Below are 57671 nucleotides of genomic sequence, written 5' to 3'. Positions count from 1 at the left end.
TCCACCCCGTGCACCACGGACAGGTGCCGCTCGGCCCGGCCGAACGCCGTGTACACCCAGTCCCGCGACAGGGCCTCCGCCGCGTCACCCGGCAGCACGACGACCACCGCCGGCCAGCGCGCGCCGACGGCCTGGTGCGCCGTGAGGGCCCAGCCGTGCCGCACCCGGGACTCCACCCGCTCCCGCGGTACGACGACCCGCCCGCCCGCGGCGTCCAGGTGCAGCCCCTGCGCGTCGGCCGTCACCACCCGCGCCGGGAGCGCCCGCCCGGGCGACGGCACGTGGACCACGCGGTCGCCGGGGTCGAATCCGCCGAACCGGCCCGGGCCGGGGTTGAGCCGCTCCTTGAGGGCCGCGTTCAGCGCGCGGGTCCCCGCCGAGCCGCCGTGGCCCGGGGTGATGACCTGTACGTCCTGCGCCTGGATCCCGAAGGCGCGCGGCACCGACTCGCAGACCAGCTGCACGGTGCGGTGCACGGCTTCCCCGGCGTCGCGCACCGGGACGATGACGATCTCCTTGCCGGGGGCGTCGACCTGGTGCAGCTCCCCGATCCCCACCCCCGACACCAGCTCGCCGAGCGGGCCGGGATCCGGCGTCCGGGACACGATCCGGGGACAGGCGGCGGCCGCCAGCACGTCGGCGAACACCCGCCCGGGCCCCGCCGATCCGAGCACCCCGGGGTCACCGGAGAGCACCAGACGGGCTCCGTCGGGCACCGACTCGACGAGGGCCGCGGCCGTCTCCACGTCCAGCTGCGGGGCGTCCAGCACGACGAGCAGGTCGAGCTCGAAGCGGCCGTCGGCGTCCCGCCCGGGGCCCTGGGCGCCCGCGAGCAGCTCCGCGACGCCCACGGCGTCCCCGGCGTCCCGGGCTTCCCCGGCCGGGCCGTGCGCGGCCAGCAGGGCCCGCAGGCCCAGCTCCCCGGCGGCCGCCAGCAGGGCCGCCGGCTCGGCGCGGGCCGCCTCGCCGCCGGTGTGGACGACCAGGCCGTGCCCGGCGACGGCCCGGATCAGCTCGGCGCCGGGGCCCCGCTCCGCCCGCGACCAGTCGGCCGCCGGGCCGAAGGTGGCGGACAGCCGGGCCAGGCCGTCGGCGAGGCTCTCCTCGGCCAGGGCGTACTCCTCCAGGCCCACGAGGACCCGTACGGGCCGCTCGTCCTCGCCGTCCTCGTCGCCCGCGTCGTCCCCGTCACCCTCGTTCCGTCCGGGCTCGCCGAGCGGTTCGTGGAACACCAGCACCGCGCCGTCCCCGATGGCCGCCTCCAGGGCTTCGGCCGGGGCCGGTACGCCGTACTGGGCCAGGGCCTTCTCCAGCACTGGCGCCTCCAGCGCGGTGTGCCCCTTGAGCGCGGCCCGGGCGAGCAGCCAGCCCAGCAGGGCCGTTCCGCGGCGCGGGTCGGCGGGGCCGGCCTGCGGACCCAGCAGGGCCTGCGCGAAACCGTCCGCCTGCGCCGGGCGGACGCCGGCGACCGAGAGCAGCAGCCAGGGGTCCTCGGCGAGGCGCTGCGCGGCGCCCTCACCGAGGGCCTCGGCGGCCGGTCCCGCCAGCGCCTCGGGGGCGCCGCCACGGGCGAGCAGGGCCCGTACGGCCCCGGTGTCCTCGGCGGTGGGCGCGGCGGGCGCGGGCACCGCGGCGGGCCGGGGGGCCGGGGGAGCGGGGGCCGCCCGGCGGGGGGCGGGAGCCTCGTCGAAGAACACGGCGGAGGGCGGCTTGCCGCCACCCTCCACGGCCCGTACGGCGGCCAGCAGGTCGGCGGCCCGGCCGCTGAGCTTGGCTCCGGCGTCGACGGGGCCCTCGCGCTCGGCCTTGCGCCGCGCGATGCGCTCCCGCTCCACCTTCTGCGCCGCCAGCTCGGCCTGCGCCTCGCTCACCCCCGGCGCAGCCTCCACCCCGCCCGCACCCGGCTCGGCCCCGGCCCCCGCCCCGTCGGCCGCCGCCTCGGAGCCGCCCGGCTCCGAGCCATCGGCAGGGGCTGAGGCGTCCGGCATCGGGTCCACCCCGTCCGCCGCCGCGTCGGCCCGGGCCTCCGCCTCGGAGCCCTCGGCCGCCGGCTCCGACCCGGTGGCAGCCGCGTCAGCCCCGGCCTCCGGCTGCGCCCCGTCGGCCTCCGCGTCGGACCCGTCCGGCACCGGCTCCGACCCGTCCGGCGCCGCGTCGGCTTCCGCCTCCGCCGCGTCCGGCGCCCCGTCGGCCCGCGGCTCCGGCGGGCCGTCCCCGGCGGCGGCCGGCCCCGTCTCCTCGGCTCCGCCGGGCGCGGGCGGCTCCGGCGCGGAGTCCGGCGCGGAGTCCGGCGCGGAGTCCGGCGCGTCCTCCGGCGCGGGCGCCCCCGCGTCGGCGGTGGGGGCGGGGGCCTCGGGGTCCGTGCTCACAGCGTGCTCCAGTCCTGATCGGGATAGCGGTGCACGGGCGCCGACACGTCGTCCAGCGCCCGGCAGATCTCCTCCGGAAGACTAAGGGCCTCCACCGACAGCGCCGCCCCCAGCTGCGCCGCCGTCCGCGCGCCGACGATGGGGGCGACCACCCCCGGCCGGTCCCGGATCCAGGCGAGCGCCACCTGGAGCGGGGTCACCGCGAGGCCCTGCGCGGCCGTCACCACCGCGTCCACGATCCGCCCGGCCGGCTCGTCCAGGTACGGGTCCACGAAGGCGGACAGGGACGGCGACGCGCCCCGCGAACCGGGCGGGGTGCCGTCCCGGTACTTGCCCGTCAGCACCCCCCGCCCCAGCGGCGAGGACGGCAGCAGGCCGACGCCCAGGTCCAGCGCGGCGGGCAGCACCTCGCGCTCCACGCCCCGCTGGAGCAGCGAGTACTCCATCTGCGTCGACGCCAGGCGGCTGCGCACCCCCGGCGCGGCCAGCTGCCAGGTCGCCGCCTTCGCCAGCTGCCAGCCGCTGAAGTTGGAGACCCCCGCGTACCGGGCCCGGCCGCTGCTGACGGCCAGGTCCAGCGCCTGGAGGGTCTCCTCCAGCGGGGTCGCCGGGTCGAAGGCGTGCACCTGCCAGAGGTCCACGTGATCGGTGCCGAGGCGGTCCAGCGAATCGTCCAGGGCGGCGAGCAGGTGACCGCGCGAGCCGTCGAAGCGCCGGTCCGGATCCGGCACGCTGCCCGCCTTGGTCGCGATGACCAGGTCCCGGCGCGGCACGAGGGAGCCCACCAGCTTTCCGAGGAGGTACTCCGCCTCACCGCCGCCGTACACGTCGGCGGTGTCGACGAGCGTGCCGCCCGCCTCCCAGAACGTCCTCAACTGCTCGGCGGCGGCTTCCTCGCCGGTGTCACGGCCCCAGGTCAGGGTGCCGAGGCCGAGCCGGGAGACGCGCAGTCCGGTGCGGCCGAGATGCCTCTGCTCCATGAGCGCTGAGACTACTGCGGCACTGACGCCGGACGGCCGGGCGCGCTACAGTCCCCCGCAGACCCACGTTACTGATCGGTAGACAGCACTTCGTAAGGGGACGACACATGCGGCTGGGCATCAATCTCGGGTACTGGGGTGCGGGCATGGACGCCGACAACCTCGCCGTCGCCCAGGAGGCCGACCGCCTCGGCTACGACGTCTGCTGGGCGGCCGAGGCCTACGGTTCCGACGCGGCCACCGTGCTCGCCTGGGTCGCCGCCCAGACGGAGCGGATCGACGTCGGCTCGGCGATCTTCCAGATCCCGGCCCGGCAGCCCGCCATGACGGCGATGACGGCCGCCACCCTCGACTCCCTCACCAAGGGCCGCTTCCGGCTCGGCCTCGGCGTCTCCGGCCCGCAGGTCTCCGAGGGCTGGTACGGCGTGAAGTTCGACAAGCCCCTCGCGCGGACCCGCGAGTACGTGGAGATCGTCCGCCGGGCGATGAGCCGCGAGCGCCTCTCCTTCGACGGCGACCACTGGACCCTCCCGCTGCCCGGCGGCCCCGGCAAGCCGCTCAAGCTGACCGTCCACCCCGAGCGCGAGCACATCCCGCTCTACATCGCCGCGATCGGCCCCAAGAACCTCGAACAGACCGGCGAGATCGCCGACGGCGCCCTGCTGATCTTCCCGGCCGCCGAGCACCTGGAGGAGACGGCCCTGCGCCACATCCGCGCCGGCCGCGAGAAGGCAGGGCTGACCATGGACGGGTTCGACGTCTGCCCGACCGTGCCGCTGGCCGTCGGCGAGGACGTGAGCGCCCTCGCGGACATGTTCCGCCCGTACACCGCCCTGTACGTCGGCGGCATGGGCAGCCCGAAGCAGAACTTCTACAACCAGCTCGCCCAGCGCATGGGCTACGAGAAGGAGGCCGCCGAGATCCAGGCCAAGTACCTGGGCGGCGACAAGGAGGGGGCGGCCGCTGCGGTGCCGCACTCGCTCATCGACTCGACCACCCTGCTGGGTTCCGTCGAGCGGATCGCGGACGGGATGCGGGCCTACGCCGACGCCGGGGTCACCACCCTCACCCTGGCCCCGGCCGGTTTCACCCGGGAGGAGCGCCTCGCCGCCCTCCGCGCCGGCACCGAGGCCCTCGCCCTGGCCGGCCTGGCCTGACGGCGGCCCGGCCGCGGCCGGAGGGGGGCCGGGAAGCCTGCGGCCGTGGTGGGGGCTCGGGGGTCTTCCCCGCCACGGCCGACACAGCCAACAACGCGCGGCCCGGCCCCGGGGTTACGCCCCCGGCCGCCCCGGTCCGGATCGTGGTCCGGACCGCCGTCCGGACCGCCGTCCGGACCGCCGTCCGGATCGTTCATTCGGCCGAAGGGGGGCGGTCCCTCGGTTGCCCGCCCGCCGGATCCGACTTTGACTCGTTGCATGCTCTCTGCCCGCAGCCTGTTCCGGGAGATCGTCGACCACGACGACTCCTTCCAGCTGTTCTGCTCCATCGCCGCCAGCGGGGAGTCCCAGGGCGGCTGGGAGAACGCCAGGATCGCCGCCCTCGTCCCCGACGGCATGCGCGACCTCGCGCCCAAGATCACCCGGCACGGCGCCGACGAGGACAAGCACGGCCGGATCTTCCGCGCCCTGCTGCGCAACCGGGGCCTGGCCCCCGTACCCGTCCCGCCCGAGACGGACTACACGATGCTGCTGGAACGCCGCGGCATCGGCCTCGCCCACGACAAGCTGCGCCGCGAGGAGCCCCTCACCGAACGGGACATCGTCGTCTACCTCGCCCACAGCCGCGTCACCGAACAGCGGGCCTCCGAGCAGATGGTCATGCTGGTGCGCCACTTCGGCGACCACCCCGAGCTCGGCAAGGCCGTCCGCATGATCAGCAACGACGAGGACAACCACCTCGCCTACTGCCACGAGGAGCTGCTGCGCCTCGCCCGCGAGGGCCACGGCCGGACCATCCAGCGCGTCCTGCGCGAGAGCGCGCTCGCCGAGATCGCCGTCTACCGGGAGGTGAGCCTCGCCGTCATGGACCACATGGGCCGCCTGCTGGGCTGGCCCGCCCCCAAGGCCGCCGCCCTGGCCACCGGGATCCGCGGCGCGTACGCGTACGAGCGCTTCAGCGGCTGGCACCGGATGGTGCGCCTGCGGCCGCCGCAGCGCACCGGCGCGCTGGGCGGCGTACCCGCCGCCGCGCCCGGGTACGCGTAGCCCCCGGGCGGGGACCTACAGCCAGCCGCGCCGCTTGAACAGCCGGTGCAGGCCCGCGCACACGACCGCCATCAGCACCAGCACCGCCGGATAGCCCCAGCCCTGCCGCAGCTCCGGCATGTGCTCGAAGTTCATCCCGTAGATCCCCGCCACCATCGTCGGGACCGCCGCCATGGCCGCCCATGCGGAGATCTTGCGCATGTCGTCGTTCTGCCGGACCCCCATCTGCGCCAGGTGCGCCGCCAGCGCGTCCGACAGCAGCCGGTCCAGGCCCTCGATGTACTCGTTGGCCTTCGTCAGGTGGTCGGCGACGTCCCGGAAGAACGGCTGGGCGTGCTCGTGCACGAAGGGCACCTGCCCGAACGCCAGCCGGTCCATCGGCTGGAGCAGCGGGCTGGTCGCCCGGCGGAACTCCAGCACCTGCCGCTTGAAGCCGTAGATCCGGGCGGCCGTGTTCTTGGAGTCCGAGGCGTTCGGCGCGAACACCTCCGCCTCCAGCTCCTCCAGGTCCGCCTGGAGCTCCGCCGCCACCTCGATGTAGTGGTCCACCACCGCGTCCGACACCGCGTACAGCACCGCCGTCGGGCCGTGCCGCAGCACGTCCGGCTCCTGCTCCAGCCGGTGCCGTACGGCGGCCAGCGCGGCCCCCTCGCCGTGCCGGACGGTGACCACGAAGGAATCGCCGATGAAGACCATCAGCTCGCCGGTGGTCACGGTGTCCGTGTCGTCGTCGTACCGCACCGGCTTGAGGACGACGAACAGCGAATCGTCGTACACCTCCAGCTTCGGCCGCTGGTGCGCCGTCAGCGCGTCCTCCACCGCCAGCTTGTGCAGCCCGAACTCCCGGCTGACGTGATCGAACTCCGGCTCCGTCGGCTCGTGCATGCCCACCCACACGAAGGCGTCGCCCGCGGCCCGCGCCTCGTCGAGGGCGTCAGAGAAGTCCTCGGGCGCCTCGGAGCGGCGGCCGTTCCGGTACATCGCGCAGTCCACAATCACGCGGGGCATTCTTCCCTGACCTCGGCCCGCCCGCACACCCGCGCCACCGCATAGGCTGCCCCCATGGCCATGCTGATCCTCGTACGACACGGGCGGTCCACCGCCAACACCGCGGGCGTGCTCGCCGGATGGACCCCGGGAGTGGGCCTGGACGAGCACGGCGCGGCCCAGGCCGCCGCCCTGCCCGCCCGGCTCGACGGGATGCCCCTCGCGGCCGCCGTCACCAGCCCGCTCCAGCGCTGCCGCGAGACCCTCGCCCCGCTGCTCGCCGCCCGCCCGGAACTGCCGCTGCACACCGACGAGCGCATCGGCGAGTGCCACTACGGGGACTGGTCGGGCCGCAAGCTCTCCGAGCTCGCCGACGAACCCCTCATGAAGATCGTCCAGCAGCACCCCTCGGCCGCCGCGTTCCCCGGCGGCGAGTCCATGCGCGCCATGCAGGCCCGCGCCGTGGACGCCGTACGCGAATGGAACGCGCGGATCGAGGAGGAGCACGGCGCGGACGCCGTCTTCCTGATGTGCTCCCACGGCGACATCATCAAGTCGCTCGTCGCCGACGCCCTCGGCATGCACCTCGACCTCTTCCAGCGGGTTCACGCCGACCCCTGCTCGGTCACCGCCATCCGCTACACCCCCACCCGCCCCTTCCTGCTGCGCCTCGGCGACACCGGGGACCTCGCGCCGCTGATCCCCCGGGCGGCCCCGTCCCCCGACACCGCCACCGAGGGCGGCGGGAACGCCGTGGTGGGGGGCGGCGCGGGCGCGGCCTGATCGAACGGCGCAGTAGGGTGGCAGGGCGCCCCACCCGCGCGCTGCCCTGCCCTGCCTCAGACTTGGAGACCGGTCGTGCCCCGTCAGGTGTTCCTTTACGACCCGCCGGACCGCTTCGTGGCCGGCACGGTCGGTCTGCCTGGACGCCGTACGTTCTTCCTGCAGGCCTCCTCGGGCCCCCGCGTCACCAGCGTGTCGCTGGAGAAGACCCAGGTCGCCGCGCTCGCCGAGCGGATGGACGAACTGCTGGACGAGGTCGTGCGGCGCACCGGCGGAAACGCCCCCGTCCCGGCCATGGCCTCCACCGAGGCCGCGGACACCGCCCCCCTGGACGTCCCCGTCGACGAGGAGTTCCGCGTCGGCACGATGGCGCTCGCCTGGGACGGCGAGGAGCAGCGGATGATCGTCGAGGCGCAGGCCCTCGTCGAGGTCGAGGCAGACTCCGACGAGGACCTCGCCGAAGCCGAGGAGCGGCTGCTGCAGGACGAGGAGAACGGGCCGCCCATGCTGCGGGTCCGGCTCTCCGGCGCCCAGGCCCGCGCCTTCGCCAAGCGGGCCCTGGACGTGGTCAACGCGGGGCGTCCGCCGTGCCCGCTGTGCAGCCTGCCGCTGGATCCCGAGGGGCACGTCTGCCCCCGCCAGAACGGGTACCGGCGCCAGCCGTGAGCGAGGGGACCGGGATCGAGGAGCTGCTCACCCGCGGTGAGCTGACCGTCCGCGGCCGCATCGCCGAAGCCTCGAACGCCGTCCTGCTGTGCACGGTGACCTACGAGGGCGCCAGCGCGGACTGCGTCTACAAGCCGGTGCGGGGCGAGCGCCCGCTGTGGGACTTCCCCGACGGCAACCTCGCCCGCCGCGAGCGCGCCGCCTACCTGGTCTCGCAGGCCACGGGCTGGGGCCTGGTCCCGGCGACGGTGCTGCGCGAGGGCCCGTACGGCGAGGGCATGGTCCAGCACTGGATCGACGCCGGAGAAACGCCGGAGTCCGGGCTGCTCGCGCTCGTCGAGGCCGAGGAGCCCGGGGAGGGCTGGAAGGCGGTCGCCTTCGCCGAGGTGGGGGAGGGCCGCACCGCCCTGCTCGTACACGCCGACGACCCCCGGCTGCGGCGCCTCGCCGTCCTGGACGCCGTGATCAACAACGGCGACCGCAAGGGCGGCCACCTGCTGCCCGCGCCCGACGGCAGGCTCTACGGCATCGACCACGGAGTGACCTTCCACACCGAGGACAAGCTGCGCACCCTGCTGTGGGGCTGGTCGGGGGAGCCGCTGACCGAGGAGGCCCGGCGGGTGCTGGACTCCCTCGCGGCGGAGCTGGCCGACGGAGCCCCGCTCGCCACCCGGCTGGCCGAACTGATCACCCCGGCCGAGCTGGCCGCCGTACGGGGCCGCGTGGCCCAGTTGCTGCGCGAGGGGACGCACCCCGAGCCGTCCGGACAGTGGCCCTCGATCCCCTGGCCACCGGTCTGACCGGCGACGACGGCGAACGCACAGTTCCGGCCAGACCGCAAGAGCGCTGATCAGGCCAAGAGTGCTCCTCCGGTTCGTTTCCGGAACACTCGTCCGGTTAGGCTCGTGACATGCATGCCTGGCCCGCTTCTGAGGTCCCCGCCCTGCCCGGCAAGGGCCGCGACCTCCAGATCCACGACACCGCGACCCAGGGGACGATCACACTCGCCCCCGGTCCCGTCGCCCGTATCTACGTCTGCGGGATCACCCCGTACGACGCGACGCACATCGGTCACGCGGCGACCTACAACGCGTTCGACCTCGTGCAGCGCGTGTGGCTCGACAACAAGCGGCAGGTCCACTACGTCCAGAACGTCACGGACGTGGACGACCCGCTCCTGGAGCGGGCGCTGCGCGACGGACATGACTGGACCGAGCTGGCGGAGCGCGAGACGGCTCTGTTCCGCGAGGACATGACCGCCCTGCGCATGCTGCCGCCGAAGCAGTACGTGGGCGCCGTCGAGGCCATACCCGGCATCGTCCCGCTGGTCGAGCGGCTGCGCGACGCCGGCGCCGCGTACGAGCTCGACGGCGACGTCTACTTCTCCGTGGAGTCCGACCCGAACTTCGGCGGGGTCTCGCACCTCGACGCCGAGGCGATGCGGATGCTCTCCGCGGAGCGCGGCGGCGACCCGGACCGCCCGGGCAAGAAGAACCCCCTCGACCCGATGCTGTGGATGGCCGCGCGTCCGGGCGATCCGAGCTGGGACGGCGCCACCCTGGGCCGCGGCCGGCCCGGCTGGCACATCGAGTGCGTGGCCATCGCCCTGGAACACCTGGGCATGGGCTTCGACATCCAGGGCGGCGGCTCCGACCTGGTCTTCCCGCACCACGAGATGGGCGCCTCGCACGCGCAGGTCCTGACGGGCGAGTTCCCGATGGCCAAGGCGTACGTCCACGCGGGCATGGTCGCCCTGAACGGCGAGAAGATGTCCAAGTCCAAGGGCAACCTGGTCTTCGTCTCCGCGCTGCGCCGGTCCGGCGTCGACCCGGCGGCGATCCGGCTGGCCCTGCTGGCCCACCACTACCGGGCCGACTGGGAGTGGACGGACGCCGTCCTCTCCGAGGCCGTGGCCCGGCTGGAGCGCTGGCGGGCGGCCGTCTCCCGGCCGGACGGCGTACCGGCGGAGGCCCTGGTCGAGGAGGTCCGCGAGGCGCTCTCCCGCGACCTGGACGCCCCCGCCGCGCTGGCGGCCGTCGACCGCTGGGCCGAGCTCCAACTGGCCTCCGACGAGACCGACGAATCGGCCCCGGGCCTGGTCTCCCGTACGGTCGACGCCCTGCTGGGCGTGGCCCTGTAACCCCGCCGCTCCGGCGGCCGGTGCCCCTGCCCTCCCGGGTGGGGGCACCGCCCTTTTGCCGGCGCGGGCCACGGCTACGCCTCCGGGGTGTCGTCCTCCCCCGGGGACGGGGGCTCCGCCTCCGCCTCCGGTTCGGGGTCCGGCTTGCGCCTGGGGGGACGGTTCAGCCCGCCGGAGGTGTCGCGGAGGTAGGAGCCGTCGCCCGGCTCGGCCGACGCCGGCCCCGCCGAAGGATCCCGCCGCCGCAGGTAGCGCTCGAACTCCCGCGCGATCGCGTCTCCCGACGCCTCCGGCAGGTCCGCGGTGTCCCGCGCCTCCTCCAGCGTCTGCACGTACTCCGCCACCTCGCTGTCCTCGGCGGCCAGTTGGTCCACCCCCAGCTGCCAGGCCCGCGCGTCCTCGGGCAGCTCGCCCAGCGGGATCCGCAGGTCGATCAGGTCCTCCAGCCGGTTGAGCAGCGCCAGCGTCGCCTTCGGGTTCGGCGGCTGCGACACGTAGTGCGGCACCGCCGCCCACAGCGACACGGCCGGCATCCCGGCATGCGTACAGGCCTCCTGGAGGACGCCCACGATCCCGGTCGGGCCCTCGTACTTCGTCTCCTCCAGGTCCATCGTCCGGGCCAGGTCCGCGTCCGAGGTCACCCCGCTCACCGGCACCGGCCGGGTGTGCGGGGTGTCCCCGAGCAGCGCGCCCAGGATGACCACCATCTCCACGCCCAGCTCGACCGCGAAGCCGAGGATCTCCTCGCAGAACGAACGCCACCGCATGGACGGTTCGATGCCCCGCACCAGTACCAGGTCGCGCGGCTTCGCGCCGCCGATCCGGACCACCGACAGCCGGGTCGTGGGCCAGGTGATCTTCCTTACCCCGTTGTCCAGCCACACCGTCGGCCGGTTGACCTGGAAGTCGTAGTAGTCCTCGGCGTCCAGTGCCGCGAAGACCTCGCCCTTCCACTCCCGGTCCAGGTGCGCCACCGCACCGGAGGCGGCGTCACCCGCGTCGTTCCAGCCCTCGAACGCGGCCACCATGACCGGGTCGATCAGCTCGGGCACGCCCTCAAGCTCGATCACCCAGGTCTCCTTCCGAAGTTCCCTTGCGTACGTGGGTCAGCCTAAGCCTTGATGAGGCACCGGCCACAGCCCACGACAGAGGGGCGGTTCCCCTCGGAACCGCCCCTCTTCCCCTCCCGCGGGCGAGCTATGCCTTGCGGCCCAGCATCTCCTCGACGCGGGCCCGTACGGCCTCGTCGTCCAGGCCGCGGACCGTCACCGTGGTACGGCGGCGCAGCACGTCGTCGGCCGTCTGGGCCCACTCGTTGTCACGGGCGTAGGCGACCTGCGCCCAGATCTCGGGACCGTCCGGGTGGATCCGCTCCGCGAGCGCCGGGTCCTCGTTCGCCAGGCGGGCGATGTCGAAGGCCAGCGAGCCGTAGTGCGAGGCCAGGTGGCGGGCCGTCAGCGGGTCCATGCGCGTACCGGGCTCGTGGTCCACCAGCAGGCGGTGGGCGACGGCGTTGGGGTTGGCGACACCGGGCAGCGGGACCCGGCGCACCAGCGACTTCACCGGCTCCATGTCCTCGGTGAGGGGGCTGCCGGGCAGCTTGGCGAGCTTCTCCATGACCACGCGGCCGATGTGCCGGTAGGTGGTCCACTTGCCGCCGGCCACCGACAGCATGCCGCCCGCGCCCTCGGAGACCACCGTCTCGCGCTTGGCCTTCTCGACGCCGCCGGGGCCGCCGGGCAGCACCCGCAGGCCGGCGAAGGCGTACGTCATCAGGGAGCGGTCCAGATCGGCGTCCTTCACCGAGAAGGCCGCCTCGTCCAGGATCTGCTGGATGTCGGACTCGGTGGCGCGCACGTCCGCCGGGTCGCCCTCGTAGACCTCGTCGGTCGTACCGAGGAGGAGCTGGTCCTCCCACGGCAGGGCGAAGGTGATGCGGTACTTGTCGATCGGAGTGGCCATGGCGGCCTTCCAGGGCGACTTGCGCTTCATGACGATGTGCGCGCCCTTGGAAAGGCGGATCGACGGCATCGAGTGCTTGTCTTCCATGCGCCGCAGGTGGTCCACCCACGGGCCGGTGGCGTTGAGCACGACGCGCGCGTCGACCCCGAACTCGGTGCCGTCGAGACGGTCCTTGAGCTCGGCACCGCTGACCCGGCCGCGCGTCGTGCGCAGTCCGGTGACCTCGGCGTGGTTCAGGACGACCGCGCCTGACTCGACGGCCGCGCGGACCGTCATGACGGCGACGCGGGAGTCGTTCATCTGGTGGTCGTAGTAGACCGCGACGGCCTTCAGGTTGTCCGTCTTCAGACCCGGATTGTCGGCGACGGCGCGGGCCGGCGAGATGACCTTGCCTATGCCGTCGCCGAAGGCCGAGAGCGCCGAGTACGCGAACACGCCCGCGCCCAGCTTCGCCGCGCCGACCGGACCGCCCTTGTAGACGGGCAGGTAGAAGGTCAGCGGGTTGACCAGGTGCGGGGCGACGTCCTTGGCCAGCACCCGGCGCTCGTGGTGGTTCTCGGCGACCAGCTTGACCGCACCGGTCTGCAGGTAGCGCAAGCCGCCGTGGACCAGCTTCGAGGAGGCGGAGGAGGTGGCGCCGGCGAAGTCGCCGGCGTCCACCATGGCGACCCGCAGGCCCGACTGCGCGGCGTGCCAGGCCACCGAGGTGCCCAGGATGCCACCGCCGATGACGAGCAGGTCGTAGGTGGCCTTCGACAGCTGCTCACGGGTCTCGGCGCGGCTCGGGTTCGAACCGGCGGTCGGGTGCGTACCCAGGGCGGGGACGCTCTGCAGGGTGCTCATATCTCTTTCAGCTCCTCGTCGATTGACTCAGCTGGTGCGGTCAGCTGGCGTCTTCGTCGTCGACCCAGCCCATGGACCGCTCCACGGCCTTGAGCCAGCTCTTGTACTCGCGGTCCCGCTGCTCGGCGGGCATCCGCGGGGTCCATTCCGCCGCGCGGCGCCAGTTGGCGCGCAGGGCGTCGGTGTCGGGCCAGAAGCCGACGGCCAGGCCGGCGGCGTAGGCGGCGCCGAGACAGGTGGTCTCGGCGACCATCGGGCGCACCACGGGGGCGTCCAGGAAGTCCGAGAGCGTCTGCATCAGCAGGTTGTTGGAGGTCATGCCGCCGTCGACCTTGAGGGCGGCGAGCTCGACGCCCGAGTCCTTGGTCATGGCGTCGGTGATCTCGCGGGTCTGCCAGGCGGTGGCCTCCAGGACGGCACGGGCGATGTGCGCCTTGGTGACGTACCGGGTCAGGCCGGCGATCACGCCGCGGGCGTCGGAGCGCCAGTACGGGGCGAACAGGCCGGAGAAGGCGGGTACGAAGTAGGCGCCGCCGTTGTCCTCGACGGAGGAGGCCAGCGTCTCGATCTCGGCCGCGGACTTGATCAGGCCCATCTGGTCGCGCATCCACTGGACGAGCGAGCCGGTGACGGCGATGGAGCCTTCCAGCGCGTAGACCGGCTTCTGGTCGCCGATCTTGTAGCCGACCGTGGTCAGCAGGCCGCTGTACGAGTTGATGATCTTGTCGCCGGTGTTCATCAGCATGAAGGTGCCGGTGCCGTACGTGGACTTCGCCTCGCCCTCGGCGAAACAGGTCTGGCCGAACAAGGCGGCCTGCTGGTCGCCGAGCGCCGAGGCGACCGGCACGCCGGCGAGGACGCCGTCCTTGACGTGGCCGTAGACCTCGGCGGAGGACTTGATCTCCGGGAGGATGTCGAGCGGCACCTCCATGGACTCGGCGATCTTGTCGTCCCAGGCCAGGGTGTGCAGGTTCATCAGCATGGTGCGCGAGGCGTTGGTGACGTCGGTGACGTGCACACCGCCCTGGGCGCCGCCCGTGAGGTTCCAGATGACCCAGGAGTCCATGGTGCCGAAGAGGATGTCGCCGGCCGCGGCGCGCTCGCGCAGGCCCTCGACGTTGTCGAGCAGCCAGCGGGCCTTCGGGCCGGCGAAGTAGCTCGCCAGCGGGAGGCCGGTCTCGCGGCGGAAGCGGTCCTGGCCGACGTTGCGGCCGAGCTCCTTGCACAGGGCGTCGGTGCGGGTGTCCTGCCAGACCAGCGCGTTGTGCACCGGCTCGCCGGTGTTCTTGTCCCACAGGACGGTGGTCTCGCGCTGGTTGGTGATGCCGACCGCCTTGACGTCGGCGGCGGTGAAGCCCGGAATGTCCTGGGCGGCCTTGGCGATGGCCCCGGCGACGACCTCCTGGACGTTGGTCCAGATCTCGGTGGCGTCGTGCTCGACCCAGCCCGGCTTCGGGAAGATCTGCTCGTGCTCCTTCTGGTCGACGGCGACGATGCGGCCGTCGCGGTCGAAGACGATGCAGCGGGAGGAGGTGGTGCCCTGGTCGATCGCGGCGATGAAGGGGCCGGTGCTGGTGGTCATGGTGTCTGCTCCTGGCAGGTCTTGTGAGTTGGCGGAATCAGGAGGGCGGTGCGGATCTTTCGATCGTTCCGGTGCTGATCAGGCGAACGCGATGTTGTACAGACCACCGGCGAGGGCGGCACCGACGAGCGGGCCGACGACCGGGATCCAGGAGTACCCCCAGTCCGAGCCGCCCTTGTTGGGCAGCGGGAGCAGGGCGTGCACGATGCGCGGACCGAGGTCGCGCACCGGGTTGATGGCGTAGCCGGTCGGACCGCCCAGCGAGAGGCCGATGCCGACGACCACGAACGAGGTGATCAGGACGCCTATGACACCGAGCCCCTTGCCGTCGTCCTGGAGGCCCTGGGTCAGGATGGCCAGGACCAGGACGGCGGTGCCGATGATCTCGGTCGCGAGGTTCTGCACGACATTACGGATCTCGGGGCCCGTGGAGAAGATCCCGAGCACGGGGCCGGCCGTGTCGTGCGGGTGCGGGTCCTCGGGGCCGAGCTTGGCGTCGCGGATGTGCTCCGGGTCCGACAGGTGCGCGAGGAACTGGCCGTAGTACGTGACCCACATCAGGACGGCGCCCAGCATGGCGCCGAGCAGCTGGCCCGCGAGGTAGACGGGCACGTCGCCCCATTCGCCGGTCTTCACGGCGATGCCGACGGTGACCGCCGGGTTGAGGTGCGCGCCGGACAGCGGTGCGGAGACGTAGGCGGCGATCATGACGGCGAAACCCCAGCCGAAGGTGATCGCGAGCCAGCCCGCGTTGCGGGCCTTGGAGCTCTTGAGCGTGACGGCGGCGCAGACGCCACCACCGAGCAGTGTGAGCAGGGCGGTACCGATGGTCTCGCCGATGAAGATGTCGGAGCTGGACACCCGCGACTCCTTTGTCTTACGTCCAGGGGGTGGGCGGACAACCGGGTCCCTCCGGTGTCCACCGCACTCGGTGAGTGCTGCACCGGTCCTTGGCCTCGCCATAGCCTAACGCGTATTGCCGGTAGGTGTTCGACAATGCCGACCGATGAACGGCAGTTTTCCGCCTGGGTGAAGAACGCGTCAAGGGCTGGCCAGGTCAAAGAACCGGATCGTTACCACTAGGTACGATCGGCCAAATCAAGCCATTGGGTGATCGATAAAAGACAAAATCCACCCAAATGGCGCGCGTGGCGGCCACTGGGTGGATCGGATCGATCAGGTCAAGCTCAGAACCGGCCCGCCCCGAGGTCGCGCGAAACCGACCGCGCGCAGTCCCGTACGGAGGCCACCAGGGCCGCGTGCGGCTCGCCGGAGGCCCCGCAGACCCGCTCCACGGCCCCCGCCAGCGCCACGGCCCCCACCGGCATCCTGCGCCGGTCGTGGATCGGCGCCGCCACCGAGGCGATGCCCTCCCAGGTCTCCTCGACGTCCGCCGCCCAGCCGCGCGCCCGGGTCAGCTCCAGGACCTCCTCGAAGCCCGCCGCGTCCGTGACCGTACGGGCCGTGAACGCCTCCCGCTCCACCTCGACCGCCTGCGTGTGCGCCACCGGGTCGTACGCCGACAGCACCTTGCCCAGCGCCGTGGAGTGCAGCGGCTGCATGGCCCCCACCTCCAGCACTTGACGGCTGTCGTCCGGGCGGAAGACGTGGTGCATGATCAGCACCCCGCTCTTGTGCAGGACGCCGACGTAGACGCTCTCGCCGCTCGCCCGCGCCAGGTCGTCCGTCCAGACCAGCGCCCGCGCGCGCAGCTCGTGCACGTCCAGGTAGCTGTTGCCCAGGCGCAGCAGCTCGGCGCCCAGCTGGTAGCGGCCCGAGGCCGGGTCCTGTTCCACGAAGCCCTCGGCTTGCAGGGTGCGCAGGATCCCGTGCGCCGTGCCCTTGGCCAGACCCAGGGACGACGCGACGTCCGAGAGGCCCAGCCGGCGTTCCCCGCCCGCCAGGAGCCGCAGCATCGCAGCGGCTCGTTCGAGCGACTGGATGTTCCGTGCCATCGCGCAGCCTCCTGCTGACGTAGTTCGACAATGCTGAACAGTATCGGTCGATGTCGACCTTGTGCAGGGACGGGCGGTTCCCGGTGCCCCGTCCGCCGCACGGCTCACCCGTACGGGCCCCGCGCACAGAATGCAGTCCGCCACGTGGGACGACCTCACCGGGGGCAGTGCCACGCGGTTACCCTGACCGCGTGCACCCTTGACACAGAGGGGGTGCAAAGCCGACAGCCGTCGCATCCCAGGGAGCTCAACCATGGCCTCGTTGCCGAACCCGCCCGCTGACACCCAGACCAGGGCCGATGCCCTCCGAGAGGCGCTCGCGACCCGCGTGGTCGTCGCCGACGGGGCGATGGGGACCATGCTCCAGGCGCAGGACCCCTCGATGGAAGACTTCCAGCAGCTCGAAGGCTGCAACGAGGTCCTGAACGTCACCCGCCCGGACATCGTGCGCTCGGTCCACGAGGCGTACTACTCGGTGGGCGTGGACTGCGTCGAGACCAACACCTTCGGCGCGAACTTCGCGGCACTGGCCGAGTACGACATCGCAGAGCGCAACTTCGAGCTGTCCGAGGCCGGCGCCCGGATCGCCCGCGAGGTCGCGGACGAGTTCACCGCCTCGACGGGACAGCAGCGCTGGGTGCTCGGCTCGATCGGCCCGGGCACCAAGCTCCCCACCCTCGGCCACATCACGTACGCGCAGATCCGCGACGCCTACCAGATCAACGCCGAGGGCCTGATCTCCGGCGGCGCCGACGCGCTCCTCGTCGAGACGACCCAGGACCTCCTCCAGACGAAGTCCTCGATCATCGGCGCCCGCCGCGCCATGGAAGCCCTCGGCGTCAGCGTCCCCCTGATCTGCTCCGTGACCGTCGAGACCACCGGCACGATGCTGCTGGGTTCCGAGATCGGGGCGGCGCTGACCGCGCTGGAGCCGCTCGGCATCGACATGATCGGCCTGAACTGCGCCACGGGCCCGGCCGAGATGAGCGAGCACCTGCGCTACCTGGCGCGCAACGCCCGCATCCCGATCTCCTGCATGCCGAACGCCGGTCTGCCCGTCCTGACCAAGCAGGGCGCGCACTACCCGCTCAGCGCCCCCGAGCTGGCGGACGCGCAGGAGACCTTCGTCCGTGAGTACGGGCTCTCCCTGGTCGGCGGCTGCTGCGGCACCACCCCCGAGCACCTGCGGCAGGTCGTCGAGCGGGTGCGCGGCACGGCCGTCACCGGGCGCACCCCCCAGCCCGAGCCCGGCGCCGCCTCCCTCTACCAGACGGTGCCGTTCCGGCAGGACACCTCCTACATGGCGATCGGTGAGCGGACGAACGCGAACGGGTCGAAGAAGTTCCGTGAGGCCATGCTGGAGGCGCGTTGGGACGACTGTGTGGAGATGGCCCGGGACCAGATCCGTGAGGGCGCGCACATGCTGGACCTGTGTGTGGATTATGTGGGGCGTGACGGTGTCGCGGACATGGAGGAGCTGGCGGGGCGGTTCGCGACGGCTTCCACGTTGCCGATCGTGCTGGACTCGACCGAGGTTCCGGTGATCCGGGCGGGTCTGGAGAAGCTGGGTGGCCGGGCGGTCATCAACTCGGTGAACTACGAGGACGGTGACGGTCCGGATTCGCGTTTCGCGAAGGTCACACGGCTGGCTCAGGAGCACGGTGCCGCGCTGATCGCGCTGACCATCGACGAGGAGGGGCAGGCCCGCACGGTCGAGCACAAGGTGGCCATCGCGGAGCGGCTCATCGACGATCTGACGGGCAACTGGGGGATCCTCGAGTCGGACGTCCTCATCGACACGCTGACCTTCACGATCTGTACCGGTCAGGAGGAGTCCCGCAGGGACGGGATCGCCACGATCGAGGCGATCCGCGAGCTCAAGCGGCGTCACCCGGACGTGCAGACCACCCTGGGCCTGTCGAACATCTCCTTCGGTCTCAATCCGGCCGCCCGGGTCCTGCTCAACTCGGTGTTCCTCGACGAGTGCGTGAAGGCCGGCCTGGACTCGGCGATCGTCCACGCCTCCAAGATCCTGCCGATCGCCCGGTTCGACGAGGAGCAGGTCACCACCGCCCTGGACCTGATCTATGACCGGCGCGAGGGCGACTACGACCCGCTGCAGAAGCTGATGGCCCTCTTCGAGGGCGTCAACACCAAGTCCCTGAAGGCCGGCCGCGCCGAGGAACTCCTCGCCCTGCCGCTGGACGAGCGGCTGCAGCGCCGCATCATCGACGGCGAGAAGAACGGCCTGGAGCGTGATCTGGACGAGGCGTTGCAGACCCGTCCCGCCCTCGACATCGTCAACGACACCCTGCTGGAGGGCATGAAGGTCGTCGGCGAGCTGTTCGGCTCCGGGCAGATGCAGCTGCCGTTCGTGCTGCAGTCCGCCGAGGTGATGAAGACGGCCGTGGCGCATCTCGAACCGCACATGGAGAAGACCGACGACGAGGGCAAGGGCACGATCGTGCTGGCCACCGTCCGCGGTGACGTCCATGACATCGGCAAGAACCTCGTCGACATCATCCTCACCAACAACGGGTACAACGTCGTCAACATCGGCATCAAGCAGCCGGTCTCCGCGATCCTCGAAGCCGCGCAGGAGCACAAGGCCGACGTGATCGGCATGTCCGGCCTGCTCGTGAAGTCGACGGTGATCATGAAGGAGAACCTGGAGGAGCTCAACCAGCGCAAGCTGGCCGCCGACTACCCCGTCATCCTCGGCGGCGCCGCCCTCACCCGCGCCTACGTCGAACAGGACCTCCACGAAATCTACGAAGGCGAAGTCCGCTACGCCCGCGACGCCTTCGAAGGCCTGCGCCTCATGGACGCCCTCATCGCGGTCAAGCGTGGCGTCCCCGGCGCCACGCTGCCCGAGCTGAAGCAGCGCCGCGTCGCCAAGCGCGACGCCCCCGCCGCCGCGGCGGAGGAGCCGCAGGAGCCGGGCGGCCGCTCCGACGTGTCCGTGGACAACCCCGTCCCCACGCCGCCGTTCTGGGGCACCCGCGTCGTCAAGGGCATCCCGCTCAAGGACTACGCCTCCTGGCTGGACGAGGGCGCCCTCTTCAAGGGCCAGTGGGGGCTCAAGCAGGCCCGCGCGGGCGGGGCGACGTACGAGGAGCTCGTCGAGAGCGAGGGCCGTCCGCGCCTGCGCGGCCTCCTGGAGAAGCTCCACACGGAGAACCTGCTCGAAGCGGCCGTCGTCTACGGCTACTTCCCCTGTGTCTCCAAGGGCGACGACCTGATCATCCTCGACGAGGCCGGCCACGAGCGGACCCGCTTCACCTTCCCGCGCCAGCGCCGCGGCCGCCGCCTGTGCCTCGCGGACTTCTTCCGCCCGGAGGAGTCCGGCGAGACCGACGTCGTCGGCCTCCAGGTGGTCACCGTCGGCTCGAAGATCGGCGAGGCCACCGCCAAGCTGTTCGAGTCCGACTCGTACCGCGAGTACCTGGAACTGCACGGGCTCTCCGTCCAGCTCGCCGAGGCCATGGCCGAGTACTGGCACGCCCGCGTCCGCGCCGAGCTCGGCTTCGGCGGCGAGGACCCGGCGGCCGTGCAGGACATGTTCGACCTCAAGTACCGCGGCGCCCGCTTCTCCCTCGGCTACGGCGCCTGCCCCGACCTGGAGGACCGCGCCAAGATCGCCGACCTCCTCCAGCCGGAGCGGATCGGCGTCCACCTCTCGGAGGAGTTCCAGCTCCACCCCGAGCAGTCCACCGACGCGATCGTGATTCACCACCCCGAAGCGAAGTATTTCAACGCACGCTGACACCGACCGGCGTACACTGGTCGGTCCCATACAGGCCGGTCACCTGTTCCGAGGGGTTGCTCCCCACGGGCCGAGGTGACCGGCCTTGTCGTCCCCTGCGAGAGGCGTACGCATGACCAGCACCGTTCCCGCACCCGTCGCCCGTACGGCCGACGGACACGCCCTGCAGGCGGTGCTCCTCGACATGGACGGCACCCTCGTCGACACCGAGGGCTTCTGGTGGGAGATCGAAGCCGACATCTTCCGCGAGCTCGGCCACCTGCTCGACGACTCCTGGCGCGACATCGTCGTCGGCGGCCCCATGAGCCGCAGCGCGGCCTTCCTCATCGAAGCCACCGGCGCCGCCATCGAGATCGCCGAACTGAGCGTCCTGCTCAACGAGCGCTTCGAGGCCCGCATCGCCGACCAGGTCCCGCTCATGCCCGGCGCCGAACGGCTCCTCGGCGAGCTCGCCCGGCACAACGTGCCCACCGCCCTGGTCTCCGCCTCCCACCGCAGGGTCATCGACCAGGTGCTGCTCACCCTCGGCCGCGACCGCTTCACCACGACCGTCGCGGGGGACGAGGTGCCCCGCACCAAGCCCCACCCCGACCCCTACCTGCTCGCCGCGAGCACCCTCGGCGCGCACCCCTCCCGGTGCGCCGTCATCGAGGACACCGCCACCGGCGTCGCCGCCGCCGAGGCCGCCGGCTGCCGCGTCGTCGCCGTGCCCTCCGTAGGCCTGATCGCACCCGCCCCGGGCCGGACCATCGTCCGCTCCCTGGAAGAAGTCGACCTGCCGTTCCTGCGGTCCCTCATCACTCCGCTGAACTGAGCGCGCACGCTCCGTACCGAACGGAACAGGGGTGAGGCCGCGCTCCCGCGGGAGGATCTTCCGCGCCTCCCCCCGGAGGCCGAAATTCCATCCTGCGCCGGTTCCCCGCCGCGGGTGAGCTTGGTCACCCGCCGCCCCCCGCACCGCCCCGCCGGAGTGCCCCGCACCCTTCCCATGTGTCCGGATTGATCATCTCCTGACCCCATCTGCGAAGACGACGGCATAAGCGGTCAGTCCGCTCCCATCACGGTGCGATTACGCCCCAACTCCTGCCAGTTCCAGCCAGACCGTCCCGGCCCACTAATGTCGACGCGGGCACTACGCACGCACCTCTGCGGTCCCGGACGCACACCCCTGCTCCGGTTCCGCGTGGACCGATCGTCAAACACCGGCCCGATCGTTCCGCCCTGAACGGGCGACCGCCGCGAAGTGCCCTCTGAACCGCTTTTTGCAAGTGCCGGGTGAGGGAGTACTTCCAGCATGAACCGCAAGACCATGGTGCTGACGGCCGCGATCGGCCTGCTCACCCCCGCGCTGTCCGCATGCGGCAGCGCGAGCGGCGGAGGAGCAGCGTCCGGAGCGATCGTCGTCGGGACCACCGACCGGTTCGAGGCAGCCGACTACGCCCCCGCCCCCTTCGACCCCGCCTACGCCTACGACGCCGGCGCCTGGAACGTCCTGCGCCAGACCGTCCAGACGCTGATGCACACCCCGCGCGGCGGCGGCCAGCCCGTCCCCGAAGCGGCCTCCGACTGCCGCTTCACCGACACCGGCAACGAGAGCTACCGCTGCACCCTGCGCCCGGGCCTGAAGTTCGCGAGCGGCGACCCCCTCACGGCCAAGGACGTCAAGTTCTCCATCGACCGCGTCCTCGCGATCAAGGACGAGAACGGCCCGTCCTCCCTGCTCTCCACCCTCGACACCGTCGAGGTCAAGGGCGCCGACACCGTCGTCTTCCACCTGAAGACCGCCGACGCGACCTTCCCGTACAAGCTCTCCACCCCCGCCGCCGGCATCGTCAGCGAGAAGAACTACGAGGCCAAGAAGCTCCGCCCCGGCTTCGCCGTCGACGGCTCCGGCCCCTACACGATGAAGGCCGAGGTCAAGGACAACCACCTCGTCCGGGCCGTCTTCACCAAGAACCCGAACTACAAGGGCGACATCAAGCTGCAGAACGACAAGGTCGAACTGCGCTCCTTCGCGGACTCCGCCACCATGGGCAAGGCACTGACCGACGGCTCCGTCCAGATGGTCTCGCGCACCCTGTCGCCCGCCCAGATAGCCGACTTCTCCGCCAAGCCCCCCAAGGGCGTCAAGCTCGTCCCCATGCCCGGCCTGGAGATCCGCTACCTCGGCTTCAACACCGAGGCCCCCGTCGTCAAGGACAAGGCCGTACGCCAGGCGCTCGCCGCCGCCGTCGACCGGGGCAACGTCATCTCCAAGGTCTACGGGAAGTCCGCCCAGCCCCTGTACTCGCTGGTCCCCGCCGCCGTCACCGGCCACGTCAACTCGTTCTTCAACAAGTACGGCGAGGCCAACACCGCCAAGGCCGCGACCCTGCTCAAGGACGCCGGGATCAAGACCCCCGTCAAGCTCACCCTGAACTACACCAAGGACCACTACGGCGACGGCACCGCCGCCGAGTTCGAGGCCCTCAAGACCCAGCTGAACTCCACCCAGCTGTTCGACATCACCGTCCAGGGCAACGACTGGGCCGACTTCCGCCCCGCCCAGAAGAAGGGCGACTACGCCGCCTACGGGCTCGGCTGGTTCCCCGACTACCCGGACGCCGACAACTTCCTCGCCCCCTTCCTGGAGCAGGACAACTTCCTGGGCACCCCGTACGCCAACGCCGCGGTGCGCACCAGGCTCATCCCCGACTCCCGGCGCGCGGCCGACCGCAACACCGCCGCGCCCGCGATCGCGGAAATGCAGGACATCGTCGCCGAGGACGTACCCGTCCTGCCCCTGTGGCAGGGCAAGCAGTACGTCGCCGCACGCGACGGGATCACCGGGGTGGAGTGGTCGGTCAACGCCATCTCCGACCTCCAGCTGTGGGAACTCGGCCGCGGCAAGAGCGCCTGAGACCGGCAGCAACCGGCGGCGGACGTCGCAGGCCGGCGCAACGACCAGACGACACTGTGAAGGACATTCGCGTGATGAGACGTAACCAGTGGTTGGCGGCCCCGCTCGGCGCGGCCACCGCCGCCGCGCTGCTCAGCGGTTGCGGTTCGACCGATGGCGGCAATGCCGGCAGCGGCAAGGGCGTGGTCATGGGGATATCCGACAAGGTGAAGTCGACCGACCCGGCAGCCGGCTACGACCCGGGCTCCTGGCTCCTGTTCAACAACGTCTTCCAGTCGCTCCTCAGCTTCCCCAAGGGCGGCACCACCCCCGAGCCCGACGCCGCGCAGACCTGCGCCTTCGAAGGACCCGACAGCAAGCAGTACAAGTGCGTGCTGCGCTCCGGCCTCAAGTTCAGCAACGGCCACAGCCTCACCTCGAAGGACGTCAAGTTCTCCTTCGAGCGCACGCTGAAGATCAACGACGAGGCCGGCCCCGCCGTCATGCTCTCGTCGATCGCCGGCATCGACACCCCCGACGACAAGACCGTCGTCTTCCGCCTCAAGACCTCCGACGCGACCTTCCCGAGCAAGATCGCCTCGGGTGCGGGCTCCATCGTCGACCACGCCGAATACCCGGCCGACAAGCTCCGCACCGACGGCAAGGCCATCGGCTCCGGCGTCTACAAGCTCGACTCCATCAACGACAAGAGCGCCACCTTCTCGGTGAACGACTCCTACACCGGCAAGGCCAAGGCCAAGAACACCGGCGTCACCCTGAAGTTCTTCAACGGGGACCAGGCCGCCCTGAAGTCGGTCCTGGAGAAGGGCGACGTCGACTTCGCCTTCCGCGGCCTCGCCGCCAAGGACATCGCCGCCCTCGCCTCCAGCAAGACCGGCGACCAGAAGGTCGACGTCGTCCAGGGCACCGGCGCCGAAGTCGAGCACATGGTCTTCAACGTCAACGACCCCGTCGTCGGCAAGCTCCCCGTCCGCAAGGCCATCGCCTACCTCGTGGACCGCGAAGCGCTCGTCAAGGACGTGTACGCGGGCACCGCGTCCCCGCTCTACTCGATCGTCCCCGCGGGCATCGCCGGACACACCACCCCCTTCTTCGACCGCTACGGCGGCAGCCCCCAGCCCGAGAAGGCCAGGGCCGTCCTGAAGGCCGGCGGCATCAACGGCAAGGTCAAGCTGACCCTGTACTCCACCCCCTCCCGCTACGGCCCCTCCACCGACCAGCAGTTCCAGGTCATCGCCAAGCAGCTCAACGACAGCGGGCTGTTCGAGGCCGACGTGAAGTCCGTCGAGTACGAGCAGTACGAGAAGGACATCCAGGACGGCAAGTACGGCATCTACGTCAAGGGCTGGGTCCCCGACTACCCCGACGCCGACAACTTCACGCAGCCGTTCTTCGGACCGGACAACGTCCTCCACAACAACTACGACAACAAGGAGATCACCGGGACGATCATCCCGGCCACCTCCGCGAAGTCCGACCGCACCGCCGCGAACACCGACTACGTCCGCCTCCAGGACATCGTCGCCGACGAGGTACCCATCCTCCCGCTCTGGCAGGGCAAGCAGTACGCCGTCACCCGCCCGAACGTGACCGGCCTCCAGTGGTCCCTCGACGCCTCCACCGTCTTCCGCTTCTGGGAGATCAGCAAGGGCTGAGACCCCCCCGCACGAAGAAGGGCCGGCGCTCGCACCCGCGACCGCCGGCCCTTCGCCGTACCCGCCCCTACTGGGCGCCCGGCCGCACCAGACCGCTCTCGTACGCGTACACCGCCGCCTGCACCCGGTCCCGCAGACCCAGCTTCGTCAGCACGTGCCCCACGTGCGTCTTCACCGTCGTCTCGCTCACGAACAGATCCGCCGCGATCTCCGCGTTCGACAGCCCCCGGGCCACCAGCTTGAGCACCTCCACCTCGCGCTCCGTCAGCGTCCCCAGCGTGTCCGGCAGACTCTCCTCACCCGACGGCAGGTGCCCCGCGTACTTGTCCAGCAGCCGCCGCGTGATGCTCGGAGCCAGCAACGCCTCACCCGCCGCCACCACCCGGATCGCCGCCACCAGCTCGTTCGCCGGCGCGTCCTTCAGCAGGAACCCGCTCGCCCCCGCCCGCAACGCCTCCACCACGTACTCGTCCAGATCGAACGTCGTCAGCACCAGCACCTTCGCCGGCCCGTTCCGCTCCGGACCCGTGATCTGCCGCGTCGCCTCCACCCCGTCCATCCGCGGCATCCGGATGTCCATCAGCACCACGTCCGGCTGCAACGCCCGCACCTGGTCCAGCGCCTGCAGACCGTCCCCGGCCTCACCCACCACCACCAGGTCCTGCTCCGCCTCCAGGATCATCCGGAAGCCGGTGCGCAGCAGAGGCTGGTCGTCGACCAGCAGGACGCGGATCGCCACGGGGAGTACCTCGAATTCCATCGGACAGCATCGGCGGGACCCCGCCCATTGTGCCCTGACCCGAAGATCAGGACCGGTCAGGGCCGTCCGCGCCCGCACCCGGCCGCTCCACGATCACCAGCGGATAGACCGGGGGAGTACCCCCGAACTCCGGACACACCGACCGGTGATCACACCAGCCGCACAGCTTCGTCGGCCGCGGCCGCCACTCACCCGTCTCCGTCGCCTCCCGGATCGCCTCCCACAGCGCGTGCAGCTTGCGCTCCACCCGCTCCAGATCCGCCACCACCGGGTCGTACGTCAGCACGTCCCCGCTCCCCAGGTACACCAGCTGCAACCGCCGGGGCACCACGCCCTTCAGCCGCCACACCACCAGCGCGTAGAACTTCATCTGGAACAGCGCGTCCTGCGCGTACTCCGGCCGCGGCGCCTTCCCCGTCTTGTAGTCGACGATCCGCACCTCACCCGACGGCGCCACGTCCACCCGGTCGATGATCCCCCGCAGGCGCAGCCCCGACTCCAGCTCCGTCTCCACGAAGAACTCCCGCTCCACCGGCTCCAGCCGCGTCGGGTCCTCCAGCGTGAACCACCGCTCCACCAGCGCCTCGGCCTCCGTCAGCCACTGCGCCAGCCCCGCCCCGCCGTCCTGCGCCGGGAACAGCTCCGCCAGCTCCGGCTTCGCCTCCAGCAACCGCTCCCACTGCCCCGGCACCAACGACTTCGCCCGCGGCGCCGTCCGCTCCTCCGCCGGATGATCGAACAACCGCTCCAGCACCGCGTGCACCAGCGTCCCCCGCGTCGCCGCCGCACTCGGCTTCTCCGGCAGCCTGTCGATCACCCGGAACCGGTACAGCAGCGGGCACCGCATGAAATCGCCCGCCCGCGAAGGCGACAGGGAAGCGGGCCGGGCAGCACCCGAAGAAGCATCGGCACCAGCTGCGCCTGGCACAGCACCGGGGATCGTCGTCATGCCCGAAACCCTACGACCCGCCGCCGACAGCACGCGCATACCATCGACTCGGAGCCCCCTCGCACTGCATGATCGAGGGATCACACCGCGCTACCCACCGCGCCCGACCCACGACGTGGACCACACTGGAAACCCGGCACCGAACGAAGGACAACCGTGGCAGACACCGACGAAACCGGCGAGCGCACGGCCAAGCGCTCCGATCCGGGCGGCGGGATCCTCATGGGCCGCCCCTTCGGCGTCCCCGTCTACGTCTCGCCCAGCTGGTTCCTCGTCGCCGCCCTCATCACCTGGGTCTTCGGCGACCAGCTCGACCAGATCCTGCCCGACCTCGGCCCGGCCCGCTACCTCGTCTCCCTCTTCTTCGCCGTGGCCTTCTACGCCTCCGTACTCGTCCACGAACTCGCCCACACCCTCGCCGCGCTCCGCTTCAAACTCCCCGTGCGCCGCATCCAGCTCCAGTTCTTCGGCGGCGTCTCCGAAATCGAGAAGGAATCCGAGACCCCCGGCCGCGAATTCGTCCTCGCCTTCGTCGGCCCCCTCCTCTCCCTGGCCCTCGCCGGGATCTTCTACCTCGGCATGAACGCCGTCGACCCCGCCACCGTCCCCGGCGTCCTCCTCGGCGGCCTCATGATCTCCAACCTCCTCGTCGCCGCCTTCAACCTCCTTCCCGGCCTCCCCCTCGACGGCGGCCGCATGCTCCGCGCCGTCATCTGGGGCATCACCGGCAAACCCATGGCCGGCACCGTCGCCGCCGCCTGGGTCGGCCGCGGCCTCGCCGTCGCCGTCCTTCTCGGCCTCCCCCTGCTCACCCACACCGGACTCCTCGGCAACCGCAGCCAGGAGATCGGCGGCATGAACACCGTCATGGACGCCCTGCTCGCCGCGATCCTCGCCGCCATCATCTGGACCGGCGCCGGCAACAGCCTCCGCCTCGCCCGGCTGCGCGAACACCTTCCCGAACTCCGCGCCCGCGCCCTCACCCGCCGCGCCATCCCCGTCGAGAACGCCACCCCCCTCTCCGAAGCCCTGCGCCGCGCCAACGAAGCCGGCGCCCGCGCCCTCGTCGTCGTCGACGGACTCGGAGACCCCACCGCCATCGTCCGCGAAACCGCCATCGCCTCCGTCCCCGAACACCGCAGGCCCTGGGTCGCCGTCAGCACCCTCGCCCAGGACCTCAACGACGGCATGAAGGTTTCCGCGGAACTCACCGGCGAAGAACTCCTCGAACACCTGCGCACCCACCCCGCCAGCGAATACCTCGTCCTCGAAGGCACCGGCGCGATCTACGGCGTCCTGTCCACCCTCGACGTCGAAAAGGCCTTCGTGAAGGCCATGGCGCGGCCCCAGTCCTGAAGCCAATACACTGGTCACATGTCCGAACCGACCGGTGCCGCCCGCCGACGCGGGCCCTTCGAGGTCGGGGACCAGGTTCAGCTCACCGACCCCAAGGGCCGCCACTACACGTTCACGCTCGAAGCCGGGAAGAATTTCCACACCCACAAGGGTTCCTTCCCGCACGACGAGCTGATCGGTGCTCCCGAGGGCAGTGTTGTCCGCACCACGGGCAACGTCGCGTACCTCGCGCTGCGCCCCCTGCTCCCCGACTATGTCCTGTCCATGCCCCGCGGCGCCGCCGTGGTCTACCCCAAGGACGCGGGCCAGATCCTGGCCTTCGCCGACATCTTCCCCGGCGCCCGCGTCGTGGAAGCAGGTGTGGGCTCCGGCTCCCTGAGCAGCTTCCTGCTGCGCGCCATCGGCGACCAGGGCATGCTCCACAGCTACGAACGCCGCGCGGACTTCGCCGAGATCGCCACGGCCAACGTCGAGCGCTACTTCGGCGGCCCCCACCCCGCGTGGCAGCTGACCGTGGGCGACCTCCAGGACAACCTGTCCGACACCGACGTCGACCGCGTCATCCTCGACATGCTCGCCCCCTGGGAATGCCTGGAGGCCGTCTCCAAGGCCCTCGTCCCCGGCGGCATCCTGTGCTGCTACGTGGCCACCACCACCCAGCTCTCGCGCACCGTCGAGTCCATCCGTGAGTTCGGCTGCTACGCCGAGCCGCAGCCCTGGGAATCGATGATCCGCAACTGGCACGTCGAGGGTCTGGCCGTCCGCCCCGACCACCGCATGATCGGCCACACCGGCTTCCTCGTCACCGCCCGCCGCCTCGCGGACGGCGTCGAGCCCCCCATGCGCCGCCGCCGCCCCTCCAAGGGCGCCTACGGCGAGGACTACGACGGCCCCGGCAGCGACCGCTCCGCGTAGCCCGCTCCCGGCCACCCGGCCCCCAACGCGAAAGCGCTGCGGCGCAGTTCCCCGGCCCCGCCGGGAACTGCGCCGCAGCGCCTTTTCGTTGTACGGGAGGACCGGCGCGGACCCGGCCGTTCCTCCCCGGTGTGAGGTGTGGCACGATGCTGGCTCCCCGTCACCCTTCGCACAGGAGACACCCCGCGTGCTGCACAGCCCCACGGAGCCGGACCCGGCACCGGAACACCTGGCTCACCGACGCGCCAGGCCCCTCCACTGGGTCGCCACGGCCTCCGCCGTGGCCGCCGTGATCGCCGGCGCGGGCCTGCTCCAGCCGGACCGGGCCACCGGGGCCACCGGCACCACCGCGGCGACCGGCGTCACCTCCGGGCCCGCGGCCGCGAGCGGCCCGCCGGCCACCGCCCCCGACGCCCGCGCGGCCACCTACCCCCTGGACTGCAAGGGGACCCCCCAGACCGTCACGGACACCGCCGAGGGCGACCTCGACGGCGACGGCCGCCCCGAAACCGTGGCGGCCGTGCGCTGCGACGCCGGCTCGGGCACCCCGCCCCACGCGATCTACGTACTGACCCGCGGCGAGGGCCCCGGCGCCGCCCCCCGGGTCGTCGCCACCCTGCTCGACGCCGCCCGACGGCAGACCGCCACCGACCTCACGGTGAGCGACGGGACGGTCACCGCGCGCCTCCTCGGCTACTCCTCGCCCTCGGTCCCGCGCTACAGCCCCGACGTCAAGCAGCTCGCCAAGTGGCGCTGGACCGGCGGGAAATTCCGCCAGGAGCTGACGGACTCGACCGCCGCACGTGTTTGAAACGTCACTCCGCGTCGGGGCCGTACACCTCGACGCTGTCCGAAACGCGCCTTACGTGGATGCAGTCACCCGGACATTCCTTCGCCGAATCGACCACGTCCTGGAGCAGCGTCAGCGGAACCGGAGTGGTCGCCCCCGCGTCCTGGAGCAGCTCGTCCTCCGGGCTCTTCACGTACGCCAGACCGTCGATGTCCAGCTCGAACACCTCCGGGGCGTACTGCACGCAGATGCCGTCGCCGGTGCAGAGGTCCTGGTCGATCCAGACCTCGAGCGGCTCTCCGGCCCCACCGGCGCCCCCCGTCGGGGCCTCCTGCTGCACGGTCATATCTCCTGCCGTTTCCTGCGCTGAGTGATCCGTCCCGGACACAACTCGCGGCAAGTCGCGCGAGCTCTGACGGGTGTTGAACACTTCGACCTTACAACCGGCTGCTTTCCGATGTTGAAGGGTGGGTATTTCCTTGGCGTGAGGGAGTACGCAAGGGTGAAGATCGGACACACCTCTACCGTCTTTGTGATCTAGGGGTTTCAATCACCACCAGCCCAGGTAGGGTCAGGAAGCGTCCAGCTCCCCTTGGAGGAGGTGAGGACCGTGGCAGCCCACGACGACGACATCAACCGCGGCATCCGGCCCGGGCGAGGGTCTGAAGACCCCGCTGGCCAGGTTGCCTATCTCGAGCAGGAAATCGCCGTCCTGCGCCGCAAGCTCGCCGACTCTCCGCGTCACACGAGGATTCTCGAAGAGCGGATCGTCGAGCTCCAGACGAATCTGGCAGGCGTCTCCGCGCAGAACGAACGACTGGCGAACACCCTCCGTGAGGCCCGCGACCAGATCGTGGCCCTCAAGGAGGAGGTCGACCGGCTCGCACAGCCGCCGGCCGGCTTCGGTGTCTTCCTTCAGGCGAACGAGGACGGCACCGTCGACATCTTCACCGGCGGCCGCAAGCTCCGCGTGAACGTGAGCCCCAGCGTCGACCCGGAAGACCTCCGGCGCGGCCAGGAGGTCATGCTCAACGAAGCGCTCAACGTGGTCGAGGCCATGGAGTACGAGCGGGCCGGGGACATCGTCACCCTCAAGGAGATCCTCGAGGACGGCGAGCGCGCCCTGGTGGTCGGGCACACCGACGAGGAAAGGGTGGTGAGGCTCGCCGAGCCGCTCCTGGACATCACCATCCGCCCCGGCGACGCCCTGCTGCTCGAACCCCGCTCCGGCTACGTCTACGAGGTGGTCCCCAAGAGCGAGGTCGAGGAACTCGTCCTCGAAGAGGTCCCCGACATCGACTACGACAAGATCGGCGGCCTGGGCGACCAGATCGAGCTGATCCGCGACGCGGTCGAGCTCCCGTACCTCTACCCCGACCTCTTCAAGGAACACGAACTGCGGCCCCCGAAGGGCATCCTGCTGTACGGCCCCCCCGGCTGCGGCAAGACGCTCATCGCCAAGGCCGTGGCCAACTCCCTTGCCAAGAAGGTCGCCGAGGTGACCGGCCAGCCCGCAGGAAAGTCCTACTTCCTGAACATCAAGGGCCCCGAGCTCCTCAACAAGTACGTCGGCGAGACCGAGCGGCACATCCGCCTCGTCTTCCAGCGTGCCCGGGAGAAGGCGAGCGAGGGCACCCCCGTCATCGTCTTCTTCGACGAGATGGAATCCCTCTTCCGCACCCGCGGATCCGGCGTCAGCTCGGACGTGGAGAACACCATCGTCCCCCAGCTCCTCGCCGAGATCGACGGCGTGGAAGGCCTGGAGAACGTCATCGTCATCGGCGCCTCCAACCGCGAGGACATGATCGACCCGGCCATCCTGCGCCCCGGCCGGCTCGACGTGAAGATCAAGATCGAGCGCCCCGGCGCCGAGGCGGCGAGGGACATCTTCGCCAAGTACCTCAAGGCCTCCCTGCCCCTGCACACGGACGACCTGTCCGAACACCAGGGCTCGACGGCCGAAACCGTCCACAGCATGATCCAGACCGTCGTCGAGCAGATGTACGCCGAAACCGAGGAGAACCGCTTCCTCGAGGTCACGTACGCCAACGGCGACAAGGAAGTCCTCTACTTCAAGGACTTCAACTCGGGCGCGATGATCCAGAACATCGTGGACCGTGCGAAGAAGATGGCGATCAAGGCCTTCCTCGAGCACAACCAGAAGGGTCTGCGGGTCTCCCACCTCCTCCAGGCGTGCGTGGACGAGTTCAAGGAGAACGAGGACCTCCCGAACACCACCAACCCGGACGACTGGGCCCGGATCTCCGGAAAGAAGGGCGAGCGGATCGTATTCATCCGCACGCTCGTCACCGGAAAGCAGGGAGCGGACACCGGTCGGTCCATCGACACGGTGGCGAATACCGGTCAGTACCTCTGACGAAGCGGGGCGGCTGCGGGTGCCCTCACCGGGCACCCGCAGCCGACTGCTTTACCGCCCGCCCTTTTCAGCCGGTGACGGGCAAAGCCAATGACTGAAATGATCTCCCCACCAGCGCGGAGTGGTTCTAGGCTCTTCCGTACCGCCTCCTCCGCAGTGCGGGGACGGACACCGCACATGACCCAACGGAGAACAAGCGGTACTTGAGCGCCGCTCCCGAACGGGAGCGCCGCCGGGCAAGGAGGGCCGCATGACCGTACGGCGAGTAATGGGGATCGAAACGGAGTACGGGATCTCCGTTCCGGGGCACCCGAACGCCAATGCCATGCTCACCTCGTCCCAGATCGTCAACGCCTACGCGGCGGCGATGCACCGGGCGCGACGCGCCCGCTGGGACTTCGAGGAGGAGAATCCGCTGCGGGACGCCCGCGGCTTCGACCTCGCCCGCGAGGCCGCCGACAACAGCCAGCTCACCGACGAGGACATCGGCCTCGCCAACGTCATCCTCACCAACGGCGCACGGCTCTACGTGGACCACGCCCACCCCGAGTACAGCTCGCCGGAGATCACCAACCCGCTCGACGCCGTCCTCTGGGACAAGGCCGGCGAACGGATCATGGCCGAGGCCGCCGAACGGGCGGCCCAGCTGCCCGGCGCCCAGCCGATCCACCTCTACAAGAACAACACCGACAACAAGGGCGCCTCCTACGGCACGCACGAGAACTACCTGATGAAGCGGGAAACCCCCTTCTCGGAGATCGTGCGCCACCTGACCCCCTTCTTCGTCTCCCGCCAGGTCGTCACCGGCGCCGGCCGCGTCGGCATCGGCCAGGACGGGCGCGAACACGGCTTCCAGATCAGTCAGCGCGCGGACTACTTCGAGGTCGAGGTGGGACTGGAGACCACCCTCAAGCGGCCCATCATCAACACCCGGGACGAGCCGCACTCCGACGCCGAGAAGTACCGCCGGCTGCACGTGATCATCGGCGACGCCAACCTCTCCGAGATCTCCACGTACCTCAAGCTCGGCACCACCGCGCTGGTCCTGTCCATGATCGAGGACGGGTTCATCAACGTGGACCTGGCCGTGGACCAGCCCGTGCGCGCCCTGCACCAGGTCTCCCACGACCCGGACCTCCAGCACCTGATCACGCTGCGCAGCGGGCGCACCCTGACCGCCGTGCAGCTCCAGATGGAGTACTTCGAGCTGGCCAGGAAGTACGTGGAGGAGCGTTTCGGGTCGGACGCGGACGAGCAGACCAAGGATGTCCTCACTCGGTGGGAGGACGTGCTGGGGCGGCTGGAGACCGACCCGATGAGCCTGTCGGGGGAGCTCGACTGGATCGCCAAGCGGGAGATCCTGGAGGGCTACCGCAGGCGCGACGGACTGGGCTGGGACGCGGCGCGGCTGCACCTGGTGGACCTCCAGTACGCGGACGTGCGGCCCGAGAAGGGGCTGTACAACCGGCTGGTCGCCCGCGGGAAGATCAAGCGGCTCCTGGAGGAGCCGGCGGTCGAGCGGGCCGAGAGCAAGCCCCCGGAGGACACTCGTGCGTACTTCCGCGGGCGCTGCCTGGAGCAGTACGCGGACGACGTGGCGGCGGCCTCCTGGGACTCGGTGATCTTCGACCTCCCGGGCCGGGACTCCCTCCAGCGGGTCCCGACCCTCGAACCCCTCCGGGGGACCCGCAACCACGTCAAGGAGCTCCTGGACCGCTGTCGTACGGCCGAGGACCTGGTGCGGGTGCTTTCGGGACAGTGAGGGGCGCCGTGGGGGCCTGAAAGGGCCCCGGTCCGGGAATCATGAGATCAGCCGGACGTTATGAAAGTGCGGGGACGAATACCGGGCCCTCCTTGTAGGGTCCGACGTAGGGTCTGATCTTGAGAGGTCCCGAAATCCCGGGGTCTCTCCGTGTGAGCGTGCGAACCGAGCGGGGTGAGGTAGACATGGCGACCAAGGACACCGGCGGCGGACAGCAGAAGGCGACGCGCTCGACCGAGGAGGTCGAGGAGGCGGCGGTCGAGGAATCGACGGACCTCAAGGAGCGGCAGGAGAAGCTCTCCGACGACGTCGACTCCGTGCTCGACGAAATCGATGATGTGCTCGAAGAGAACGCCGAGGATTTCGTTCGGAGTTTCGTACAAAAGGGCGGCGAATAGCCTTCGAATCCAAGGCGAGACCGCCAACATTGGGCCATGCCCAAGGAGCGAAGCGATGTCGCGGCCGTTGCCGGGATGCGCCGCCGAGCGGATTCGCCTTGGACCGGAAGCGTGGTGACGGTCTGCGACCGAGGTGCCGGGAGTGCGTGGCGCGGTACGGCGCCCTGCACTGTCGGCGCCGACGGGAGGCGAGGGGTAGGGCCGTCACGGGGAGGCCGGCGTTCCACCCGAAGCGTTCGTACGGCACCGCCGAGGCCGGGCGGGACGTGATGATCGGGGCTCGGGGCGGGGTCCGCGCGATCTGCCGGACTGGTCCGGCCGAGCACGTTGATCACGATCATCAGACGGGTAAGGTCCGAGGCGTACTGTGCTTCAGCTGTAACGCAGCCTTGGGGCAGTTCAAGGATCGGCCGGACGTCATACGGCGTGCAGCCGCTTACGTGGAAGGAAACCTGTGGAACCCAACACTCGTAGCACAGGGCGTCTACCGGCAGCCTTCCTGACGCCGGGGTCGTCGTCCTTCATGGACTTCCTGGGCGCACACTCGCCCGAGATGCTCCCCGGCAACCGCAGGCTGCCGGAGGGTGTCGTCGAGGCGCCGCACGGGACGACCATCGTGGCCGCCACCTTCCCCGGCGGGGTCGTGCTCGCCGGTGACCGGCGGGCGACCATGGGGAACATGATCGCGCAGCGGGACATCGAGAAGGTGTTCCCGGCCGACGAGTACTCCGCGGTGGGCATCGCCGGCACGGCCGGTCTGGCCGTGGAGATGGTCAAGCTGTTCCAGCTGGAGCTGGAGCACTTCGAGAAGGTCGAGGGCACCACCCTCTCCCTGGAGGGCAAGGCCAACCGGCTGTCGACCATGATCCGGAGCAATCTGGGCATGGCGATGCAGGGGCTCGCCGTGGTCCCGCTGTTCGCGGGGTACGACGAGGCCAAGGAGAAGGGCCGGATCTTCTCCTACGACGTCACCGGCGGCCGCTCGGAGGAGCACGGCTACGCCGCCACCGGTTCCGGTTCGATCTTCGCCCGGGGCTCGATGAAGAAGCTGTTCCGTCCCGATCTGACGGAGGAGCAGGCCACCACCCTGGTCGTGCAGGCGCTGTACGACGCGGCCGACGACGACTCGGCGACCGGTGGGCCGGACCTGTACCGGCACATCTATCCGATCGTCACCGTCATCACGGACGAGGGCTTCCGCAGGCTGACCGACGAGGAGTCGCAGGAACTCGCCCGTACGGTCACCAACCGTCGTCTCGAGCAGCCCGACGGCCCGCGCGCCGCCCTGCTCTGACCATCCGCCGCCCCGTAGGAGCCCAGAAGAAAGGGACGGACAGCCGGTGTCGACTCCGTTCTATGTGTCACCCCAGCAGGCCATGGCCGACCGGGCGGAATACGCCCGGAAGGGCATCGCCCGCGGTCGCAGCCTTGTCGTGCTGCAGTACGCCGACGGCATCGTGTTCGTCGGGGAGAACCCCTCCCGCGCGCTGCACAAGTTCAGCGAGATCTACGACCGGATCGGCTTCGCGGCCGCCGGCAAGTACAACGAGTACGAGAACCTGCGGATCGGCGGTGTGCGCTACGCCGATCTGCGCGGATACACCTACGACCGGGACGACGTGACGGCCCGTGGGCTGGCGAACGTGTACGCGCAGACGCTCGGCACGATCTTCTCGTCGGCCGGTGAGAAGCCGTACGAGGTGGAGCTGGTCGTCGCGGAGGTCGGGACGACGGCCGCCGGGGACCAGATCTACCGGCTGCCGCACGACGGGTCGATCGTGGACGAGCACGGTTCGGTCGCGGTCGGTGGCAACGCCGAGCAGATCAGTACGTTCCTGGACCAGCGGCACCAGGACGGGATGACCCTGTCCGAGGCGCTGAAGCTGGCGGTGCAGGCGCTGTCCAGCCAGGCGAACGGTGCCGACAAGGCGATTCCGGCGGAGCGGCTGGAGGTGGCGGTGCTGGACCGGACGCGGGCGCAGCAGCGCAAGTTCAAGCGGATCCGTGGGCGTCAGTTGGCGCGGCTGCTGGAGGCGGACGTTCCGGCGGCGGCCCAGGCGGACGCGGTGTCGAACGACGAGGCGCCGGAGGACGACGCCGAGTAGACGCCGAGTAGGCGTGTGAGGTGTGGGGCCCCGGTCTGCCGTGCGCGGTGGGCCGGGGTTTCCGTGCGTTCGGGGCCAGGGGTCAGGGGGCGGGGGCGGGGCCGGTGGAGTCGCGGACGACGAGTTCGACGGGGATGTCGTCGGCGGTGTAGGGGGTGCCGTCGAGGACGGAGAGGAGGGCGGTCATGCCCTGTTCGCCGACGCGTTCGGCGGGGAGCCGGACGGTGGTGAGTTCGGGTTCGACGGCGGTGGCGAGGGCGAGGTCGTCGAAGCCGGTGACGGAGAGGTCCTCGGGGACGCGCAGGCCGAGGCGGCGGGCGGCTTTGCAGGCGCCGGCGGCGAGGATGTCGTCGTCGCAGACGATGGCGGTGGGCCGGTCGTGGGGGGCGGCGAGGGCGGTGGCCATGGCGGTGCGGGCGGCGTCGACGCTGAGGGCGGCGCGGACGGTGCGCAGTGCGGTGTGGGGGCCGAGGCGGGCGCGGAGGGCGTGGGCGCGGACGGTGAAGGTCCAGGAGTCGACGTCGGAGGCGAGGTGGAGGAAGCGGCGGTGGCCGAGGCCGAGGAGGTGGGTGCAGAGCTGGTGGACGCCGTCGGTCATGGCGAGGTTGACGTGGGCGGCGGCGTTGCCGGTGGTGGGGTCGCTGTCGAGCATGACGAGGGGGAGGCCGTCGCCGCCGATGGCGTCGAGGGCGTCGGCGGCCATGGAGGAGGCGATGACGCCGTCGAGGGCGGCGCGGGCGGAGGCGAAGGGGTCGCGGGCGGGGCCGGTGCCGTCGGGGGAGGGGTAGAGGACGACGCCGAAGCCGTGTGCGGAGGCGATGCGGGCGGCGCCGGTGTAGACGCGGGCGAAGAATTCGTTGGTGAGGGCGGGGACGACGAGGAGGGCGGTGCGGGTGCTGCCGAGGCGGAGGTTGCGGGCGGCGAGGTTGGGGCGGTAGCCGAGGTCGGTGGCGGCCTGGCGGACGAGGTGGGCGGTGCGTTCGGAGACGCGGCCGCGCCATTTGTCGCCGAGGACGAGGGAGACGGTGGCCTGGGAGACTCCGGCCGCGGTGGCGACGTCACGGCTGGTGGGTCTCGTCACAGGGGGCTCCTGAAGTGCCTGGTGGGGTGGGGTGCGGGGGGTGTGCGGGGTGGACCCGGGGTCTGCGGACATGGTACGTATGACCGGTCTAGTTATACGTATTACTTGGTGACTCCCGGCTGGATTCCGGGCAGAAGGGGGCGGACATGGCCGCGGGATACGCGGAGCTGCTCAGGACCCGGCATGCCGCGAGGCTGTTGGCGGGCACGCTCGTGGGGCGGCTCCCGAACGGGGTCGCGTCGATCGCGATCGTGATGTTCGTCCGGGGCGAGGGTGGCAGTTACAGCCTGGCGGGTGCGCTGGCGGCCGCGTACGGGGTGGCCAACGCGGTGGGCCAGCCGCTGCTGGGCCGGGCGGTGGACCTGTTCGGGCAGCCGCGGGTGCAGTTGCCGGCGGCGGTGGTGTCGGCACTGGGGATGGTCTGGCTGGCCTTCGCGGGGATCGGGTCGGCCGCGGCCGCCTACGGGGCGGTGGTGGTGGCGGGGCTGTTCACGCCGCCGCTGGAGGGTGGTCTGCGGGCGCTGTGGCCGAGCGTGCTCGGTGGCAGGGAGGAGCGGGTGCACGCCGCGTACGCCATGGACGCGGTGGCGCAGGAGGTCATGTTCACGGTCGGGCCGCTGCTGGTGACGCTGTTCGTGTCGCTGTGGTCGCCGGCGGCGGCGCTGGTGGCGCTGAACGCGATCGGCGTGCTGGGGGCGCTGTCGGTGGTCGTTTCGGAGCCCTCGCGCAGGTGGCGTTCCGAGCCGCGGGAGGCGCACTGGCTGGGGGCGCTGCGGTCGCGCGGGCTGCTGGCGCTGCTGGGGGCGTTCTTCTTCGTGGGGATGGCGCTGGGGTCCATCACGGTGGCGGCGATCGCGTACTCGGACGTCCACGGCGGTGCGGCGGTGTACGGCTGGATGATGGCGGCGCTGGGTCTGGGCGCGCTGGTCGGCGGTGTGACGTACGGGGCGCGGCAGTGGCCGGGTGCGCCGGAGCGGCGGCTGCGGCTGCTGGTGGCGCTGTTGGCGGTGGGGTATCTGCCGCTGATGCTGTCGGTGGGTCCGGTGGGGATGTCGGCGCTGTCGGCGCTGGCGGGGGTGTTCCTGGCGCCGAGCCTGGCCTGTGCGTTCATCGTGGTGGACCGGCACGCTCCGGCGGGGACGGTGACGGAGGCCTTCTCGTGGCTGGTGACCTTCTTCGGGGTGGGTGCCGCCATCGGTACGGCGGCGGCGGGTCCGGCGGTGGAGGCGGGCGCCTCCAGGGCGGGTTTCGCGGTGGCCGCGGGCGCGGGTGTGGCGGCGCTGCTGGTGCTGACGGCCACTCAGCGGGCGCTGGCCGGTGCGGGTCGCAGCCGGTCCGTGGCGGGCCCGTCGGGGGCCGTGGCGGAGCCGTTCGTCAAAAACTGATCGGAACGCCGCTCTCGAACCCGGTTTCAGAAGAGGGCAGAAGGCGTAATGTTCAGTCATGGACCGCCGCATTTTCGGGCTGGAGAACGAGTACGGCGTCACGTGCACGTTCAGGGGACAGCGCCGACTGTCTCCTGACGAAGTGGCGCGCTACCTCTTCCGCCGTGTTGTGTCATGGGGCCGCAGCAGCAATGTCTTCCTGCGGAACGGCGCCCGCCTGTACCTCGACGTGGGATCGCATCCGGAATATGCAACACCCGAATGCGACAACCTGATCGAACTGGTCACCCACGACAAGGCCGGCGAGCGCATTCTCGAGGGCCTGCTCGTCGACGCAGAACGACGCCTGCACGAGGAGGGAATCGCGGGCGACGTCTACCTCTTCAAGAACAACACCGACTCGGCGGGCAATTCGTACGGCTGCCACGAGAACTACCTCGTGGCCCGGCACGGAGAATTCTCCCGCCTGGCGGACATCCTGATTCCCTTCCTCGTCACGCGCCAGCTGATCTGTGGTGCGGGCAAGGTGCTCCAGACCCCGCGGGGCGCGGTCTACTGCGTCAGTCAGCGGGCGGAGCACATCTGGGAGGGTGTCAGTTCCGCGACCACCCGGTCCCGGCCGATCATCAACACCCGCGACGAGCCGCACGCGGACGCGGAGCGCTACCGGCGCCTGCACGTGATCGTCGGGGACTCGAACATGTCCGAGACGACCATGCTGCTCAAGGTCGGTGCCACCGATCTGGTGCTGCGCATGATCGAGGCGGGCACGGTGATGCGGGACCTGACCCTGGAGAACCCGATCCGGGCGATCCGCGAGGTCAGTCACGACATCACCGGTCAGCGCAAGGTGCGCCTGGCCAGTGGCCGTGAGGCCTCCGCCCTGGAGATCCAGCGCGAGTACTACGAGAAGGCGCTGGACTTCGCCGAGCGCCGGGGCATCCGCACCGGGGTGGTGGAGCAGGTCCTGGAGCTGTGGGGCCGGACGCTGGACGCGGTCGAGGCGGAGGACCTGGACCGGATCGGGACCGAGATCGACTGGGTCATGAAGTACCAGCTGATCGAGCGGTACCGGGCCAAGCACAACATGACGATGTCGAACCCGCGGGTCGCCCAGATAGACCTCGCGTACCACGACATCCACCGCCGGCGGGGGCTGTACTACCTGCTGGAGCGCAAGGGGCAGGCGGCGCGCATCTGCAACGACCTGAAGATCTTCGAGGGCAAGTCGGTGCCCCCGCAGACGACCAGGGCGAGGCTGCGCGGTGACTTCATCCGCCGGGCGCAGGAGCAGCGGCGGGACTTCACCGTCGACTGGGTGCACCTGAAGCTCAACGACCAGGCGCAGCGGACCGTGCTGTGCAAGGACCCCTTCCGGTCGGTGGACGACCGGGTGGAGAAGCTCATCGCCGGTATGTGAGACGGGCCGGTGGGGGACCCCGTGCGCGGTCGCGCACGGGGTCTTCGCACGCCACCGCCTTGTCGCGCAGGGGTCAGCCCGTAGAGTGGCCGCGAGGACGGACCATTCCAGCGACCCTGAGGACCATTGTGCGACGCCGACTTGCTGCCGCGCTCATCGTGCCGGCTCTGATGCTCACCGCGGCCTGCGGAGGGGGCGACGACTCCGGGAAGAAGAAGGACTCGGCGTCCCCGTCGGCCGACGCCTCGAAGCCCGCGGACGTCCCGAAGCCGGTGGACGCGGCGAACCCGATGCCCACGGTCGCGGGTGAGGCGGGGAAGAAGGCGGAGATCACCGTCCCCAAGGGCGAGCCGAGCGGCAAGTTCGTGGTGCACACGGTCACCGAGGGCAGCGGCCCGGAGATCAAGAAGGACGACCTCGTCCTGACGAAGTACACGGGCAAGGTCTGGAAGAGCGGCAAGGACCTCCAGGGTTCCTACGACAAGGACGGCCAGCCGCTGGTCGTGCCGGCCGGTTCGCAGGCGATCCTGCCGCTGTTCAGCGACTCGGTCGTGGGCAAGAAGGTCGGCAGCCGCGTGCTGGTCGTCGCTCCGCCGGCGGCGGCGTTCGGTGCGCAGGGCCAGCCGCAGCTGGGTGTCGGCCCGACCGACAACCTGGTGTTCGTGCTGGACCTGGATTCGGTGATGCCGAAGAAGGCCGAGGGCACGCAGGCGCCGATCCCCTCGGAGCTGCCGCAGGTCAAGGCCGACAAGGACGAGGCCGCGACGATCACGATCCCGAAGAGCGACCCTCCGAAGGAGCTGGTCGACAAGGTCCTGATCGAGGGCAAGGGCCCGGAGGTCAAGTCCGGCCAGACCGTGTACATGCAGTACAGCGGTGCGGCGTGGGCGCCGAACCAGGGCAAGGACGCCGCGAAGCTGTTCGACACGTCGTGGAAGACCGGTGCGCCGTTCTCGACCGTGATCGGTCAGGGGCAGGTCATCGAGGGCTGGGACAAGGGCCTGGTGGGCAAGAAGGTCGGCAGCCGCGTGCTGCTGGTGATCCCGCCGGAGCAGGCGTACAAGGATCAGGCCAAGGGTGAGGACCTGCCGGCCAACTCGACGCTGGTCTTCGTCGTGGACATCGTCGGAGCAGTGTAAGACTGTTCCGGTTGACCGGTTCGTACGTATGAGGAGCAGTTCCGTGAGCCAGAAGCTCGAGAAGCCCGAGATCGACTTCCCCGAGGGCCCGGTGCCGACCGACCTCGTCATCGAGGACATCTGGGAGGGCGACGGCGCCGAGGCCAAGGCCGGTGCCATGGTCTCCGTCCACTACGTGGGCGTCGCCTTCTCCACCGGCGAGGAGTTCGACGCTTCGTGGAACCGCGGCTCCGCGCTGCAGTTCCCGCTGGGTGCCGGCCGCGTCATCGCGGGCTGGGACCTGGGCATCGCGGGCATGAAGGTCGGCGGCCGCCGCAAGCTGACGATCCCGGCCCACCTCGCCTACGGCGACCGTGGCGCGGGCGGCGCGATCGCCCCGGGCGAGACGCTGATCTTCGTCTGTGACCTGATGGGCGCCTGACACACCGGCAGTCTCCGTGAGGGCCCCCGCCGCAAGGCGGGGGCCCTCGCTTTTGTCCGTGGCGGCCGGGGCGGTACGGTCAACGGTCACGGGTGTGTGTCGAGGAGCGGGGGAACGGCGTCGATGGCGATTGCCAAGGCCGAGCGGCTGATGAATCTGGCGCTGTGTCTGCTGGGGACCCGGCGTCCGCTCAGCAAGCGCGAGCTGCGCGGTTCCATCGAGGCGTACCTGGAAGCCGGCAACGACGAATCCTTCAACCGGATGTTCGAGCGCGACAAGGACGACCTGCGCGAACTCGGTCTGGTGATCGAGACGGTGGAGAACCTGGAGGGGGACACCGGTTACCTGGCCCGCCGGGACAGCAACCGGCTGCCGCCCGTCTCCCTGGACGCCGAGGAGGCCGCGGCCCTGGGGCTGGCGGCGAAGGTGTGGCAGCAGGCGCGGCTGGCGGGGGCGGCCAGCGGGGCCCTGCAGAAGCTGCGGGCCGGCGGGATGCCGGAGGCCGGTGACCCGTACGAGGGGCAGCACAGTGCCATCGAGCCGCGCATTCCGGTGCACGAGGCGGCGTTCGAGCCGCTGATGCTGGCCTGCCGGGACCGGCGGCCGGTGGTCTTCGAGTACCGCAAGTCCAACGCGGCCCGTCCCGAGCCCCGTCAGGTCGAGCCGTGGGCGCTGGAGTGCTGGCGCGGCCACTGGTACCTGGCCGGCTACGACCGGGACCGCGGGGCGGAGCGGGTGTTCCGGCTGTCCCGGATCACCGGGAAGGTCCGCTCGCGGGCCGGGAAGTACACCGCCGAGGTGCCCGACGTGGTGACCGTACGGGAGACCGTGGCGAGCTGGGCCGGGGAGGGCGCCGAGCGGTCCGCGCTGATCCGGCTGCGGGCCGGCGCCGGGTACCCGCTGCGGGCCAAGGCCACCGCGGTGCGGGAGGGCTCCGACGGGTGGGACGAGCTGGAGATCCCGTACGGGCACGGGCTGGACGCCTGGCTCGTGGAGTTCGGCCCGGACGTGGTCGTGGTGGAGCCCGCCGATCTGCGGGCCGACGTGGTGGACCGGCTGCGCGCCGTCGCCCGGGGCTGAGGCTCCCCCCGGCGGACCGCACCGTCCGTCACCATCCGTAGCAACGCCCTGAGGGGGAGACGTACCAGCATGGCTGCCAACGCCATCGACCAGACCCGCCGGATGCTGTCCCTGGTGACCTATCTGCGCGAGCGCCCCGGTGCGCACGTCGCGGACGTGGCCCGGGCCTTCGGGATCACCGAGGACGAGCTGATCTCGGACCTCGACGTGCTGCCCATGTGCGGGACCAGCTTCCGCGGCGGGGACCTGCTCGACATCGACACCGACGGGGAGCGCATCTGGTGGCGCAACCCCGACGCCTCGGGGGAGTCCACCGCCGAGCCACTGCGGCTGGCCGCCGACGAGGCGACCGCCCTGCTGGTCGCCGCCCGCGCGGTGGCCACCCTGCCCGGGCTGCGCGAGAGCGACCGGGACGCCCTGCTGCGGGCGACCGCCAAGCTGGAGGCGGCCGCCGGGGAGGTGGCCGGGGCCAGCTCCCGGCTGTCGGTGACCTTCGAGTCCGAGGGCGGGGTCTTCGCCGACGTGGACCGGGCCATCGCCGAGCGGCGGCGGCTGTGGCTGCGCTACTACTCGCCCGCCCGCGACGAGCTGACCGAGCGCACCGTCGACCCGATCCGGCTCTTCGCGGTCGGCCACACGTACATGGAGGGGTGGTGCCACCTCTCGGAGGCCCGGCGCACCTTCCGCCTCGACCGGGTCGCCGAGATCCGGCTGCTCGACGAGCGGGCCGAGCCGCCCGCGATCGAGCCCCGCGACCTGTCCGAGGGGCTGGTCCAGCCGGCCGCCGAGGACCCCGAGGTGGTCGTCGAGGTCGGGCCCGGCGGACGCTGGGTCGCCGAGTACTACCCGCACGACAGCGCCGAGGAGCGCACGGACGGTGGTCTGCGGATCACGCTGCGCAGCCCCGATCCGGCGTCGCTGCGCCGGCTGGCGCTGCGCCTGGGCCGGGACGGGCGGATCGTGTCCCCTCCCGAGCTGGCGGAGAGCGCGCGGAAGGCCGCCGCAGAGGCGCTCGCGGGGTACGGGGACCGGGTCTAGGGGAGCGGGGAAGGGATGTCACCGTCATCGGGTTCCCCGTCCGGTCCGGAGCCGGTCACCTTCAAGGCGGCCTGCCCGGAGTGCCGGGCCCGTTTCGAGCTCGCGGCGCAGGCGCTCCGCCTGGTGATCGGCGGCAGCCGGCGGAGCACCTTCTACTCCTTCACCTGCCCGCAGTGCGACGCGCCGGTCCGCAAGCCCGCGGGCGAGCGGATCGTGGAGCTGCTGACCGGCGGCGGGGTGAGCACCCTGCGCAGCCTGTGAGCCGGGGGCGCTAGGCTCGTCCCATGCTGTGGCCGATGCTCGCAATCGCCCTGGGGTTCCTGGGGTTCGCCGTCCTCGCCGTCCTGGCCGTGCGGGTCTTCCTGGAGGTGCGGCGGCTGTCCGGGCAGGTCGCCCTGGCCAGCCGCCGGATCACGGAGGCCTCGGGGGACCTGGAACGGGCCGCGGCCGACCTGGCCCGGGCGGGGCACGGGGTGCGTCCGTAGGGGTGCCGGGACGCGGCCGGGCGGGCCGGCGCGCCGTGCTTATAGAAACTGTGGAGCCGGACCCGTACCGTCGGTGCGGTAAGCAAGCGTGGAGACCCCAGGGGATTGCCGGGCGTTAACCCTCGGGGGTTACGATCCTTGTCAGAGCGGTGCCGGATCCCCTTCCGGAATCGCCAGGCCACCACAACCAGCCGCTCCGGTGAGAAGGAAGACACACATGATCGGCAATCTGAAGCCCCTTGAGATCCTTCTGATCATCGCTGTCATCGTGCTGCTGTTCGGCGCCAAGAAGCTGCCCGAGATGGCCCGCTCCCTGGGCAAGTCCGCCCGGATCCTCAAGAGCGAGGCCAAGGCGATGAAGAAGGACGGCGAGGCGGAGGACGCCGCCGCCACCGCCGCCGCTCCGGTCGCCGACCAGGCCGGCGCCGCCGCGCAGCCCGTCGCTCCGCGCACCATCCAGGCCGCTCCCGGTGACGTCACCAGCGCCCGCCCGGTGAGCGAGCCGAACCGCACCACCCAGGCCTGACCCCCGGCGGTTCGCCCGTCGCGCGAGTCATCTGCAACGAGACAAGGGACGTGGGTTGCTCAAGTCTGCCCGCAAGCAGGGGAAAGAAGACCGGGCCAAGGACGCCGAAGGGCGCATGCCCCTGGTCGAGCACCTGCGTGAGCTGAGAAACCGCCTGCTGAAGTCGGTGCTGGCGATCGTGGTGGTCACCATCGTCGCGGCCTACTTCTACCGGCCGATCATCGACTTCCTGCTGGAGCCGATGCTCTCGTCCGTGGGGTGCGCCAACGGGGCCACGCACCAGCGCAACGGTGCCCCCTGCGCCGAGATGACGACGAACGGCCTGACCGCGCCGTTCTCCATCGCGCTCAAGGTCGGACTGTCGGCGGGCATCGTGCTGTCCGCGCCCGTCTGGCTCTACCAGCTGTGGGCCTTCGCCGCCCCCGGCCTGCACCGCAGCGAGAAGAAGTACGCGCTGAGCTTCGTCGCGGTCGGCGCGCCGCTCTTCCTCGCCGGCGCCGTGCTCGCGTACAAGATCCTGCCGCAGACGGCGGAGATCCTCCTCGGGTTCACCCCCGACCACGTCAAGAACCTGCTGCCGGTCGACGACTACCTCGACCTGGTGACGCGCATGGTCGTGGTCTTCGGCCTCGCCTTCGAGCTGCCGCTGATGCTGGTGCTGCTGAACTTCACCGGCGTCCTGACCGCCAAGCGGCTGGCGAGCTGGTGGCGGGCGATGGTCCTCGGCATCACGATCTTCGCGGCCTTCGCGACGCCGACCGGTGACCCGCTCACCATGCTGACGCTGGCCTCCCCGATCGTGGCCCTGTACTTCCTGGCCCTCGGGGTCTGCTACCTGAATGACCGGCGCCGCAGGCGTGCCAACCCCGATGCCGGGCTGGACGACGACGAAGCCTCCGACCTGGACCTCACGCCGGAGCCCGTGGGCGCGGCGCAGGAGCCCCCGGCGACCTCGACCCTGCCCGGGCAGGCGGACGGCGGCCGCAGGCAGATCAACGGTTACGACGACGCCACCTGACAGGTACATTCCGGCGGGTGAGCTCTGAGATCACCCTCTTCGTCAATCCCGTCGCGGGACGCGGCCGGGGCGCGCACGCCGCGCAGCCGGCCGCTTCCGCGCTCCGGGACGCCGGTTTCTCCGTCCGGACCGTGGTCGGCACCGATGCCGCCGATGCGCTGGCCCGGCTGCGCACCGCGGTCCGGGAGGGGACCGGCGCGGTGATCGCCGTCGGCGGGGACGGCATGGTCTCCCTCGCCCTCCAGGCCCTCGCCGGGACCCTGGTGCCGCTGGGGGTCGTCGCGGCGGGCACCGGCAACGACTTCGCCCGCTCGATGGGCCTGCCCGTACGGGAACCAGCGCGGGCGGGCCGGCTGGCCGCGGCGGCGCTCAAGGAGGGCCGCGTCCGCGAGGTCGACCTCGGCCGGGCCGACGGCTCCTGGTACGGGACCGTGCTGTGCTCCGGCTTCGACTCGCGGGTCAACGACCGGGGCAACCGGATGCGGCTGCCGCTGGGCCGCTTCAAGTACGACCTGGCGATGCTGGCGGAGCTGGCCGCCTTCGAGCCGTTCGCGTACCGGATCACGCTGGACGACGGCCCGGTCATCGAGACGCAGGCCACCTTGGTGGCCGTCGGCAACGGGTCCTCGTACGGGGGCGGCATGCGCATCTGCGCGGGAGCCGTGCCCGACGACGGGCTCTTCGACGTCACCGTCGTCGGCGACTGCGGCCGCGCCACGCTGCTGAAGGTGTTCCCGCAGGTCTACAAGGGGACCCATCTGAGCCACCCCGCGGTCACCGTCCACCGGGCCCGCACGGTCACCCTGGAGGCCGCCGGGCTCACCGCCTACGCCGACGGGGAGCCGCTGGGCCCGCTGCCGCTGACGGCCGAGTGCGTGCCCGCGGCCCTGCGGCTGCTCGGCTAAATGATCGCGACTGTTGTCAGGGGTGGCGGGTAGGCTCGAAGACAAGATGACCGAAGAACTCTCACCCGCCGAGCGGTACGCCGCTGCCCGGATCCGCGCCGCCGAAGAAGCCACCGCCCTGGCCCCCTTCCGCGAGATGTACGAATTCGACCTCGACCCGTACCAGATCGAGGCGTGCAAGGCACTGGAGGCCGGCAAGGGCGTCCTGGTGGCCGCCCCGACCGGCTCGGGCAAGACCATCGTGGGCGAGTTCGCGGTGCACCTCGCCCTCCAGCAGGGGCGCAAGTGCTTCTACACGACGCCCATCAAGGCCCTGTCGAACCAGAAGTACGCCGACCTCGTCAAGCGCTACGGCGCCGACAAGGTGGGCCTGCTCACCGGTGACAACAGCGTCAACTCCGACGCGCCGGTGGTCGTGATGACCACCGAGGTGCTCCGCAACATGCTGTACGCGGGCTCCCAGTCGCTCCGGGGCCTGGGCCACGTCGTGATGGACGAGGTCCACTACCTCTCCGACCGGTTCCGCGGCGCCGTCTGGGAGGAAGTGATCATCCACCTCCCCGCGTCGGTGACCCTGGTCTCCCTGTCGGCGACGGTCTCCAACGCGGAGGAGTTCGGCGACTGGCTCGACACCGTGCGCGGCGACACCGAGGTGATCGTCTCCGAGGAGCGGCCCGTCCCGCTGTGGCAGCACGTCATGGCCGGCCGCCGGGTCTACGACCTCTTCGAGGAGGAGTCCGACCACGGCGGCCGCGGCTCCGGGCGCCGTGAGGTCAACCCCGACCTGCTGCGCATGGCCCGCGAGGAGAACAGCCGCACCTACAGCCCCAAGGACCGGCGGCGCGGCAAGATGGTCCGCGAGGCCGACCGCGAGCGCGAGCGGCGCTCGCGCAGCCGGATCTGGACCCCCGCCCGCCCCGAGGTCATCGCGCGGCTGGACAACGACAACCTGCTCCCCGCGATCAACTTCATCTTCAGCCGGGCCGGCTGCGAGGCCGCCGTCCAGCAGTGCCTGTACGCGGGCCTGCGGCTCAACGACGACACCGCGCGGCTGAGGGTCCGTGAGATCGTCGAGGAGCGGACCGCCTCCATCCCCACCGAGGACCTGCACGTCCTCGGCTACTACGAATGGCTCGAAGGGCTGGAGCGGGGCATCGCCGCGCACCACGCGGGCATGCTGCCCACCTTCAAGGAGGTCGTGGAGGAGCTCTTCGTCCGCGGCCTGGTCAAGGCCGTCTTCGCCACCGAGACCCTGGCCCTGGGCATCAACATGCCCGCGCGCACGGTCATCCTGGAGAAGCTCGTCAAGTGGAACGGCGAGCAGCACGCCGACATCACCCCCGGCGAGTACACGCAGCTCACCGGGCGGGCCGGGCGGCGCGGCATCGACGTCGAGGGCCACGCGGTGGTGCTCTGGCAGCGCGGCATGGACCCCGTCGCGCTCGCCGGGCTCGCGGGCACCCGTACGTATCCGCTGCGTTCCAGCTTCAAGCCCTCGTACAACATGGCCGTCAACCTGGTCCAGCAGTTCGGGCGCCACCGCTCCCGCGAACTGCTGGAGACCTCCTTCGCGCAGTTCCAGGCGGACCGCTCCGTCGTCGGGATCTCCCGGCAGGTGCAGCGCAACGAGGAGGGCCTGGACGGCTACCGCGAGGGCATGACCTGCCACCTCGGCGACTTCGAGGAGTACGCGCGGCTGCGCCGCGACCTCAAGGACCGCGAGACCGACCTGGCCAAGCAGGGCGCGGCGCAGCGCCGGGTGCAGGCGGCCGGTTCGCTGGAGAAGCTCAAGCCGGGCGACATCATCCACGTGCCGACGGGCAAGTTCGCCGGGCTCGCGCTGGTCCTGGACCCGGGCGTGCCGGCCGGGCGGGTCAACGGGCACCGCGGGCACGAGTACGCCGAGGGCCCGCGTCCGCTGGTGCTGACGGCCGAGCGGCAGGTCAAGCGGCTCGCCGCGATCGACTTCCCGGTTCCGGTCGAGGCCATCGACCGGATGCGGATCCCGAAGACCTTCAACCCGCGATCCCCGCAGTCCCGCAGGGACCTGGCGACCGCGCTGCGCACCAAGGCGGGGCACCACGTGCCCGAGCGGCACCGGCCCGGGCGGGCCGCGGCCGCCGACGACCGGGAGATCGCCCGGCTGCGCGCCGCGCTGCGGGCGCACCCCTGCCACGGCTGTGACGAGCGCGAGGACCACGCCCGCTGGGCGGAGCGCTACCACCGGCTCCAGCGCGACACGCAGCAGCTGGAGCGGCGCATCGAGGGCCGGACGAACACCATCGCCCGCACCTTCGACCGGATCCACGCGCTGCTCACCGAGCTGGACTACCTGCGCGAGGACGAGGTCACCGTGCACGGCAGGCGGCTCGCCCGGCTCTACGGCGAGCTCGACCTGCTGGCGTCGGAGTGCCTGCGCGAGGGCGTGTGGGAGGGGCTCAGCCCGGCCGAACTGGCCGCCTGCGTCTCGGCGCTGGTCTTCGAGGCGCGTCAGTCCGACGACGCCACCCCGCCGAAGGTGCCGCACGGTGCGGCGAAGGCGGCCCTCGGCGAGATGGTGCGGATCTGGGGCCGGCTCGACGCGCTGGAGGAGGAGCACCGCATCAACCAGGCGGAGGGCGTGGGCCAGCGGGAGCCGGACCTCGGCTTCGCGTGGGCGGCGTACCAGTGGGCCTCCGACAAGAGCCTGGACGAGGTGCTGCGCGAGGCGGAGATGCCGGCCGGTGACTTCGTGCGCTGGTGCAAGCAGGTCATCGACGTGCTCGGGCAGATCGCGGCGGCCGCTCCGTCCTCCTCGGCGCCGCCCTCGTCGGGCAGCGGCAGCACGGTGGCGCGAAATGCCCGCAAGGCCGTGGACGCCCTGCTTCGGGGTGTAGTGGCCTACAGTTCGGTCGGCTAGGCGCTTTTGGGGCTTCCTCTAAAAATCGGGCTGGCCGGATCTCATCTCTTGCCATGATCGTTTCATCGTGCGCTGTGCGACGATCGGTCGCATGAGCGGTGGAACGGACGAAGGACCGAGACGGGTCGGTCGGCCGCGCGCCGACCGGCTGAGACCGGACAGCGGGCGGCCGCCGCGCGAGGAGATCCTCTGCGCGGCGGCCGAACTCTTCACGGTCCGGGGATACGCGGCCACCACCACGCGGGCGGTGGCCGAACGGGCCGGCCTGCGCCAGGCCACGATGTACCACTACTTCCGCGGCAAGGAGGAACTCCTCGCCGAACTGCTGGAGTCCACGGTCGGCCCCTCCCTGGCCCTGTCCCGCAGGCTGCTGGCCGACACCGGCCGGCCCGCCGCCCGCCGGCTGTGGGAGCTGTGCCGCTCGGACGTGCTCCTGCTGTGCGGGGGCCCGTACGACCTGGGCGCCCTGTACCTGCTGCCCGAACTGGGCGGGCCGCGCTTCGCGCCGTTCCGCCGGATGCGCGAGGAACTGCGCTCCGCCTACCGGTCGTTGCTGCGCGCCACCCCGGAGGGCGCCGAACTCGCCCGGGACCGGGCCGGGCTGACGCTCCGCAACGACCTGGTCTTCGGCCTGATCGAGGGCGTCATGCTGATCCACCGCTCCGATCCGCAGCGCCCGGTGGCCGCCTTCGCCGAGGCCGCCGCCGACGCCGCGCTGCGGATCGCCGGGATCAGCGCGGCCGGGCCGGCGCCGGTCCCCGCTCCCAGCCTTCCGGGTCGTCCCACGCCCGCAGCGTGAGGCCCGTCTCCAGGTCGTGGGCGGTGCCGGTGACCGGGTCGGTGAAGGACAGGGACCGGGCCAGCAGCTGGAGCGGACGCCGGTAGTCCGCCGGGTCGGCCGCATCGGCCACCACCGGGTACACCGGATCGCCGAGGATGGGCAGGCCCAGCCCGTTCATGTGGACCCGCAGCTGGTGGGTGCGGCCGGTGTGCGGGGTCAGCCGGTAGCGGCCCAGCGCGCCCCGGACCGCGGTGAGCTCGACCAGGCTCTCGGCGTTGGGCTCGGCGTCCGGGTCCTCGACCGCCGCCATCACCCCGCGCACCTTGTCGATGTGGCTGCGCACCAGCCGGGGCAGCTCCACCGCCGGGTCGTGCCGGGCGAGGGCCTCGTACACCTTGCGGACCCGGCGCTCCTGGAACAGCAGCTGGTAGGCGCCGCGGTCCTGGGGGCGGATGCTGAACATCACCAGTCCGGCCGTCATCCGGTCGAGCCGGTGCGCCGGGCTGAGCGCGGGCAGGTCCAGCTCCTCGCGCAGCCGGGCGAGGGCGGTCTGCGTGACGTGGCTGCCGCGCGGGGTGGTGGCCAGGAAGTGCGGCTTGTCCACCACCAGGAGGTGCTCGTCCCGGTACACGACGCCGATCGGGAAGGGCACGCGGGGCTCGGGGGGCATGTCCCGGTGGAACCAGAGCCAGCCGCCCGGCTCGTACGGGTCGCGCGGGCCCAGCACCCGGCCGCCCGGCCCGAGCACCCGGCCGGTGGCCAGCAGCCGCGCCATGGACTCGGCGCCGCGCGTGCCCGCGTACCGCGCGGTCAGGTAGTCGCCCAGGTGCTGCCACCGGCCGTCGGGGTCGGGGGGCAGGCGCATGCGGACCGGGTCGATTCCGGCGATCTGGGGGAGGGGCGCGGGCGGGACGTGCGATCTGCGGGTCACCGGGACCAGGGTAGGGGCCGGGGAGGCCCGGGGAGGCCCGGGGAGGTCCGGGGAGGTCCGGGAGGGACGGCTCAGTCGCGGGTGAAGGTGCCCAGGTGCTCCGCGTCCAGGTACTCGACGCGGACCGTGCCGTCGGAGAAGGTCACCCCGGTGCGGCCGACGGCGTTCTCGCCGGTGGTCGCGAAGCTGAACGTGTCGCCGTCGTAGTGGGTGAGGGGGAAGCGCTGCGGCGCCGGGCCCAGGGACAGGACGAGGCCCTTGCCGCCGGGGGCGGCCGTGACGGTGAGGGGGCCGTAGTACGGGTTCGCGTACGTGCCGGTGTACGCGCTGTCCGCGCGGGCGGGCTTCGCACCGGCGGGCGGGTGCGCGTAGTCCGTCCGGGAGCGGCCGGCGTCTTCGAGCTTCGCGTAGAGCGAGGAGGTCAGGGCCAGCCAGTCGGTGGTGGGCGCGCCGTGCTCGGCGGTGTCGAAGAAGTCCAGGGCCACGGCGTCGGCGAGGCCCGTGGGGGCGCCGTTGGTCAGGACGACGATGCCGAGCTGCTCCAGGGGGAGCAGGGTGACGTTGGAGTTGGCGCCGAGCTCGAAGGCCCCGGAGTGGCTCAGGCGGAGCCGGCCGGCGTCGTCGTAGGAGACGTTCCAGCCCAGTCCGTAGAACTGGGGCGTCCCGGAGGGGGTTTGGGCCTGGGCGACGATCTCGGGCACGCGGGTGCGGGCCAGGCCGTCGGCGGGGATGATCCGGCGTCCGTCGAGGGTGCCGTCGGCGAGCTGGAGGCGCAGCCAGCGGGACATGTCGCGGGCCGTGGAGCTGACGCCGCCGGCCGGGGCCTGGGCGTCGGCGTCGCGCACGTAGCGGGGGCTCCAGGTGCCGTCGGGGTTGCGGACGTGGCCGTACGCGCGGTCGGGGGCGTGGGCGTAGGCGGCGAACTCGGTGCTGGTACGGGTCATCCCGGCGGGCGTGAAGAGGGTGTCGGCGCTCAGCTTCTGCCAGCTGACGCCGTGTTCGCGGGCGATGGCCTCGGCGGCGGCGGTGAGGCCGAAGTTGGTGTACGCGTAGCTCGCGCGGAAGGGGGTCAGGGGTGCGAGGCGGAGGTGGTCGAGGATGTACGGCTGCGCGTAGCCGAGGTCTTCGAGGAGGTCCCCGGCGTGGTCGGGGAGGCCGCTGCGGTGCGAGAACAGGTCGGCGGGGGTGACGTGGGCCGTGACCCAGGGGTCCCCCAGGGCGAAGCCCGGCAGCCGGCCGGCGAGGGGCTCGTCCCAGGCGCCGGGGGAGGCGAGGGCGCCGGCGACGACGGTGGAGGACACCGGCTTGGAGAGGGAGGCCAGCTGGAAGACGGTGTCGGGGTCGACCTTGGCGGCTTCGCCGGTGCGGCGCAGTCCGAAGCCCTTGAGGTAGACCACCTCGTCGCGGTGGACCACCGCCACGGAGAGGCCCGGGACGCCGGTGCGGCGCATGCCGTCGGCGATGGTGGCGTCGAGCCGGGCCACGGCGGCGGCGACCGCCGCGTCGGTGAGGCGCGGCTTCGGCGGCGGGGGCGGGGTGGGGTCGGCCGGGGCGGCGTTCGCCGGGGCGGTGGGCGTGGGGGGCGCCGCCGGGGTCGGGGGCGGTGGCGCCGCGGACGCCGCCGGGACCGCCCCCGCCGCGGCCAGCAGGAACGCGGCTGCGAGGAATCCCGCCGTGCGGAGCGCTGCCGCGGGCGTACGCATGAAGCCATTCTCCCGCCGGACCCCCCTCCGCGCCCGCCGAGGCCCCGCGGGGCGGCCGGAGGCCGGCGTGCCGGACTCCGGGGGGCGGCTGGAGGGGCGCGGCCGGGCCGTGGGGTGCTTGGACGGGGTGCGGCGCGGGTCGGCCGGAGGGGACGTGGCGCGGGTCGGCCGGAGGGGACGTGGCGCGGGTCGGCCGGAGGGGACGTGGCCGGTCACCGGGGGCACTTGCGGGGTGCGGCCGGGCCGTGGGCTGCCCTGGAAGGGCGCGGCCGGCTCCCGGGGGTCGCCTGTAGGGCCTGGCCGGGCTTCGGGGTGCCGCCGGAAGGGGGTGGCCGGACCTTGGGGGTCTCCCGGAGGGGCGTGGCCGGGCTCCGGGGGTCGCCAATAGGGCGTGGCCGGGCTCGGGGGGTCGCCCTGTAGGGCCTGGCCGGGCTTCGGGGTGCCGCCGGAAGGGCGCGGCCGGATCTTGGGGGTCTCCCGGAGGGGCGCGGCCGGGCTCCGGGGGTCGCCAATAGGGCGTGGCCGGGCTTCGGGGTGCCGCCGGAAGGGGGTGGCCGGATCTCGGGGGTCTCCCGGAGGGGCGCGGCCGGATGCCGGGGGTCGCCTGTAGGGCGTGGCCGGGCTTCGGGGTGCCGCCGGAAGGGGGCGGCCGGATCCTGGGGGGCCTGGGCGGGGCGCGGGGTGGCCGGGAGGTGTCCCTGAAGGGGCACCGGCCGGGCCCGGGCGGGGCCGGACGGGCACCGGCCGGGGCCGGGGGCCAGGGCCCGGCGCGGCCGGGCCCTGGGGCGCCTGGGTCAGGCGGCCGCGCGGGTGGGGACGTCCTGTTCGGCTTCGACCGAGGCGTTCCAGTCGCGCTTGATCGCGCGCCAGCCCTCGTCCGTCTCGCCCTGGCGCCAGTAGCCCGAGATCGAGAGGCGCTCGCGCGCCACGCCACGGTCCAGGCGGAGGTGGCGGCGCAGGTCCTTCACGAAGCCGGCCTCGCCGTGCACGAACGCGTGGACGTCCGCCGAGGGGAACTCCATCGAGGTCACCGCCTCGACGAGGGCCGCGCCCACCGGGCGGTCCCCGCGGTGCAGCCACACCGGGGCGATCCCGTCCGGGGTGGCGATCTTCTGCTCGTCGGCCGGTCCGTCGATCTCCACGAACGCGTGCACCCGCGCACCCGCCGGCATCCGCTCCATCGCGGCCGCGATGGCCGGCAGGGCGCTCTCGTCACCGGCCAGGAGGTGCCATCCCGCCATCGGCTCCGGTGCGTACGAACCGCCGGGGCCGAGGAAGTGCACCAGTTCGCCGGGCTGGACGCGGGCCGCCCACGGGCCCGCCAGGCCCTCGTCGCCGTGGACGACGAAGTCCAGGGTCAGCTCCCGGAGCGAGGGGTCCCACGCGCGGACCGTGTAGGCGCGCTGGCGGGGCCAGGCCTCGCGGTGGTGCGCGGAGCGGATCCGTTCCAGGTCCCAGGGCTCCGCGTACCGCACGCCCTCGGGGGCGAACAGGAGCTTCACGTAATGGTCGGTGTACACGCCCGCGCCGAAATCGGCCAGCCCGTCACCGCCCAGAACGATCCGGACCATGTGCGGCGTCAGCCGCTCGGTGCGTACGACGACTGCGGTGCCGACTGTGCGGGCGCGTCCTTCTGCCACGGCGTCTCCCTGGAACTTACGAAGCTTAGGATTACCTAAGTTAGCACCTCATGGGCGCAGTGCGCTGCTCAGTCGTGACACGGCTCCTCCCAGACCCCACTGATGGGCGAGTGCATCGACCGTTTCAGGATGCTTCGGCACACGGGGAAGTGCCGCGTCGAAGGCGGGGAGGGGCACGTCAGAGGCCACCCGGACGACCTTGGGGGCCACCGCCAGGTACGGGCGGGACTCGTCGAGCCTCTTGCGCTGGGTGGGGGTCAGCTTCGACTTCGGGTCGTCGACGGCCGCGAGGATCCCGGCGAGGTTCCCGTACGCGTCGAGGAGCTTCGCGGCCGTCTTCTCGCCGACGCCCGGCACGCCCGGCAGGCCGTCGCTCGGGTCGCCGCGCAGCAGGGCGAGGTCCGCGTAGCCGGGGCCGTCCACCCCGTACTTCTCGCGCAGCCAGGCCTCGTCCGTCACCTGGAGGCTGCCGACGCCCTTGAGGGGGTACAGGACGCGGCGCTGCCGGGCGTCGTCCACCAGCTGGTACAGGTCCCGGTCGCCGGTGACGATGTCCACCGGGCCGGTCGCGCGGGTGGTGAGCGTGCCGATCACGTCGTCCGCCTCGTACCCGGCGACGCCGACCCGGGCGATCCCGAAGGCGTCCAGTGCCGCCTCGATGACCGGCACCTGGGGGGCGAGCGTGTCCGGGGTCTCCTCCACGTCGGGCCCGGTCGCGGTCTCCTCGGCGACCCGGTGCGCCTTGTAGGAGGGGATCAGCTCCACCCGCCAGTGCGGGCGCCAGTCGGCGTCCATGCAGGCCACCAGGTCGTCGGGGCGGTGGTCCTGGACCAGCCGTCCGATGAAGTCGAGCAGTCCGCGCACGGCGTTGACGGGGGTGCCGTCGGGAGCCTTCACGGAGTCCGGCACGCCGAAGTAGGCGCGGTAGTAAAGGGAGGCGGTGTCCAGGAGCATCAGGCGTCGTGTCGTCACGGACTCGATGATGCCGCACCTGCGGCGGCGTGCCCGGGGGTGATCGCCGCGTCACTCCAACAGTGCGTCCGGCGCGCGCGGTCGCGGGGTTTCGCGGAGGGTGTTGATCACTGGCAGGACGTTCTGCCCGCCCGGTCCCCCCATGCGAGGAGTCTCGGACGCCCATGGTCGTTTCCGCCGCCCCCGGTCCCGCCGACGTTCCGCGTGCGGTGGCGGGGCTCATAGGCCGGGTGCCGGTGCCGGTGCCGGTGCCGCTGCCGGTGCTGGTGCCGGTCGCGGAGCCGGCTCGGGGCGGGCGGCCCGTCGGGCCGGTGGGCGAAGTCCCGGTGCGGGGACGGGAGTCGCTCACCGCGTAGCCCGGCCCGGCCCGGCCCGGCCCCGCTCCGGGGGCGTCCCGCTGACCGCCCAGCGCCGTCGGCCTCCGGCTCGGGTACTCCGGTCCGTGGCCCCGGGGGTGGAGCCGCGCCCGCCGTCCGGTCCGGGCCGGTCCGGGTCCCCGCCGCCGTGCCCGCGCCCGGGGCCGGTGGCGGGTACGGCCGAGCCCGCCCCCGGCCTCCGGCCGTCCTGCCCCGTCCCGGTCCCGGCTCCGGTTCTGGTCCCGGTCCCGGTTCTGGTCCCGGTCCCGGCCCCGTCCCGCCCCTGTCCTGGTCCCGGACCCGGTTCCGGTCCCGGACCCGGTTCCGGTCCCGGTCTGGTTCCGGTCCCGGACCCGGTTCCAGTCTCGGTCCCGGTCTGGTCCCATCCCGTCCCCGTCTCTGTCCGTCCTGATCCCCATCCCGTTCCCGTCCCTATCCGGTCCGGTTCCGGTTCCCGGTCCGGTTTTGGCACCGTTCCCGGCCCGGCCCCGTCTGGCCCGGCCTCGTCCGGTTCGGTTCCGGTCCCCGGTCCTGTCTTGGCCCTGCCCTGTCCCACCCCTGTCCGGTCCGGTTCCGGTCCCCGGCCCCGTCTGGCCCGGCCTCGTCCCGTCCTTGTTCGGTTCGGTTCTGGTCCCCGGTCCTGTCTTGGCCCTGTCCCCGTCCGGTCCGGTCTCCGGGTCCCGGGCCTGTTCTGGTCCCGTCCTCGGCCCGGCCCCGGCCCGTGCTTGTTCGGTTCGGTTCCGGTCCCCGGTCCTGTTTGGTCCCGGCCCGGGCCGGCTCGTTGTTGGGGCGGGGCTGGTCGGGGCTGGACTCGGTCAGGCCGTGTGCGGCCCCCGTCCGGTTCGGGCGTGCACGGCGTTGGTCCGGTTCGGTTCTCGTCCCGCGGTCCGCGCACCGGCGCGCGGCCGCCCCCTCCGCCCCCACCCCCAGGAGACACCGATGGATGCCGTCCAGACCCCGAGCCCCGCCCGTCGGGCCGTCCTCGTCGCCGGGGCGGGGGCCGCCGCCCTCGCGGTGTGTCCCCGGGCCGCCGCGGCGGCACGGGCCGTCACCCCGGCGGCGCCGGCCGCGCCGGCCGCCCGGGCCGAAGCCGCCGAGCTGCCGTTGCGCGCCGACCGGACCACCCAGGGCGACATCCTGGCGGGCTCCCGCAAGGACCACGCCTGCCTCCTGCTCGTGCACTTCCGGGAGGCCGCCCCCGCCCGCCGCTGGCTCGGCAAGCTGCTGCCCGAGCTCTCCACCACCGAGGAGATGGCCCGCTTCAACGCCCTCTTCAGCGCGGCCCGGCTCAAGGCGGGCGGCGCCGACCCCGCGTCCCTGTCGGCGCTGTGGACCGGGCTCTCCCTGACCTACCCCGGGCTGCGCCTGCTCGCGGGGCGCGACCCCTTCCCGGCCGTGGCCCCCGGCAGCACCGCCGAGGCGTTCGCGCAGGGCGCCGCCCACCGCGCCGAGGCACTCGGGGACACCGGGACCAGCGCCCCCGAGTCCTGGCTGTTCGGCGCCGAGGAGCCCGGGCGCGCCGTGCACGCGGTGCTCAGCCTCTCCGCGGACGACCCGGCCCGGCTCGCGAGCGCCGTCACCCGCCACCGCGAGGGCCTCGCCACCGCCGGGGGAACCGTCGTCTTCCGGCAGGACGGGGCCACGCTGCCCGGAGCCCTGCGCGGCCACGAGCACTTCGGCTTCGCCGA

At 71.8% G+C, this 57671-nt stretch carries 50 protein-coding genes (2 of these 50 running past the window's edge); 34 read left to right on the top strand and 16 right to left on the bottom strand.

The features are described 5' to 3' along the window. Both ACGFXC_RS19530 and ACGFXC_RS19525 read right to left on the bottom strand, forming a co-directional pair. On the bottom strand, positions 1-2369 hold the 5' portion of the coding sequence (locus ACGFXC_RS19530) for an ATP-binding domain-containing protein (protein ID WP_393714341.1). The gene continues 106 nt to the left of window position 1, outside the view; the window shows 2369 of its 2475 coding nt (coding positions 1-2369); the start codon lies at positions 2367-2369; its stop codon lies off the left edge, out of view. After that, positions 2366-3349, bottom strand: a complete 984-nt coding sequence (locus ACGFXC_RS19525) for an aldo/keto reductase (protein WP_393714339.1) — start codon at positions 3347-3349, stop codon at positions 2366-2368. The genes ACGFXC_RS19530 and ACGFXC_RS19525 overlap by 4 nt, the downstream gene beginning before the upstream one ends. A gap of 107 nt (positions 3350-3456) precedes the next feature. On the opposite strand from ACGFXC_RS19525, the gene ACGFXC_RS19520 reads away from it, so the two are divergent. Together ACGFXC_RS19520 and ACGFXC_RS19515 are read left to right on the top strand one after the other, a co-directional pair. Beyond that, complete coding sequence (locus tag ACGFXC_RS19520) at positions 3457-4506, top strand: LLM class F420-dependent oxidoreductase (protein WP_393714337.1); 1050 nt, start codon at positions 3457-3459, stop codon at positions 4504-4506. A gap of 258 nt (positions 4507-4764) precedes the next feature. Further along, positions 4765-5553: a ferritin-like domain-containing protein gene (locus ACGFXC_RS19515; RefSeq protein ID WP_393714335.1), complete on the top strand. Its 789-nt coding sequence runs from the start codon at positions 4765-4767 to the stop codon at positions 5551-5553. Between the two features lie 15 nt (positions 5554-5568). On the opposite strand, the gene corA is transcribed toward ACGFXC_RS19515, so the two are convergent. Then, entirely contained in the window at positions 5569-6561 is a 993-nt protein-coding gene (gene corA / locus ACGFXC_RS19510; RefSeq protein ID WP_393714333.1) for a magnesium/cobalt transporter CorA, read from the bottom strand. Positions 6562-6615: 54 nt separating this feature from the next. Here corA and ACGFXC_RS19505 point away from each other — a divergent pair, with 54 nt between their 5' ends. From ACGFXC_RS19505 to mshC, 4 genes are all read left to right on the top strand, one after another. Beyond that, a complete protein-coding gene (locus ACGFXC_RS19505) occupies positions 6616-7323 on the top strand; it encodes a histidine phosphatase family protein (RefSeq protein WP_393714331.1) in 708 nt (235 codons plus the stop codon). A gap of 75 nt (positions 7324-7398) precedes the next feature. After that, the gene (locus ACGFXC_RS19500; RefSeq protein WP_393714329.1) at positions 7399-7989 is read left to right on the top strand and encodes a DUF3090 domain-containing protein; all 591 of its coding nucleotides are present in this window, start codon (positions 7399-7401) and stop codon (positions 7987-7989) included. Continuing rightward, a complete protein-coding gene (locus ACGFXC_RS19495; protein ID WP_393714594.1) occupies positions 7953-8789 on the top strand; it encodes an SCO1664 family protein in 837 nt (278 codons plus the stop codon). Before ACGFXC_RS19500 ends, ACGFXC_RS19495 begins: the two co-directional genes overlap by 37 nt. Positions 8790-8899: 110 nt before the next feature. Next, entirely contained in the window at positions 8900-10129 is a 1230-nt protein-coding gene (gene mshC / locus ACGFXC_RS19490; protein ID WP_393714327.1) for a cysteine--1-D-myo-inosityl 2-amino-2-deoxy-alpha-D-glucopyranoside ligase, read from the top strand. Between the two features lie 74 nt (positions 10130-10203). Here the strand turns inward: mshC and ACGFXC_RS19485 are convergent, their stop codons facing one another. The 5 genes from ACGFXC_RS19485 to ACGFXC_RS19465 form a co-directional block, all read right to left on the bottom strand. Continuing rightward, positions 10204-11199 carry a PAC2 family protein gene (locus ACGFXC_RS19485; RefSeq protein WP_393714326.1) on the bottom strand — a complete coding sequence of 332 codons (996 nt, stop codon included), beginning with the start codon at positions 11197-11199 and terminating at the stop codon, positions 10204-10206. Positions 11200-11326: 127 nt separating this feature from the next. After that, the gene (locus ACGFXC_RS19480) at positions 11327-12934 is read right to left on the bottom strand and encodes an FAD-dependent oxidoreductase (RefSeq protein ID WP_393714324.1); all 1608 of its coding nucleotides are present in this window, start codon (positions 12932-12934) and stop codon (positions 11327-11329) included. Between the two features lie 40 nt (positions 12935-12974). After that, a complete protein-coding gene (gene glpK / locus ACGFXC_RS19475; RefSeq protein WP_393714322.1) occupies positions 12975-14516 on the bottom strand; it encodes a glycerol kinase GlpK in 1542 nt (513 codons plus the stop codon). Between the two features lie 78 nt (positions 14517-14594). Continuing rightward, the gene (locus ACGFXC_RS19470) at positions 14595-15377 is read right to left on the bottom strand and encodes an MIP/aquaporin family protein (RefSeq protein WP_393714320.1); all 783 of its coding nucleotides are present in this window, start codon (positions 15375-15377) and stop codon (positions 14595-14597) included. Between the two features lie 326 nt (positions 15378-15703). After that, the gene (locus tag ACGFXC_RS19465; protein ID WP_393714318.1) at positions 15704-16471 is read right to left on the bottom strand and encodes an IclR family transcriptional regulator; all 768 of its coding nucleotides are present in this window, start codon (positions 16469-16471) and stop codon (positions 15704-15706) included. Positions 16472-16724: 253 nt separating this feature from the next. Between ACGFXC_RS19465 and metH the strand changes: the two genes are divergently transcribed. The 4 genes from metH to ACGFXC_RS19445 all read left to right on the top strand — a co-directional run bounded on the left by metH (position 16725) and on the right by ACGFXC_RS19445 (position 24791). After that, the gene (gene metH / locus ACGFXC_RS19460; protein ID WP_393714316.1) at positions 16725-20237 is read left to right on the top strand and encodes a methionine synthase; all 3513 of its coding nucleotides are present in this window, start codon (positions 16725-16727) and stop codon (positions 20235-20237) included. A 112-nt stretch (positions 20238-20349) separates the two neighbouring features. Beyond that, positions 20350-21051: an HAD family hydrolase gene (locus tag ACGFXC_RS19455; protein ID WP_393714315.1), complete on the top strand. Its 702-nt coding sequence runs from the start codon at positions 20350-20352 to the stop codon at positions 21049-21051. Between the two features lie 480 nt (positions 21052-21531). Next, the gene (locus ACGFXC_RS19450; protein WP_393714313.1) at positions 21532-23136 is read left to right on the top strand and encodes an ABC transporter substrate-binding protein; all 1605 of its coding nucleotides are present in this window, start codon (positions 21532-21534) and stop codon (positions 23134-23136) included. A gap of 74 nt (positions 23137-23210) precedes the next feature. After that, positions 23211-24791 (top strand): ABC transporter substrate-binding protein, encoded by a 1581-nt coding sequence (locus ACGFXC_RS19445; protein WP_393714311.1) that lies wholly within the window; start codon positions 23211-23213, stop codon positions 24789-24791. A 67-nt stretch (positions 24792-24858) separates the two neighbouring features. Here the strand turns inward: ACGFXC_RS19445 and ACGFXC_RS19440 are convergent, their stop codons facing one another. Together ACGFXC_RS19440 and ACGFXC_RS19435 are read right to left on the bottom strand one after the other, a co-directional pair. Continuing rightward, on the bottom strand, positions 24859-25530 hold the full coding sequence (locus ACGFXC_RS19440; protein ID WP_393714592.1) for a response regulator: 672 nt from the start codon (positions 25528-25530) through the stop codon (positions 24859-24861). A gap of 67 nt (positions 25531-25597) precedes the next feature. Continuing rightward, a complete protein-coding gene (locus ACGFXC_RS19435) occupies positions 25598-26500 on the bottom strand; it encodes a RecB family exonuclease (RefSeq protein WP_393714309.1) in 903 nt (300 codons plus the stop codon). Positions 26501-26656: 156 nt separating this feature from the next. Between ACGFXC_RS19435 and ACGFXC_RS19430 the strand changes: the two genes are divergently transcribed. The 3 genes from ACGFXC_RS19430 (at position 26657) to ACGFXC_RS19420 (ending at position 29582) form a co-directional block, all read left to right on the top strand. After that, positions 26657-27856 (top strand): site-2 protease family protein, encoded by a 1200-nt coding sequence (locus ACGFXC_RS19430; protein ID WP_393714307.1) that lies wholly within the window; start codon positions 26657-26659, stop codon positions 27854-27856. 18 nt (positions 27857-27874) lie between these two features. Then, positions 27875-28771: a tRNA (adenine-N1)-methyltransferase gene (locus tag ACGFXC_RS19425; protein ID WP_030233594.1), complete on the top strand. Its 897-nt coding sequence runs from the start codon at positions 27875-27877 to the stop codon at positions 28769-28771. Positions 28772-28961: 190 nt separating this feature from the next. Further along, positions 28962-29582: a hypothetical protein gene (locus ACGFXC_RS19420; RefSeq protein WP_393714590.1), complete on the top strand. Its 621-nt coding sequence runs from the start codon at positions 28962-28964 to the stop codon at positions 29580-29582. A gap of 4 nt (positions 29583-29586) precedes the next feature. Here ACGFXC_RS19420 and ACGFXC_RS19415 read toward each other — a convergent pair whose 3' ends face one another. Continuing rightward, entirely contained in the window at positions 29587-29907 is a 321-nt protein-coding gene (locus ACGFXC_RS19415; protein ID WP_393714304.1) for a ferredoxin, read from the bottom strand. Between the two features lie 264 nt (positions 29908-30171). Here ACGFXC_RS19415 and arc point away from each other — a divergent pair, with 264 nt between their 5' ends. The 6 genes from arc to prcA all read left to right on the top strand — a co-directional run bounded on the left by arc (position 30172) and on the right by prcA (position 36203). Next, positions 30172-31938: a proteasome ATPase gene (arc, locus tag ACGFXC_RS19410; RefSeq protein ID WP_351825407.1), complete on the top strand. Its 1767-nt coding sequence runs from the start codon at positions 30172-30174 to the stop codon at positions 31936-31938. A 250-nt stretch (positions 31939-32188) separates the two neighbouring features. Next, entirely contained in the window at positions 32189-33700 is a 1512-nt protein-coding gene (dop, locus tag ACGFXC_RS19405) for a depupylase/deamidase Dop (protein ID WP_393714302.1), read from the top strand. Positions 33701-33885: 185 nt separating this feature from the next. After that, positions 33886-34098: a ubiquitin-like protein Pup gene (locus tag ACGFXC_RS19400; RefSeq protein WP_030233608.1), complete on the top strand. Its 213-nt coding sequence runs from the start codon at positions 33886-33888 to the stop codon at positions 34096-34098. A gap of 146 nt (positions 34099-34244) precedes the next feature. Beyond that, complete coding sequence (locus ACGFXC_RS19395; RefSeq protein ID WP_393714300.1) at positions 34245-34601, top strand: endonuclease VII domain-containing protein; 357 nt, start codon at positions 34245-34247, stop codon at positions 34599-34601. Continuing rightward, entirely contained in the window at positions 34553-35392 is an 840-nt protein-coding gene (gene prcB / locus ACGFXC_RS19390; protein WP_393714298.1) for a proteasome subunit beta, read from the top strand. The genes ACGFXC_RS19395 and prcB overlap by 49 nt, the downstream gene beginning before the upstream one ends. A 46-nt stretch (positions 35393-35438) precedes the next feature. Continuing rightward, positions 35439-36203: a proteasome subunit alpha gene (gene prcA, locus ACGFXC_RS19385; protein ID WP_393714296.1), complete on the top strand. Its 765-nt coding sequence runs from the start codon at positions 35439-35441 to the stop codon at positions 36201-36203. A gap of 82 nt (positions 36204-36285) precedes the next feature. Here prcA and ACGFXC_RS19380 read toward each other — a convergent pair whose 3' ends face one another. Then, positions 36286-37284 (bottom strand): LacI family DNA-binding transcriptional regulator, encoded by a 999-nt coding sequence (locus tag ACGFXC_RS19380; protein ID WP_393714293.1) that lies wholly within the window; start codon positions 37282-37284, stop codon positions 36286-36288. Between the two features lie 146 nt (positions 37285-37430). Here ACGFXC_RS19380 and ACGFXC_RS19375 point away from each other — a divergent pair, with 146 nt between their 5' ends. The 13 genes from ACGFXC_RS19375 to ACGFXC_RS19315 all read left to right on the top strand — a co-directional run bounded on the left by ACGFXC_RS19375 (position 37431) and on the right by ACGFXC_RS19315 (position 50399). Next, entirely contained in the window at positions 37431-38669 is a 1239-nt protein-coding gene (locus ACGFXC_RS19375; protein WP_393714291.1) for an MFS transporter, read from the top strand. A gap of 58 nt (positions 38670-38727) precedes the next feature. Next, positions 38728-40089, top strand: coding sequence for a Pup--protein ligase (gene pafA, locus ACGFXC_RS19370; RefSeq protein WP_351825395.1), 1362 nt, complete (start codon positions 38728-38730; stop codon positions 40087-40089). 128 nt (positions 40090-40217) lie between these two features. After that, positions 40218-41228, top strand: a complete 1011-nt coding sequence (locus tag ACGFXC_RS19365) for an FKBP-type peptidyl-prolyl cis-trans isomerase (RefSeq protein WP_393714289.1) — start codon at positions 40218-40220, stop codon at positions 41226-41228. Positions 41229-41256: 28 nt separating this feature from the next. Next, on the top strand, positions 41257-41649 hold the full coding sequence (locus ACGFXC_RS19360; RefSeq protein WP_393714287.1) for an FKBP-type peptidyl-prolyl cis-trans isomerase: 393 nt from the start codon (positions 41257-41259) through the stop codon (positions 41647-41649). A 123-nt stretch (positions 41650-41772) separates the two neighbouring features. Beyond that, complete coding sequence (locus tag ACGFXC_RS19355; protein WP_393714285.1) at positions 41773-42729, top strand: helix-turn-helix transcriptional regulator; 957 nt, start codon at positions 41773-41775, stop codon at positions 42727-42729. 69 nt (positions 42730-42798) lie between these two features. Continuing rightward, entirely contained in the window at positions 42799-43767 is a 969-nt protein-coding gene (locus tag ACGFXC_RS19350; protein WP_393714283.1) for a helix-turn-helix transcriptional regulator, read from the top strand. 15 nt (positions 43768-43782) lie between these two features. After that, the gene (locus ACGFXC_RS19345; RefSeq protein ID WP_393714281.1) at positions 43783-44028 is read left to right on the top strand and encodes a hypothetical protein; all 246 of its coding nucleotides are present in this window, start codon (positions 43783-43785) and stop codon (positions 44026-44028) included. A gap of 23 nt (positions 44029-44051) precedes the next feature. Further along, positions 44052-44252, top strand: a complete 201-nt coding sequence (locus tag ACGFXC_RS19340) for a hypothetical protein (protein WP_393714279.1) — start codon at positions 44052-44054, stop codon at positions 44250-44252. A 217-nt stretch (positions 44253-44469) separates the two neighbouring features. Further along, positions 44470-44778, top strand: a complete 309-nt coding sequence (tatA, locus tag ACGFXC_RS19335; protein ID WP_393714277.1) for a Sec-independent protein translocase subunit TatA — start codon at positions 44470-44472, stop codon at positions 44776-44778. Between the two features lie 55 nt (positions 44779-44833). Next, positions 44834-45796 carry a twin-arginine translocase subunit TatC gene (gene tatC, locus ACGFXC_RS19330; RefSeq protein ID WP_393714275.1) on the top strand — a complete coding sequence of 321 codons (963 nt, stop codon included), beginning with the start codon at positions 44834-44836 and terminating at the stop codon, positions 45794-45796. 17 nt (positions 45797-45813) lie between these two features. Further along, on the top strand, positions 45814-46701 hold the full coding sequence (locus ACGFXC_RS19325; RefSeq protein ID WP_393714273.1) for a diacylglycerol kinase: 888 nt from the start codon (positions 45814-45816) through the stop codon (positions 46699-46701). A gap of 46 nt (positions 46702-46747) precedes the next feature. Further along, positions 46748-49600, top strand: coding sequence for a DEAD/DEAH box helicase (locus tag ACGFXC_RS19320; protein WP_393714271.1), 2853 nt, complete (start codon positions 46748-46750; stop codon positions 49598-49600). Positions 49601-49691: 91 nt separating this feature from the next. Then, positions 49692-50399 carry a helix-turn-helix domain-containing protein gene (locus ACGFXC_RS19315; RefSeq protein ID WP_393714269.1) on the top strand — a complete coding sequence of 236 codons (708 nt, stop codon included), beginning with the start codon at positions 49692-49694 and terminating at the stop codon, positions 50397-50399. Here the strand turns inward: ACGFXC_RS19315 and ACGFXC_RS19310 are convergent. The 4 genes from ACGFXC_RS19310 to ACGFXC_RS19295 all read right to left on the bottom strand — a co-directional run bounded on the left by ACGFXC_RS19310 (position 50332) and on the right by ACGFXC_RS19295 (position 55609). Continuing rightward, positions 50332-51312, bottom strand: a complete 981-nt coding sequence (locus ACGFXC_RS19310; RefSeq protein ID WP_393714267.1) for a pseudouridine synthase — start codon at positions 51310-51312, stop codon at positions 50332-50334. The genes ACGFXC_RS19315 and ACGFXC_RS19310 overlap by 68 nt on opposite strands. A gap of 71 nt (positions 51313-51383) precedes the next feature. After that, positions 51384-53015, bottom strand: coding sequence for a serine hydrolase (locus tag ACGFXC_RS19305; RefSeq protein ID WP_393714265.1), 1632 nt, complete (start codon positions 53013-53015; stop codon positions 51384-51386). Positions 53016-53809: 794 nt separating this feature from the next. Beyond that, entirely contained in the window at positions 53810-54655 is an 846-nt protein-coding gene (locus tag ACGFXC_RS19300) for a siderophore-interacting protein (protein ID WP_393714263.1), read from the bottom strand. Between the two features lie 48 nt (positions 54656-54703). After that, positions 54704-55609 (bottom strand): 5'-3' exonuclease H3TH domain-containing protein, encoded by a 906-nt coding sequence (locus ACGFXC_RS19295; RefSeq protein ID WP_393714588.1) that lies wholly within the window; start codon positions 55607-55609, stop codon positions 54704-54706. 182 nt (positions 55610-55791) lie between these two features. Between ACGFXC_RS19295 and ACGFXC_RS19290 the strand changes: the two genes are divergently transcribed. Then, a complete protein-coding gene (locus ACGFXC_RS19290; protein WP_393714261.1) occupies positions 55792-55983 on the top strand; it encodes a hypothetical protein in 192 nt (63 codons plus the stop codon). Between the two features lie 939 nt (positions 55984-56922). Continuing rightward, positions 56923-57671: the 5' portion of a peroxidase gene (locus ACGFXC_RS19285; RefSeq protein WP_393714259.1), read on the top strand. 1228 nt of this gene lie beyond the right edge of the window; 749 of the gene's 1977 nt are visible here — the first part of the coding sequence; the start codon lies at positions 56923-56925; its stop codon lies off the right edge, out of view.

The organism is Streptomyces sp. NPDC048507 (genome assembly GCF_043199995.1).
Taxonomy (GTDB): Bacteria; Actinomycetota; Actinomycetes; order Streptomycetales; family Streptomycetaceae; genus Streptomyces.
Note: the sequence above shows the minus strand (reverse complement) of the source record. Positions and strands in the feature narration are given on the sequence as shown.

Excerpts from the sequence above, each read along its gene's own strand:
- ACGFXC_RS19480 (WP_393714324.1), bottom strand. The coding sequence starts at position 12,934 with ATGAGCACCCTGCAGAGCGTCCCCGCCCTGGGTACGCACCCGACCGCC.
- ACGFXC_RS19315 (WP_393714269.1), top strand. The coding sequence starts at position 49,692 with ATGAGCGGTGGAACGGACGAAGGACCGAGACGGGTCGGTCGGCCGCGC.
- ACGFXC_RS19350 (WP_393714283.1), top strand. The coding sequence starts at position 42,799 with ATGGCTGCCAACGCCATCGACCAGACCCGCCGGATGCTGTCCCTGGTG.
- ACGFXC_RS19445 (WP_393714311.1), top strand. The coding sequence starts at position 23,211 with ATGAGACGTAACCAGTGGTTGGCGGCCCCGCTCGGCGCGGCCACCGCC.
- ACGFXC_RS19515 (WP_393714335.1), top strand. The coding sequence starts at position 4,765 with ATGCTCTCTGCCCGCAGCCTGTTCCGGGAGATCGTCGACCACGACGAC.
- ACGFXC_RS19435 (WP_393714309.1), bottom strand. The coding sequence starts at position 26,500 with ATGACGACGATCCCCGGTGCTGTGCCAGGCGCAGCTGGTGCCGATGCT.
- ACGFXC_RS19525 (WP_393714339.1), bottom strand. The coding sequence starts at position 3,349 with ATGGAGCAGAGGCATCTCGGCCGCACCGGACTGCGCGTCTCCCGGCTC.
- ACGFXC_RS19305 (WP_393714265.1), bottom strand. The coding sequence starts at position 53,015 with ATGCGTACGCCCGCGGCAGCGCTCCGCACGGCGGGATTCCTCGCAGCC.
- glpK (WP_393714322.1), bottom strand. The coding sequence starts at position 14,516 with ATGACCACCAGCACCGGCCCCTTCATCGCCGCGATCGACCAGGGCACC.
- ACGFXC_RS19345 (WP_393714281.1), top strand. The coding sequence starts at position 43,783 with ATGTCACCGTCATCGGGTTCCCCGTCCGGTCCGGAGCCGGTCACCTTC.
- ACGFXC_RS19465 (WP_393714318.1), bottom strand. The coding sequence starts at position 16,471 with ATGGCACGGAACATCCAGTCGCTCGAACGAGCCGCTGCGATGCTGCGG.
- ACGFXC_RS19505 (WP_393714331.1), top strand. The coding sequence starts at position 6,616 with ATGGCCATGCTGATCCTCGTACGACACGGGCGGTCCACCGCCAACACC.
- ACGFXC_RS19375 (WP_393714291.1), top strand. The coding sequence starts at position 37,431 with ATGGCCGCGGGATACGCGGAGCTGCTCAGGACCCGGCATGCCGCGAGG.
- ACGFXC_RS19360 (WP_393714287.1), top strand. The coding sequence starts at position 41,257 with ATGAGGAGCAGTTCCGTGAGCCAGAAGCTCGAGAAGCCCGAGATCGAC.
- mshC (WP_393714327.1), top strand. The coding sequence starts at position 8,900 with ATGCATGCCTGGCCCGCTTCTGAGGTCCCCGCCCTGCCCGGCAAGGGC.
- ACGFXC_RS19425 (WP_030233594.1), top strand. The coding sequence starts at position 27,875 with ATGTCCGAACCGACCGGTGCCGCCCGCCGACGCGGGCCCTTCGAGGTC.
- ACGFXC_RS19455 (WP_393714315.1), top strand. The coding sequence starts at position 20,350 with ATGACCAGCACCGTTCCCGCACCCGTCGCCCGTACGGCCGACGGACAC.
- pafA (WP_351825395.1), top strand. The coding sequence starts at position 38,728 with ATGGACCGCCGCATTTTCGGGCTGGAGAACGAGTACGGCGTCACGTGC.
- ACGFXC_RS19450 (WP_393714313.1), top strand. The coding sequence starts at position 21,532 with ATGAACCGCAAGACCATGGTGCTGACGGCCGCGATCGGCCTGCTCACC.
- ACGFXC_RS19400 (WP_030233608.1), top strand. The coding sequence starts at position 33,886 with ATGGCGACCAAGGACACCGGCGGCGGACAGCAGAAGGCGACGCGCTCG.
- tatA (WP_393714277.1), top strand. The coding sequence starts at position 44,470 with ATGATCGGCAATCTGAAGCCCCTTGAGATCCTTCTGATCATCGCTGTC.
- ACGFXC_RS19320 (WP_393714271.1), top strand. The coding sequence starts at position 46,748 with ATGACCGAAGAACTCTCACCCGCCGAGCGGTACGCCGCTGCCCGGATC.
- ACGFXC_RS19290 (WP_393714261.1), top strand. The coding sequence starts at position 55,792 with ATGGTCGTTTCCGCCGCCCCCGGTCCCGCCGACGTTCCGCGTGCGGTG.
- ACGFXC_RS19295 (WP_393714588.1), bottom strand. The coding sequence starts at position 55,609 with ATGCTCCTGGACACCGCCTCCCTTTACTACCGCGCCTACTTCGGCGTG.
- dop (WP_393714302.1), top strand. The coding sequence starts at position 32,189 with ATGACCGTACGGCGAGTAATGGGGATCGAAACGGAGTACGGGATCTCC.
- ACGFXC_RS19415 (WP_393714304.1), bottom strand. The coding sequence starts at position 29,907 with ATGACCGTGCAGCAGGAGGCCCCGACGGGGGGCGCCGGTGGGGCCGGA.
- ACGFXC_RS19340 (WP_393714279.1), top strand. The coding sequence starts at position 44,052 with ATGCTGTGGCCGATGCTCGCAATCGCCCTGGGGTTCCTGGGGTTCGCC.
- corA (WP_393714333.1), bottom strand. The coding sequence starts at position 6,561 with ATGCCCCGCGTGATTGTGGACTGCGCGATGTACCGGAACGGCCGCCGC.
- ACGFXC_RS19520 (WP_393714337.1), top strand. The coding sequence starts at position 3,457 with ATGCGGCTGGGCATCAATCTCGGGTACTGGGGTGCGGGCATGGACGCC.
- ACGFXC_RS19355 (WP_393714285.1), top strand. The coding sequence starts at position 41,773 with ATGGCGATTGCCAAGGCCGAGCGGCTGATGAATCTGGCGCTGTGTCTG.
- metH (WP_393714316.1), top strand. The coding sequence starts at position 16,725 with ATGGCCTCGTTGCCGAACCCGCCCGCTGACACCCAGACCAGGGCCGAT.